The sequence below is a fragment of the Listeria aquatica genome, from assembly GCF_014223975.1.
Lineage (GTDB): Bacteria > Bacillota > Bacilli > Lactobacillales > Listeriaceae > Listeria > Listeria aquatica.
The window spans coordinates 1-56744 of the sequence record NZ_JAARRM010000007.1 but is presented as its reverse complement, the minus strand read 5'-3'; the positions used below and the strand labels follow the sequence as shown (position 1 = coordinate 56744).

Below are 56744 nucleotides of genomic sequence, written 5' to 3'. Positions count from 1 at the left end.
AATCGCTTGGGAAGAAGACACAAACAGACCGCTTGTTAATTTTGCGATCTATCACGCTGGCATGCGAGGTGCTCGAGGTTATCCACTTATACAAGACATTTTAAAAGAATGGTCACAAGCGAATATAACGGAACTTGCTGCTGCTGTTGCCTATGAACAACAAAAAAAGAATAGCGCAAAGAGAGGAGCTAGGAAAAATGGAACGAGTGAAAGATGTGATGGGCGAAATTCAAAAAAACAAAGACCTTCAAGCATCTACGGCTAATCCAGTACGCTTCTCTATGCTAGATAAATATTGTGAAAGTGATGTGCACAGGGGCAAGACAGTGCAGATGATGTGTGTGGATGGTGAAGAGCTTTGTCCCATTTGCAAGCGTGAAGCCGATAATAAACAATTAAGCACTGAGCTTAAACATAAAGCGAAGGAAATACAAAAGCAAAAGCGATTAGATACCCTTTTGCAAAACAGCCTTTTTGAAGATGATAATTTGAAACAAGCAGGCTTTAAAAACTATTACGCTGAAAAAGGCACGGAGGCGGCACATAATAAGCAAAAAATGATTCAGGTATCCAAAGCCTATCAAGAGGGGCAAACGTTTAATACATGGCTTTACGGAGAACCAGGTACAGGAAAAACGCATTTAGCAGTTGCAGCCATTCGAACCATTAACGAACTATCAAGCGGGAAATTTACATGCCTTTTCGTGAATACAAGCAAACTCATGCAGGATATTCGCAGAACTTTTTCAAATAACGGGTTTGGAGGAGAAACAGAGAGCAGCTATATCGAGCGGTGTGCGTCTCCTGATATTTTAGTGCTTGACGATCTTGGGGCAGAAAGTGGACGCATTGGCAAAGAAAATCAAGCAAGTGATTTTGTGCATCGTGTCCTCTATGCGATTTCGAATGAACGTTTAAAAAAAAGCACGATTATTACAACAAACTTAACTTTTGATGAGTTAGAGACGATTTATGATAAAAAATTGGTTTCACGTCTTAAAGGTAAACATCTAGCCTTAGACTTTTCACAGACACAGGACCATAGAGATCAAAAAATGAATGTAGGAGATGTCACAGATGGATGAACCTTTTTACATCATCAGTGAGAGAAACACAAAATTTGGGAAAATCATAGAAATTGGTGTGGACACCTCTTTTGATTTACAAGAGCATAACAAACGAATGCGAGAAACAGCAGATCAAGCAAAAGAGGATTTAGCAAGGAAGGATGGAAATTAAGATGCTCGTAAAGATTAAATATTTATGTAGCCGTAAAGGAATAACATTGAATGATTTATCTAGTGAAATAGGTTTATCTTTTAATGCCCTTTATAGATGGGATGCCCACACTCCCTCTGTTGATAATGTTGTCAAAGTAGCGGATTACTTTCATGTGTCGATGGATTATCTGTTAGGGCGGGATGCATATATTGAACCTATTATGAATCAAGAGGCTGTGCATGAAATAGCTGCAGAATGCGCTAATTTAACCAATCAAACATTATCCTCTTTAGCAACGATTGAGAAACAATTAAAAAGATATATGTAAGCAAGGTGACAAGTGTAAAAAAATGGAGAAAAACAAACATACAGTGAAGGTGAATTTATGGTTGTAAAAAGAAGAATGTCTTTATCTTTTCGTCGGGCTATTGATTTATTGGAAGATCAAGGCGGGGACTTAGATTTAAATGATTTAGGGTTTCTTTTAACTGTGTTAAGAGATGATGCGGTCCAAGATAAAACATGGGAGGTCTTACAAGATTTTACAGAACAACTTTGGGAGAAAACGCACGGTTCTTTGTCCTGATTGAAAGAGTAGTTTTGTTGGAGAGGAACATTGTTGTTCACATTCCAATAAAAAAAGCAGGGTCGCCCCCGCTAGTCCGTAAACTAATTATAACATGGGGGCGATTTTATGGGAAATGCGTTATTTCAACTACCACAGCCAAATGAAATAGACTATATTAACACAGTGCGTGCCGTTAAACAGTTTTTTGAAGATTACAAGCGGCTAAGAATGCTTGCGGGAGAACCTCGCAAACTGCCAACGCTAACAGCGATGTACGAGATCACACCCCCAAGTTTTAACAACGCTTTTCACTCGAATGTTGAAGATGTTGCGATACACAACATAGACAACGTGCAGGCGGCGCAAGAGGCGGTTAAAAAGTATAATAGCATTATTAATCAACTAGAACATATCAAGCGAAAAATCATCATAGAATTCTTTTTATATGGTTATCGGGATATAGATATTATGATAGACATACCTTACGAAGAAGCGCAATACAAACGCGAGAAAAAAGAGGCAGTTATAGAACTAGCTACTACTTTACAAATTGAAATTCTAAAATGATACTTTCTTGATACTTTTAGGCTGAAAAAAGGTGTTAATATTGTAATATGAAGAACTCGGGAGCAGGTGACCAGTCAAAAAAGTATTGTATGTGGTATCTGCTTCTCGAGTTCTCAACCTCCACGCTGGTTGTAAAACATGCACGTGGAAACTACCTTTTTTCCTTCTGTTTAATCTATTGACGATTGAACAGAAGGTTTTTGTGTTGTATACTAAAAACAAAAAACACAAAAAGGTAGGGACAGAAGATGGATATTAAATACGTAATTGAAAGGTTAAATGAATTGGATGTATCTCAATCAGAGGCTGTGACTTTGTACTTTATTGATAAGCGTAAAAAAGGGTTGACAGCATTTGTGCCTGAACTAGGATTAGAGGTTAGGAAAAAATTAAAAGAGATGTTCAAGATTACTTTAGAATCACCTATTTTTGAATTAATTCAAAAAGATTTTAATCTTAACGGGAGGGAAGAGGATACATTAGAAATAGCAGATCTTAGTATAGGTCGAGCAAATGAAATCATAAATGATATTTTTAGCAATGCGCCACAACAAGATATCGAACAAATGCAATTAGATAATATTAATTTTTACTTAATTGAATTTAGGCTTGAAAATATAGATCATGGAACCGATAGCTTTAAAATATTAAGAAGATTTTATAAATATAAGAAGCTAAAAAAAGGTCTTAAAGGATATTTTACCGGAAATCACTTTAAGGAGTTCGATGAAGATATTGTAGGAGTTGATTGTGATGTTGATTTAATTATTTTCAATGATGAAATGCTAGTGGTAAATCGAGCATCGCTTAATAATATTTTTGATATGAACGACTTTTATATTGAAAAAACTAAGGCTATTTTAGATGATATAGGTACTTATAATAAAATAAATAATTTTGAACTTTTTTCAAAAGAGTGTCTTGAAGACAGAAATTTAGTTAAGAGATTTACTCAATTACAAAAAGATGAAAATGCTGTTTCGAGTTTCTTTAATCACTATGCTAATTTACCAAAAGTTATTGACGAAGTGAGTCTTGAGATAAAATTAGATAGTGAGGGAAATATAGACTATCAGGGTCAGTATGTTGAACGATTAGATATTTTTAAATGCATAGCTGATAAGTTTTATAAGACCTTATTAAAGGGCGTTATTGGTGAGGATGCTCTTAGGTGAAAAGGGTGATTATGATGCTAGGAAAAAATATAGTGAAAAGTGTACTGTATCTTTCTTCTTTTATACCTTTATTTATTTTACTCATCGTACAAAATCTTAACATTTTTAATGAAGAAAATAAGTTTATAGGATTCAAAGCTTTTTTTAGTCAGTTTTTGGGTAGTGGGCCTTTATCATCGAGATTTATTTTTTGGTTTGCTGTTGTTATCTTTATTTGTCTATCTATGGTAGGTATTGTTGTTTTCTTTAAGTTTTATGTGAAATCTGATGGTGTTCCTAGCAAAGTTGAAGGGAGTTCATTCAGAAGAGCTGATACTTTGGGATATGTTATCACATATATTGTTCCTTTGATGTCTATGGATATTAATAGCTTTAGAAGCTTATTATTAAATTTTTTATTGTTTTTCATAATAGGTGTTTTTTATGTGAAAAATAATCAGTTTTTTATGAATCCAATTTTAAATTTATGCGGCTATAATATTTTAGAATCTGACAGTGGAAGAGTGTACATAACAAAACTATCCCCTAGGATAATAAAAGAAAAAGCAAAAGAAGAAGAGGAAGTTTTTTTGGTGAATATTGTTGAAGATATTTATATTGTTAAAGAAAATAAATAAATTTTGTGATTAAAGCTCTCACTCGAGGGCTTTTTATTATGTTTAAAAGCGAGGTTAAAAAATGATTAGCGACGAAGAACTGGTACTTTTAAAAAAATATGTTGATGACGGAATAGAGTTACTTATTCCAATCATTGGCAAGGAACACGCCGATAAGCTAGATGAGTTGTTAGATAAAGTTGATGAACAAGAACAATTTAAATATAAATGCGAAGCGCTATCATCTTGTATTTCATCATTAGCAAAATTGAAAATTTAGGAGGAGTGAGAAAATGGACAACAATATTAATATTTTGAATGAAGAAAACTACACGAAATTAACAGTGGAGACAGAGAAAGGGGAAAAAGTAGCAGAAGTTACAACAACTGATGCAACTCCTGCTGAGGGTTATCATATTAAACTTACTCCTAGGTATGATTAACCTTTTGGTGATGGAGTAATTTTATCATTTATCTAAAAAATGTTCACTTAATAACAAATAGTAGAGGAGTGGAACAATGAACTATTTAATTATGCTAGGAAATGAAGAATATTTAACGGGTTATAACATTAGCAAAAATATCGAAGAAGACACAGTGAGTTCAAGTACGAAAAAAGAAGATGTGCCAAAAGAATTTATTTTTACTAATCAATCTGACGCACTCGCAACACTTGAAGAAGTGCGTAGCCTATTCAATGGTGATGAAGGAATTAGGGTTGTTCTTGATGCTTAGAATTTTAAAATATGCGTAAGGAGGCGTGGTGGTATGTAATGAAACTAACAGAGAAACAGAAGCGGTTTGCTGATGAGTATATAAAGTGTGGAAATGGGACCGAGGCGGCTCGACTTGCTGAATATAAAAATCCCGAAGCAAGCGCAAAAGACAACCTACGAAAACCTACTATAAAATCCTATATTGCCAATGCTTTAGAAGAATTAGAAAAAAAGCGTGTCATGAATTATACAGAAGCGATGCAGACCCTAACCTCTATTGCTCGTGGCGAAATGGAAGAAGAGGTTTTGCTTAGTTTTGCAGATGGATACGAGAAGGTAACAAAGAAAGCTGATATCAACCAACGCATATCCGCATTGAAAGAGCTTGTTAAGCGGCATGTGGCTGGGAATAGGGATAAGTTACAAGAAGAGTTGCTACAAGCTCAAATTGAGAAATTGAAGGCTGAAATAGAATACGAAACAAACGAAGACAATCCAACAATTATAATGGCTAATACAGACGAGATGTTAGCTTATTTAGCTTCTAAGAAGGTGAGTGAACAGAATGAATCAAGTTCTAATGAAACCGCCGAATAGTGATAGCTATAATGTCATAGAAATAATCGACAAAATAAATCCAGCATTTTATGATTTATGGTTGGCTGAACAAAACCATCTTTTAGCTAAGGGCGGACGTTCTTCTATGAAGTCGTCTGTTATAAGTCTAAAGCTTGTTTATATGAAAATGGAAGATCCTCTTTGTAATATTGTTGCCTTGCGTAAAGTAGCCAATACGCTTTATAAATCAGTCTATCAACAAATAAAATGGGCTTTATATGAACTAGGAGTGGCAGATCAATTTAGTTTTGGTAAGTCACCGATGGAAATTATCCATAAAAAATGGGGAACAGGATTTTATTTTAGTGGCTGCGATGATCCGCAAAAACTTAAGTCTTTAAAAATACCAGTTGGCTATGTAGAAGGTGTTTGGTTCGAAGAATTGGCAGAGTTTAGTAATGTTAAAGATATAGATGTTGTGGAAGATACCTTTATTCGTGCAGATTTACCAAACGGAAAAGAAGTTAAAGTGTTTATGTCTTATAATCCACCCCGTAACCCTTATGAATGGGTCAATGAATTTGTGGATAGCAAGCGAAGTGATGAAGATTACTTTATCCACCACACTACCTATTTAGACGATTTGAAGGGTTTTTTATCCAAGCAAATTGTTAAAAAGATTAACAAGTATAAAGAAAACGATTTTGATTATTACCGTTGGATGTACTTAGGTGAAGTCATCGGTATGGGTGATAACGTTTATAACATGAACCTCTTTCACTCACTCAATGAACTATCTGAAAACGATCATTTAATAGCTATCGATGTTGCCATTGATACAGGACATCAGGTTTCAGCTACAACTTGTTTAGCTTTCGGATTAACGGCGAAAGGGAATGTTATCCTTTTAGACACGTATTACTATAGCCCCGCTGGACAATTGAACAAGAAAGCACCTAGCGACCTTACTAAAGAGTTAAGGGACTTTATGGTTAAAGTGGCTAAAAAATATAAGATGAATATTAATATGCGCACTATAGATAGTGCAGAAGGCGGAATAAGAAATCAATTTTTCAAAGACTATCAAATTAGATTACATCCAGTTGCGAAATCCAAAAAAGCGGATATGATCGACAATGTACACGACCTGTTAGCGCAAGGTCGTTTTTATTATCTCGATATTCCGGCAAACAAAATATTTATTGAGGAACATAAAAAATATCAATGGGATGAAAAAACATTGAATACGGATAAACCAGAAGTTATAAAAGAAGACGATCACACATGTGACGCTTTTCAATACTATGTAAAAGATAACTTGCGCAAGCTTAAGCTGATTGGCTAAGGAGGTGTTTCAATGTTCGAACGGATAAAAAACTTTTTTAGAAAGGCAGGTGCTAGCGTCGGAATGGTAGATTCATTACAAAATATAACGGACCATCCAAAAATTAATATGGATTCATCAGAATACAATCGAATTCAAGCGGCTTTCAATCGCTTTGAGAATAAATGGAGCAAAGTGAGCTATATAAATAGTCAAGGTGTAAAAAAGGAACGGGACTACATTTCTTTGAACATGGATAAATTAGTTGCTGAAACAATGACGGGTCTTGTATTTAACGAAGAATGCCAAATAAATATTGGAAATGAACAATCACAAGATAAGTTGAAAGATGCACAGGATTATATTAATCATGTATTCGAACATAACGACTTCAAAAAGAACTTTTCTCGTTATTTAGAACCTATGTTTGCGACTGGCGGACTAGTTGTACGACCTTATTACGATCCAAATACAAAAGAAATCGAGTTTTCATGGGCGTTAGCAAATGCTTTTTACCCACTTCGAAACAATACAGGGGCGATTAGTGAAGGAGCCATTGCCTCTGTAACAACTAAGACAGAAAATGACAAAACCGTTTATTATACACTGCTTGAATTTCACGAGTGGCAAGACGGACAATATAGAATTACAAATGAGCTTTATAGGTCTGAAATGAAAACAACTGTAGGTGTTAAAGTTCCGCTATCAACTCTTTACGAAGGCTTGCAAGAAACAAGCGTAATCACTGGTTTGTCTCGTCCTAACTTTTCATATTTAAAGCCTGCGGGATTCAATAACCTAAACCCTTATAGCCCACTTGGCTTGGGATTGTGTGATAATTCGATTGGCACCATTCGACAAATTAATGATACTTTTGATCAATTTAATTGGGAAATTAAGATGGGACAAAGAAAAGTCATTGTAAGCGATCATTTTCTAAGAAATGAAATCAACGAGCTTGGCGATGGAAGTCTTACAAATAAACAAGTATTTGATGATGAATCAAATGTTTTTGTTGGTTTGAAAATGGATATGGACGATATGTCGATAAAAGACATTACACATGATATACGGACAGAACAGTACATTTCTGCAATTAACCACTTTTTCAAAACGCTAGAAACGCAAACGAAGTTAAGCGTTGGGACATTTAGTTTTGATGGGAAAAGTGTAAAAACAGCAACAGAGGTTGTTAGTGAGAATTCAGCAACGTTTAGAACTAGAAATAACCACTTAACCGAAATAGAAAAATTTATTAAAGGGCTAATTATTAGTGTTCTTGAGTTAGCTCAAGGAACGATTACAACAGAGGGGAAAGCTCTTTACAGCGGAAATATTCCAGATTTTGAAGATATTGGAATAGATTTTGATGATGGTGTTTTCACTGATAAAAATGCGCTGCTTGACTATTACGGGAAAGCTCGCACCTTTGGATTGATTCCAGATGTGGAAATTATGCAACGCATCTTCGATATACCAGAAGAAAAAGCGCGGGAGTGGATTCAAGAGATCACGAATCAATCTTTGCAAAGGAATCCAGAGGTTCAGCAAACAACCGCAGAAATGAGCCTATTAGGAGAAGAGGAGTGATGTAGATGTCTATCACACCCCTTCAATTAGATCTGTATACCTCGAATATTGTCGATATTTATCGTGCTTTAGAGATTGAAATCTTTGAACAGATTGCTAAGCGGTTAAAAGTAAAAGGCAATGTTCATGTATTAGAATGGCAAGTAGAAAAGCTCGCACAGCTTAACATGCTCAACAGAGGTACGCTGAAAGAGCTTTCTAAGGTTTCAGGTCGTTCAGTTAAAGAGATTAAAAGAATTATCTCAGAAGCAGGATACGGCGCTGTGAGTGATGTTGATAAGCAGTTTGGGAAAGTATTTGATTCTAAGTCGCTTCCAAATGATTTAGACCATGTATTAACTGGGTATTTTAATCAAACGTGGTTAGAAATGGATAATTTAGTCAATCAAACACTTCTTACAACGCAATATGGAAAGGGTTCAGTGGCTCGATTGTATGAAAGTATCATTAATGAAACTACTGCTAAAGTATTGAATGGTGTTCAGACGCACCAGAAGGCTTTAGAAGAGACGATTTTAAAATGGGCTGATAAAGGGATAGATAGTGGTTTTGTTGATAAAGGAGGGCACACGTGGTCGCTAGAAAGGTATGTTGATACGGTTCTTAGGTCAACGGTAAACAATACCTATAACAAAATGACGACTTCAAGAATGGCTGAATACGATGTTTATACAGTTCTTATGACATCTGTTGTAGATGCCGCGCCTCGTTGCGCAAGTTGTCAAGGACAAGTGCTAGATATTCGCCCTATCGGTCAAGCAGATAGCGGATACCCTTCTATATATCTGTTTGGCTATGGAAAAGCAGGCGGTACACTTGGCATTAATTGCAGGCATCGCATTATTGCTTTTGTTCCGGGTGTAAACACAAATAATCAATCGCAATATGACAGTGAAGAAGTTGAAAAACGGTATAAAATGCGACAAGCTCAACGGACGATTGAACGAAGAATCCGCAAAACGAAGAAGAATATCATCATTACAGAAGCGCTTGGATCGGATAAACTTGACCATTATACGAAACTTCTTAAAGCCCAGCAGTTACAAATGCGTGAGTTATTGAAGAAGGCAGATGCTAGCCAATTAAGCCGTAACTATAAACGTGAAAAGGTAGTTACACCAAAAGAAACCATTTTGAAAGAGGTTAATAAGTCCTAACGGGCTTTTTATTTTGCCCTGAACACGGCGTTAAACTGTTTAATCCGTTCGTGGTCGTTGCCACGTAAAAAAGCGAAAGGATGTAGAAAATGAAACGAGAACAACTAAAGGAATTGGGATTGAATGATGAACACATTGACAAAATCATGTCTTTGCATGGTCAAACTGTAACAGACTTGAATACACGTTTAAATGCCGCGGAGAATGAACGGGATTCGGTCAAAGAGCAGTTAGAAACCAATCAAACCCAATTAGAAAAATTAAAAGAATCCGCAACTGATAACGAGGAACTAACCAATCAATTAAATGACCTTCAAAACAAAATGAAAGAATCGGAAACGCAAGCGCAGGAGAAGCTTGTTCAGCAGGAAAAAGATTTTGCGATAAAACTAGCCCTTAAAGAAGCTAATGCACTTGATGAAGAGATTGTGTTAGGTCAAATTGATAAAGATACAGTTAAAGTGGTTGACGGAAAGTTACAAGGGTTCAGCGAACAACTAGAATCACTTAAAGAAAATAAAGCTTTCTTATTTCAGAAAGCAGAAGAGAAAGAAAAACCCAATCCAACACCCGCTATTGTGGCTGGTGGGAATCCTTCGGGATCCGTTCCAGAAGGTGGTAGTATCTTACAAAAAATTCAGGAAAGATTAGGTGATTAATTATGCCAGTAGTATTAGATTCAAAGGATGTAGCAACAATTGATAAAGAATATCGTGCAGATTCTCAGGTATGGGATGTGTTAACACAAGGCGCAAAAAGTATTACAAATGCTGATTTTGTTGGTGTTAATGAAGTACGTGTGAATAAAATGAGTGGATTTGTAGAAGCAACAAAATACTTGCGTAATCAAGATAATGCTCGTAATGCTGTTAACATTGAAAAGGAAACTATTAAACTAACTCACGAAGATTGGTTTGCTTATGATGTTGACCAACTTGATCAATCAGAAAGTGCCGCACTCACAATTAATAACATTGTTACAGAGCACAAGCGCTTAATCAGCGTTCCTCACCGTGATAAAGTGGCTATACAAGTCATGTATGACAATGCTGGTAAAAAAGAATCTGAGGTACTAACGAAAGATAATATTCTAGATGCCTATGATAAAGCAGAAGAATATATGACAGATAATGAAGTCCCTGGTGGCTATGTCATGTTTGTTTCTGCGGCTACTTATCGACTGTTGAAAAATGCAACAGGAGTCAGCAAAACGTTTACAACGAATGAAATGGCTATCAATGGTATTAATCGAACAGTGGCACAAATTGATGGAGGTGTTCCAATTCTTAAGGTTTCGAAAGATCGTATCAGCGGCTTAAAAATTGAAGATACAATCAATTTTATGATCACGCCACTAACAGCCATTGCTCCTATCGTTAAATACGGAACAGTTGACACTGTACCGGCTTCACAAGACAGAAATGGCTACCGAGATACGATTAAAGGACTCGATTATTATGATGCGATTGTATTTGACAATGCTAAAAAAGCGCTTTATGTGTCTGTTGCCCCAAAAGCGTAACCCCCACAGAGGTAACGCTTAATCAAACGGCGTTAGCTCTGGAGATTGGGGGAACTGATACTTTAACCGCTAAGGTGATGCCAGAAGATGCGACAGATAAATCTGTTCAATTCGCTTCTAGCGACACTACGATTGCAACAGTCACACCCGTTCAAGGAAAGGTTACAGCTGTTGCAGCAGGTACAGTAACGATTACAGCAACAACGTCCAACGGTTTAACAGCTACTTGTGATGTAACGGTGAATGAGCCTGCGAAGTAGAGGAGGGATAAAATGGCTTATTTAACGAATGAAGAATATCGACAAATGGGCTATGATTTTCTAAATGAACCAGAATTCACAAATCTATTAAATAAGGCGAGTGCTGTTCTTGATAATGTCACTCGCCGATTTTACGTATTTAATGAGCTAGAAAAAGATTACGAATTTCGCAAAAATGCTTTTAAACATGCTGTAGCCTGTCAAATTCATTATTTTGTTGAAACAGGCGAAACGACAAGCGAAGGACTTAATAACATGCCACAAACCTTATCAATGGGTCGTACCTCATTGACTTTTGCATCAAATTATAGTGCAACAGGAAAAAATGAAAGCAAGTCACTTCTTTCTGATGATGTTTATATGTATTTAGAGGGAACGGGTCTTCTTTATAGGGGTGTAGGCTCATGAGTGTTGCAAGGGTACCTCAAAAAATACTGGTGGATTCTTTTGAGTATCTAGAGTACGAGGGAACAGACGATTATAGCAAAGCGCTTTATAAAGAGCCAGTACTCATCACAAATGTTCGAATAGATCAAGAATCTAGTTTCAGTCGAAGCAAAGAAGAAACGGCAAGCCAAAATACGGCTGTTGTTTTTTGCTATGCGGAGCGTACTACGCCTTTTCTAGATTTCAAAAAACAGTCTAAAGTAATGTTTAGTGATGGTTCAGAAGGCATTATAAAAAAAGTAATTCCGGTAAATGAACCTTTTGAAAATAAAGTTTGGTGTTATGAACTTGAGGTGATTTAATGAGCGTTTCGGTAAAAGTAGACCTTTCGAGAGCTATAAAAAAGCTGAGTCAAAACAACATAAATAGAGGTCGCTATACGATGAGTAATCAAATGCTTGCAGATATGAACCAGTTTGTCCCAGCAAAAGACTATCATTTAAGAGGTAGCGGACATGTTTCTTTTGATGGCTCTCAGTTGATTTGGAATACCCCTTATGCTGCCAAAATGTTCTATGTTCAATTTTCAAAGTATACGGCATCTGGAACGGGTCCAAGATGGGACTTAAAAGGCAAATCTTTATTTATGAACGATTGGATAAGAGCATTTAAGAAAGGGGCTAGCTTATGACATTAGATTTTATTGACCGTTTGAAAGATGAATGCAATAAGTTAGAGTTAGCCTATCCGCTCAAAATCGGGCAGTTAGATACAACTGATTCTATCGCTTTGTATTCTTTGCCCGGTGGTAAAGTCATTGAATCGTTTTACGATGGGACAGTGGATAAAGGCTTGAACTATGAATTTTCAATCAAGACAAAAGATCAAAAACAAACGATTTCTATATTAGACATGCTGTCTAGCTATTTGCAAGAAAAACAAGATATTCCAAGCCAAAATAATAGTTATATATTTAATGAAATTACTGTAGTGAGCGAATCTTATTTCGTCGGAAAAGACGAAGCAGGGTTCTTTTTTTATAGCTTGACGATTCAAGCTAATTTAATGATACCGAGGGAGGAATAAAGAATGGTAGCCAAAACAGGTTATTTAAAAAACTTTTTGAGAACACATGAGATTGGTCCCGTTTCAGAAACAGGAGAATTTGATGAAACGAGCTTAATGCCACTTGCAAAGGGTGTGCAAACGGTTGATCCATCAACGGATGAAGATACGGAAGATTATTCTTATTACGATGGAAATGGGTCGTCTGAAAAAGAGGTAACAAATACAAGTTTGGGGCACGGGTTTTCTGGTCATCGTGCGTATGGAGATCCAGCACTTGAATTTGTACGTGATAAATTAACATCTACGGATCGTATTTGTTCGTTTCGTGTTACTGAGCCAGACGGGCGAGTTCTTTCTGGATTAGCTACAATTTCAGAACCTAAAATGTTTGGTGGAGACGCAAATACGCGTTCAGAATTTGAATTCACTGTGACCTTTAACGGCATGCCGAAAGATGAGAAACCCAGCGCCTGAGCCGTCCAGCGTCACAGTGGACAACGTTACTAAATCGGTTGAGGTTGGTAGTACCGTAAACATAACAGCGACAGTTGAGCCACCAGAATCCGATCAAGCTGTTACTTTCTCGACTAGTGATACGTCGATTGCAACTGTTTCTGGTGCTGGTGTTGTTACGGGAGTAGCGACAGGTACAGCGACCATTACGATTGCTAGTAAAGTGAAATCAACGATAAAAGCTGACGTGACTATAACTGTTACGGATAGTGAATAGAAAGCCCCCTTTTTGGGGGTTTGTAATTATGGAGGGGAAATAAATGGCTATTAAAATTGAACAATCTGCAGACATACCAGTGACGATCAATAGTATGGAATTTAAATTTGATAGTAGCGATGAAAATATTAAGCGTTTAGCTAACATCGATGAAATAATTGAGAAAAAGCTTTCAAAAAGTGACTTTAAGCAAAATGCAACTGAGGAAATTGAAAGGGTGACCAGTGAAGAAATTGAAGAAGGTCTTAAAAATGCTGGTTTAGTTGCCAAAGTCGGTTTTGATGAAATCCTTGGCAAAGGGAGCTTCGAGAAAATTTATAAAAGTTGCCCTTCCATCCTTAAAGTTTTGGATATTTTTACAGCTGTCATAGATGGTCTGTACGAAGAAATAAAAGATACAGGAAAAAGAATGGAACAAAACCAAAGCGAAAAAGCACAAAGTTATTTAAAAGCGAAAAAAGCTAAAGCTAAAAAGTAGGTGAAGAGAATGTTTTCTCTAGCTGAAAAATTAGAAAGCAGTGTGGAGATTGAAGGGGAAGAATATGAGCTAGATTTATCATTTGATAACATTTTGCTTGTGTTTAAAGTCATTAATGATAAAGAGATCAATGACTTAAGCCGGCTTTTAATTTGCTTAAACTTGCTGTTTGTCAAAGAGAAAGACGAAGAACTACCTTTCCACGATGACCTGATGAAGCAAGTTGATATTTACAAGAATATCATGGAGAAAGTGATAACAAGAGGAGAGCGGCAAAAACCAAAGCTTGATTTAGCAGGTAATCCAATTGAGCAAACTCAATATTATAATCTCGAACAAGACGCAGAATATATTTTCGCGTCTTTTTTATATGACTACAATATCAATTTATTTCATGAACAAGGAAAAATGCATTGGTATGAATTCAATGCGCTTCTTGTCTCACTAAGTGATGATTCCATGTTTAAAAGGGTTGTGAATATCAGACAACAAAAAGTCACAAAAGACATGACGGCTGAACAGAAGGAAATACTTCGAGAGCAACAAGCAATGTTTGCGCTCGAGCACTCGCAAAATGATGTGGATTTTGAAAGCATGGATCTTGCTGAAAAAAGAGAATATGTGCTTAAACAGCTAGAAAAGGAGGGCGGTGTGATGAGTGGCTGATGGTCAAATCATTATTGATGTCAAAGTTAATGGTAAAGATGTTGACGGTGCTGCAAAAGGAATGAAAGGGCTTGAAACGGGATCGAAATCAGCAGGTAAAAGCATCCGTGACATGGTAGCCGCAATGGGTCTTGTGAAAATAGCAAGTGCTGCTTTTAATGTTCTGAAAAGTTCGATAGGTGATGCGGTTAGCCGTTTTGATACAATGCAGAAGTTTCCTAAAGTGATGAAAGCATTAGGATTCTCTGCGGAAGATTCAAAGAAAAGTATTAATAAGCTCTCTGATGGTATTGATGGTTTACCAACCAAGCTTGATGATGTTGTATCTAGCACGCAACAAATGACTGCAATAACAGGAGATTTAGACAAATCAACGGATACAGTATTAGCGTTAAATAATGCTTTTCTAGCAAGTGGAGCAGGTACAGAAGACGCAAGTCGAGGCATGCAACAATACAATCAAATGATTTCAACAGGTCAAGTTGATTTAGAGTCTTGGAAAACGCTACAGGAAACTATGCCTCTTGCCCTTCAAAAAACAGCGGAAGCGATGGGGTATACAGGTAAATCAGCACAACGAGATTTATATGCAGCACTTAAGAGCGGAAAAGTAACGTTTGATGATTTCCAAAATAACTTAATCAAACTTGGAACAGGCACAGGAATGCTTGCTAAACTAGCAAAAGAAAATAGTTTAGGGATCGGAACGAGCTTTGGGAACTTGCGCAATGCGGTATCTAAGGGTGTTGCAAATGTCATCACTAAGTTAGATGAGCTTACAAAGAAATTTACAGGAAAAACAATTGCACAAAACATTGATAGCTTAAAAGGGCTTATTAATAATGCTTTTAACAGCATGACAAATTCGCTGGACAGTATCATTCCGTATGTTGGGATGATTGGAAGTGCTTTTTCTAAGATGGGAGAAGCTATACAAAATTCTGGATTTGTTGCCAATTTAAAATTTGCAGCAATGTGGATAAAATTAGCTATTACTAATATGGTCTTGCAAGTAAAAGACAGACTTCCGAGTATTGCTAAGTCTTTCGGCAATCTTTGGAATAAAATAACGCCTATTTTAACTAAAATAGGAGGTATAATTGGAACGTTTGCAACTACTGTCGCATACGTTTTACAATATGTCATTCCTTTAGCTATCGACGTCGCGAAAGTTGCTTTTGATGGATTAGTTAATTTTGTTTTGCCGATACTTGATAATATCATAACTGTTTTATGGGATATGTCTGCTGCAGTGTCAGAAGCCATCATAAATTATGTTGTACCAGCACTACAACTGATGATTGATTGGGTCAATAATAACCAATCCGCAGTAAAAATTCTTTCTGGAGTAATCGCAAGTTTGTTAGCTGGATTTGCTGCATTTAAAACTATTTCTGCCGCTTTGGCGGTATTTCAATCATTTAGCAAAGCTATTAGTATTGTTACTTCTTTTGCAAAAACTATTAATTTAGTAGTATTTGCGTTCAATAATGTGAGAAAAACAGCGGGTCTCCTTAAAGGGGCGTTGGTAGCTTTACAAGTTGCTTTCAGTGTTAATCCAGTAGTCTTATTAATTTCTGTGATTGCTGCATTAGTCGCTGGATTAGTTTGGTTTTTTACGCAAACTAAGACAGGGCAAAAAATAGTTCAAACGGCTTGGGAAGCCATTAAAACAGCAACTGGGGCAGTTGTTGATTTTCTTATTTCTTCGTGGCAAAGTGTGACTGAATTTTTATCAGGTATTTGGAACTGGATTAAGGAAACAGCAGGCAGTTTATGGGACGGGATTGTGTTAATCTGGCAAGCGAACGTACTTGCGTTGCAAATTATTTGGCAGTCTGTCGCAACGTTTTTTATGAATTTATGGAATACAATTACTACAGTAGCGACCACCGCTTGGAACGTATTCACAACAACAATAATGTCTATTTTACAACCGTTTATTTCTATTTTCATGACAATGTGGACAGGAATATCCGAAGGATTAAGCATGATATGGGAAGGTATAAAAAATATTGCTCAAGGCGCATGGGAAATGATAAAAAATGTTATTCTTGGTCCCATTTTAATATTAATCGACTTGTTAACTGGAGATTTTGAAGGCGCGAAAGAACACTTAATTCAAATTTGGTCTAATATTTTGTCTGCAGGTGCACAGATATGGTCAGGGATTAAGCAAGTTTTATCCGGATTGGTTCAAGCAGCAGTTTCTTATATTCAAGGTATTTGGCAAGGTTTCAAAGCCTTTATTTCTGGTTTGTGGAACGGGATTAAGTCGTTAGCATCTTCCATCTGGAACGGGATTAAAACGCTACTTATTAAGTTAGCTATAGGTATTGTTAATAATATCAGAAATTCATGGAATGTTTTAAAATCAGTTACTAGCTCAGTCTGGAATGGAATCAAGTCTTTAGCATCTTCTGTTTGGAATGGCATTAAATCAACAGTTACAAAGCTTGCAAACGGAATCAAGCAAGGAGCTGTAAACGCTTGGAATGGTCTTAAGTCTGCTACTAGTAAAGCTTTTAAAGCGGTAGTTAACTTTATTAAAGACCCACTCAAAGGTATTGATCTATTCAAAATTGGTAAAGATATTATTCAAGGGTTAATAAACGGTATTGGGAGTATGGCTAAAGCCGTTGGCAACAAAATTAAAGGTATCGCAGGAGGCATTAAAGACAAGATCAAAGGCGCTTTAGGTATTCACTCACCTTCTCGAGTTATGCGAGATGAGGTAGGTAGATTTATACCACAAGGTATTGCTGTAGGCATTGAAGCAGACGCAAAAGCTGTTGACAAAGCTATGAAAAATTTAGTATCGCTACCTAAATACAGCGTTGAAGCATCTATTGGTGTTCATGGCTCAAAATCTTTAACTGCCGGAACCATCACAAACGCAGTGAATGTAGATAATAAAAAGACTGTACAAGCTTTAGCAGTGCTAGGAAGCAAATTAGATGCTCTGATTCAAAAAGATACAGATGTGTATATTTCAGAGAAAGCTGTTGGAAAAGCAGCTAGTAGCTACATGGGAAAAGAATATCGGTCAGTTCCGGGCATGACTTATTAGGAGGTGGTAAAGTGGCTGTAAATCCATATTGGGTTAGTGTGATACAAAACGAGGAGGAAACCTTTCTAACCGATCAGTTCCCTTTGAGATTAATTGAGGTAAGATCACCGCTTGGAAATACAAAGGACAATAGTACTTCATTTGTTGGTCAGGATGGTGAGATTGTTTATCCGCCAACGTATGAAGCTTTTTCGCTTGAAATGGACTTTAGATTTAAAACTGTAGACAACTACGACTATCATTTACTAGTTGGAGAATTAAAAAGCCTACTTTGTCAAGAAGCACCCTACTTTGTCCGACATGAAAAATTACCAGCAAGGAAATATGCGGTGGATCGATGCGAAATTGACCTGACAAGAAAATCTGCAAATCTTGCAGACTTAACACTAACCTTTCATTGTTTTAAAGGAGTTTCAGAATCTCTCTATACCTCAACAACGGCATTCACATACGACGAGGAGGCTTGGGGTGTAGGTCTGAATATTCCCGAAGGCGAAGACATCCAGTATGTTTTTGAAGGGGAAGCGATTTTCAACGTGTATAATCCGTCAGATATGCGGATTAATCCACGTTTTCATCCCTTATCTATTGCACTAACTTGCGACAGTGTAGCTGGTGAAAATGTACGGATATATAATCGAACGAATGGGACATTATTCGAATTGAAAAAGCAGATTGTGAAAGCGGATGTTCTTCTTTTAGATGGCGTTTATCCTTATTTAAATGATGCGAGATGCGGCATCGATACGAATCATGGGCTTATCACATTAGAGCGGGGCTGGAATCGTGTGCAAATTATAAATGCAACGAATACAACCATTGCGTTCGATTTCCCTTTTTATTATCGATAGGAGGTGGTGGGATTGCTGGATGAAGATATTCTGTATCGAAACTACTCTGAAACCATCGAAGAATTACTTGTTGATTTTGATCCTAGCAGTTTTCAGTATGATTATGAAGAAAATGAAAAAAGAAACATTCAACTAACTGTCTACCTCACAAATCGGAATATGGGAATCTACAAAGGGCTTTCAGAGGAAGCCTTTTTAATTTGGCGCGATCAGATATATACGATCAAAGAATGTAATCCCAACCAAGAAGGGGCTGTGCAATATAAAGAAATCATTGCCCAACACATTTCGTTTAGTTGCGCGGACCACGTTCAATATGATGTGGTGGAGCCAGAGCGTGTATACGACATCTGGCAATATTTAGCTCACGGGATAGAAGGCGATGAATTAGGATTTAGTGTAGAAACCCGAGGGGACTTTCCTAAAGTATCCATGTCGAGTGTAGGCAGACAATCTTTACTTGAATATGTACAAAATGCCGCTGAAAAATTTGGGGGCATTTTTTATGCGAACAATAAACACCTCGTCATTTATAGCCCGGCTGAATGGTATCAATACAACGGAATTGACTTACGCTATCAGTTCAATACAGCCACCGTGAAACTTTCTTCGAATACGTATAATCTCAAAACCTACATCAAAGGCTTCGGAGCTACCAAAGAAAACGGAACAGTAGTTGAAGCCATTTATGTATCCCCAAACGTAAGTAAATATGGAAGACGTAAAGCAGAACCCATCTCAGATGAACGGTTTTATTATAGCGTCAATCTTCAAGAATACTTGAAGACGCAGATACTCGATGTCCCTGAAACCTCGATCGACATTCAATATACAGGAAGTGAACCGATTTCAGAAAATGAACAACTGTACCTCGTTCACGAGGGGTTAGGTTATGAAAGTATGTTGAGCTTGAAACGAATGACATTTTATCATCCATACGCTCATAAGCCACCTGATTTGGGGTTCTCTAATAAACTCTTGGATATGGTCACGATTCAAAGACAGGCACATAGACGTTACAACAATATGAACAAGCGCTTAGAAAGTACGCGCTTTGAAGTTCAGCAAGTTACGGGAATAGCGAATACTGCGCTTAGCGGCGATGTGGTAGGTGAAGTGACGTGACAAAAATTATTTTTTTAAAAAATAAAGAGGGTGAACAATATTTTGCAAAAACCCATAAACAAGCAATTGACGGGTTGAATGAAGCGACTAGCACTGCAAATGGCTTAATGAGTGCTCTGGATAAAAAGAAATTGGATCAAGTTCCTAGTCGAACGTCTGAGGAGTGGGGAGAAGTATTGATTGAATCGCCTTCTGGTCAAGTATTCAGATTAGTAGTGGACGATAATGGCATTTTAAGCACGGAAGAAGTGCAGAAAGGAAGGTGAAAAAATGGCTGACAAATTAAATAGACAAGATAATGCGATACAAGGATCAGAATTCAGAAATAAGTTGAATGAAAACTGGGCGACCATCGAATCTTATTTGGGAATCGGGATGCCTTCGCCTGCAGAAGTTGTTTCAACATTGTTCCCCTTGTCTCCTGAAACGCTCGAAGGGGCACAGTTAGAAAATTATTTCAATAAAGAACGAATTGAAAAAGATAAATCCATTGCCAACTTAACAGGAGAGCTTGTGACAGCGGTTGGTGCCAATGTGAGTGCTTTTATACGGATTAAAGATCTAGATGTTCTGGGCTGTAACTACAATTACAACACGGCAGGCTGTTTTTATGATGCGAATTTTCGTTATGTGACTTTTGTCCGTTTTGCAGCCTCTGGAACGAGTGGATGGTACACACTTACGCCACCAGAAAATGCCGTGTACATTCGGGTTGTGGTAAATAGTGCTCATTTGGATCAGTATATGTTGCGAGCAAGCGCTGAAAAGCCTGCGCAGTACTATCCTTATCAAGTGTCGATTCCGTGGCTACAAGGGGATAAAGCTTTGGCTGGGAAGAAAATTATCACTTTTGGGGATAGTATCACGTGGCAAGATGGACAAACGATTGACAATGTGACCCTACAAGGCTATCAGAGTTATATGCGACAAGCTGGAGCGATTGTGACGAATGAAGGTGTAGGTAACATGTCATTTGCCCAAAGCTCAAAAGCGGGGGCAGAAGAACTTTATTTGTATAAAAAAGTTGTATTAGATCAGTATGATCTAACCGGGACAGACATAGTCACGATTGCTTGTGGAACAAATGATGTGGCATTTGGTGTAACAGCTGGAGAGATTGGAACTATCACGAGTACAGAGTTCGATACAACAACCAGTTTTGGTGCTCTACGAGCTATCTTAGAATATATTCGCTTGAATTTCCCAACTGTCGATATTTATTTAATGACACCTTTGCAGAATAAAACTCGAGATATGATCAAGCATCAAGAAATGGTAGATGGCATTATGACGATTGGCGGCTTTTATGGAGCGCCTGTTTTTGACTTATTTAGACGTTCAGGAATTGGAAAATATACATTCGATACCTATACACGTGATGGCTTGCATCCGAACAATGCCGGTTATGCTTTATATGGTCCAAGAATCGTGAGAATGTTAGAAGCCGAGTAAGGCTTTTTTATTTGGGGGTGAAATATTGTGGATCAAGAAATAAAAATCACGAATCGCGAATGGACAGATGTCAAGTCGAATGTCGATAAAAACAGCAAGCAAACAGAAATCAATCGTGAGCGTTTAGACAGGCATAGCAAGCGCTTAGACCAGCTAGAAGATGCGAACATTGCTTTCCCACTTGCGATTCAAGAAGCGGTAAAAAATGGCATGGCGCCAGTAATGGAAAAACTCATCAAACACGATGAGAAATTCGTGAATATCGAAATCATGAAAGAGCGCGAACGAGCTGAAAAAGCAGAGCACATTATCCAAGAAGAGAAAGATCGCAAAAAGTTCTTTGTACGAACGATTATTACCGTAGTGATCACCTCCGTTCTTGGTGGAGGTCTTGGAATACTGGTGACTTCGTTTTTAACAAAATAAGAAGGAGCGAAAGAAATGAAAATTAATTGGAAAATCAGATTCAAAAGCTGGCGGACATGGCTATTAGCCATTATTCCCGTGGTTACGATTGTGTGGAGTGCAGGCGGGTTTCAGGTGTCAGACTTAGATAGCTGGACACAGTTGGGGTTGTCATTCATGACCTTTCTAAAAAGCCCTGCGGCAATCATTGCAGTGCTTTCTGCATTAATTGCTACTTACGTTGATCCAACGACAAAGGGTCTAGGAGATAGCGACTTATCGCTAAGTAAAGAGAGTTTAAAAGGAGAGGACAAATAATGGCGTATCAAATTGAAAAGAAACTAATCAGCGGACTTCCGAAAACAAAACTAAAAGCGAAAAACTTTATCGTGGCACATGAAACTTCTAATCCCAATTCAACGATTGATAACGAAGTGGCTTATATGTCTCGAAACTGGCAAAACGCATTTGTGACTCATTTTGTGGGCGGTGGCGGACGGGTAGTTCAGATTGCACCTACTGGCTATGCGAGCTGGGGATGTGGTTCGAAAGGAAACGCCTACGCCTATGCTCAAGTGGAACTCTGTCGGGCAAAAGATAAGGCGACTTTCCAAAAAGACTATGCAGCTTATTGCCAATTACTGGTTAATTTAGCTAAAGAAGCGGGTATTCCCATCACATTGGATAGCGGAAGTGGTGTAGGAAATCGAGGGATTAAATCGCATGACTGGATACGGGCAAAGCTCGGAGGAACTACGCATACAGATCCCTATGGTTATTTGAAACAGTGGGGTATTTCGAAAGCTAAGTTTGAAAAAGACTTAGTGGCGGCATCGAAAGGTTCAACGGGGAACCCAAACGCAATTCGTGCAACGGTTCAAGACGTGGCGCCACTCATGCCAAAACCTCAATTTAAAAGTCAAACACCAATTCGTCTTTGGAAAACGGGCACAAAAATTCAAGTTCGTAAATACAATAAATACTGGTATCAAACAAAGGTACAACAGAACGGTAAATGGGTCACAGGTTATATTTACCACAGCTTTTTAAGAAATGTAAAAGCGATCAAAGGAACTGATAAATATTCCGCTGCGATTCGAGCCTTTGCCATTTTTTGGGACAACGAAGATTTAAATGGTGGGGAGATCTTAACTTATATGCCGGGAACAAAACTTAGCCATTATCCGGAGCGAATTGGGTTAAAATCGGCTTGGTTCTCGAAACAGAAAAAAATGTTTTACACAGCTAATTATATGTTGAAATAGCAAAAGCCATTCCTTATAATAAATATGTGCATGAGCACCCCCTTATGCACGGGTGATTTCATTGTCACCTCCCTTACTGTACATGACCTCGCCTTTTGGGCGGGGTTCTTTTTTTGTTTTCCCAACAAGAGTTCACAAAATTGTCACACAATAAAACAAGGAAATATGATATAGTAAGTTTGGGTAAAGTAACGGGTTCCCTTATCTCATTAGGTAGGGGAATCCTTTAAGATTACTTTTATCCATTCATCAATTACTTAACCCTTTTTTTGGCCATCAACTCCCGCAAGTTGGTGGTCTTTTTTGTATATTTTTCGGTAAAAAGTTCATAAATTCGACACAATTTCATGTCTAAAATATGCTATATTATAATTGCAAGAAAAATACATAATTAGGAGATGGATTAGATGTCAGGACAAATCAGAATGACCCCAGCAGAATTGCGGGATCGTGCAAAAACTTATGGAACCAGTGCACGAGATATTGAACAAATGCTACAACGCTTATCGCAAACACAAGAACAACTTCGGAGTGAATGGGAAGGGCAAGCCTTCGCACGCTTTGACGATCAGTTCAATCAGTTGAAACCAAAAGTAACGGAATTTGCGAATTTGATGGACCAAATTGAACAACAACTTCAAAAAACCGCGACAGCAGTGGAAGAGCAAGACCAACAACTGTCCCAGAATTTCGGATTTTAATGTTAAAAGGGCGCCTCTTATTGTATACTATAAGAGGCATTTCTTATATAAACAGAGAAAAGGGGCATGAAGATGGACTTTAAAAAAATAGCGATTTCTATAGTTGGTTTATCTATTTTATTAGGAGGGTGTTCGTTTATGAATCATTCAGATGAAAAAGAAAAGAAAGCAGATGACGGGACAACACCTGTTGCGGACTATAAAGGGCAAGGGTTTTACTTGGTTGACGGTGATAAATCGGAACCCATAGTGAAAAAGAACGAAGCTGAAATTAAAAAACGGGCCATCGCATACATGAAAGATAAATATAAAACCAATGTAAAAGTTAATAACGTTGTACCCGCAAGAGATGCGGCAGTTGTGATGGTAGAAGCAGAAGAGCCGATTCAATTTCACACGTCTGTTATAGTCGGATTTGATATGCAGAAAAAAGAGCTTGACCCATTGCCTAATGTTTGGTCTGAGGAAGGGGAAGTTGAAGGGGCAATAGTTGGTGGACTATATGCAAAAGCTTACAAACAGGAATTTGAAAAGTTGGATACTTTTACTAAAATGATAGCGGAAAATAATGGGTTACAAGGTTATAATAATCTCACGATTGAGAAAACGCATGCAAACGGTTATGAAAAAAGCAATTTTTTCATAACTACAAGCATTGACTTCAAAAAGACTTATGAGGCATATTTAGCAAATACAAATATAACTGAGGATAAATTAAGAGCATTGTTTTTAACAGAGGATCCCAAATTTGAGCATACGCACATGGTTTGTAACTTTTTTACTAAAAAAGATAAGTTACCTCCAAATGAAGAAGTTGAAAAAATTGGTAGCAAAATAAAAAGAAATAGCGCTTTACCAAAAGGGAAATATGACATAGTAATATATAAGAACTTTATTGTGAATCGTGTAGGACTTCCAAATGGAGATAATATTAGCGTTGAAGATATACAGAAATAAAAGGAGATGAAACAATGCCAAAAACGGAAAAACTAAATACCTCTGATTTAGATATTATAGAATTAAGTGGAAAATGGGTCTACAAGGAGCCAACAAAAGGAAAATATCTAAACGTAAATGGCGTTTCAAGAGCATATAAAGTTAAAGAAGGAAAATACAACACAAAATCTGGGCTCGACTACATCGTTGTGGAAAACACAAAAACGGGCGAAGTCGGTATGATTTTCCAAGGAACGCAAGGACAAAAAAATGGTGGTAAGGATATCCTCACAGATGCGACATTGCCCGGAAATATTCCCGATGAACAATTAAAAGCGGCAGATAAAGCCTATAAGAAGATGAGTAAAGAATACAAAATTAGCTATGTTGGGGGAAACTCTCTAGGCGGTGGGCTCGGAAACTACGTGGCATCGAACAATGAGGTTAAAAGTGTGACTTATAACCCGGCTATTTTGCCAGATGGAAAATATTCGCATAAAAATCCCGATATAACCAACTATATGAGTGAATATGACCCGTTAACGCTAGGCGAACGAAGTGCGGGGTACATGAAACGCTTGCCGGGTAAAAATATAATTGTGAAAAACAACATGCCCTTATTTGCCACACTTGCGTCTAACCACACGGGTTATGCAGACCCCATCAAAATAGACGGGGAAGATGTCCTTATCGACGCTGATGCCTATTTACCTGTTGGCGTTTGGAGTGGGGAAATCCTCACAGGGGGAAAAGGGCATAAGATAGATGTGAACCCTGAAAATATGAAAATCTTAGCGGATGCCATGGTATCGAAAATGAAAGGACAAATTACCACCGCCCAGTCTCACGTTGACCATGCCGTGGATATCGTGGAACGTGAAGGTAGTAAGTTAGATGATCGAACAATGAAACTAACCGATAGCTTCGACGATTTGTTAGGGCAAGGGAGTTTCGGAAAGGCTTTAACGACTATGGCAGGGTATGAATTTTTACGTGATATAATTGAGTCCGGGAATCCAGCCGTTTCAAAAGCAAGTGAGGCAATCAATCGACTTCGAAGCTCTTCTGTTTTTTCTGATTTTCTAGTGAGCTTTTTAGGCAATTTTGAAGGAATGACTGGGGCGGCTATTGATTTGCCGATTCTCATCGGGGATGCTATCATGCGGCTAGATGACATTATCACAGAAGTAAACGCACTCAAAAAAAATGCTATTCCGATGCTATTTAATGGAATTGACAATGAATTTTTCAACGATGGCATGGTGGCAGAACTGAAAGCCCACTATAAAGTGATAGATGAAAATAAAGAGGTCATGACCAATCAAATTGTAACCTTTGGGACACAGGTTACTTATGTATCGAAAGAGCTAGAAAAAGCGGACAAGCTTTTAACTGCTACTCAAAAGGTAGAACGGGCATCTGCTCCTCCTGCCACTTCTGATTTTACGTTACAAGAATCGAAAGCACTCAAGGACGGTATGAGGAAAAAGCAGAAATTATTGGATCGCAACTATAAAAAATTTAGAGAAAATGCGGTTTCTCATCTTGAACCTTTAATTAGTAATTTTTATGGTGTTTTAAATCTACTAGACGAAACCGTCGAAGACCTTATTCAAGGATTGAAAAATATAAAAGGGACGTTTGAACATCTTCATGTTCCCTTTACAGATCTAGACGACGCGATCCCGATTCTGTTTGGTGCGGCAGTTTCTGCATTCAAACCCTATCAAACAGCCATCGAATCTGTTAAAACAGCCGTGCGCTCTTTACACGGAGGTGGCTTGAATAATGTGCTAGAAGCTTACCGCCCTTATATTGATACTGCGCTATTTGAGGGTACACAATTCCAAAACGTGATCGCACTGAATAAGGCATCGGTTAACATTTATGAAAGTTCTCGAGCTGTTTTCAAAGATATAAAATATCAGCTAAGCGACAATAAAGCCGTGGCAGTTGAGGCATTGGACAAGCTAGCGGACAAAATAGTGACGAATTTAACCGAACTTATTGGTCAATTGAAGCGGGGGAGTATTGACGTATAGGGAGGCAGGAAAATGGAACAAGAAGAGCTTATCCAAGAACTAGAGCTTAATCAAATTCGTCAAAAAGCAGCCAAAGAAACACTGGAAAAGGAGCGGGAGCATTTAAACCATTTTGAAGAAGGAAAAAAAGAATACGTGTGGAAAATGGCACAGGAGCTAGAACAGGCAGAAGGAGACATTTTCGAAGGCTTACTTAGTCATATTCGTAAAGAAGACGGTTTATGCAGTCGCCGTTTGAATCGTGCTGTTGAAGATGCACGGAGATTTGTGCAACATGCAGAGCAACATTTAAAGGAACAACAAGAAAAAGGGGACAAGTTACTGGATTTATTTTTTGAATCTATGATGGAAAAATGAAAAGTAAAAGAAATAGACTACAGAAATTTTTGGGTGTAATCTGTTTCTGTATACATGTTTGTTACGAGATAAAAACATATAAAATAAAAGACCTCTTTGCTTCTAATGCAAAAAGGTCTTTTTTTATTTCACGCCCCTAAAATGCCCCTAAAAAATATAATATTCTTTTGTTTTGTTTTGTTACCTTGATAGTTCATGTTTCTTGTTATCATTGGTATTAAGCTATTTTTAAATGTAGAAATCTGACAATTTGGGGAGTGACACAAAAATCAACGTTAGCGGTCTTTTTATTATTTGGAGATCATTTTGACATAATCAAGTGATTTACCAGTTCCAATTGCTACGGATTTAAGCGGTTCTGGCGCCATATGTACGGGAACATCAATCCGCTCAACTAGCCATTCTTTAAATCCTTGGATAAGTGCTCCGCCCCCTGTAAGTACGATACCTCGATCAACAATGTCCCCACTAAGTTCAGCTGGGCATTTTTCAAGTGTGAGACGAATTGCTTCGAGAACGCGTTCAAGCAATTCCTCAATTGCACTTTGAATTTCATTAGAGGAGATTGTGACAGTTTCTGGAAGACCAGTTACAAGATCACGTCCACGAATTTCTGCTTTAAGTTCTGCATGCGGAACTGGTGCATAGGCAAGTTCTTTTTTCACTCGCTCTGAGGTGGCTTCACCAATTAATAAATTATATTCTTTACGAATATAGTTAATAATTTCTTCATCAATGTGATCGCCACCTGTTCTTATGGAAGTACTTGAAACAACGCCTCCGTAAGAAATAATAGCGATTTCTGTCGTTCCTCCGCCAATATCAACTACTGTATTAGCAACAGGTTCAGAAACTGGAAGATCTGCGCCAATCGCAGCTGCTACGGGTTCTTCCATTAAAACTACAGATTTTGCTCCAACCGCTTGCACGGCATCGCTAATTGCACGGCGTTCTACAGAAGTAGCGCCACTTGGTGTTGAGACGACAACATTGGGTTTACGAAAACTTCCTTCAGAAGCATTAATGCGCTTCATAATTTGTTGAAGTAAACCGCTCGTTACGTCAAAATCGGCAATTACGCCTTCACGCATTGGGCGGACGATTGCAATATTCGCAGGTGTTTTTCCCATCATTTCTTTTGCTTCATGTCCAAAAGCAAGGACATCATTCGTGTTTGTATCAACCGCCACAACGGATGGTTCATCTAAGATAATTCCCTTTTCTTGGTTGTAAACTAAGATATTGGCCGTTCCTAAGTCAATACCGATTGTAGTAGTTCCAAACATTTCAACACCACTTTCTATTTTTACACTTATTTTTACAGTTACAAAATATGTCTGTTATTTTTTCCCTGCTTTGTCTAATTTAAACGAAAATCACAGAAATGACAAGAATTTGTTAACTAAATGAAAAATGAGCACTCAGATAGAGTGCTCAGATCGTGAACTGTTTTCATATTTGACGTACATAATATAATAGATGATTCCGCTTAAGAATGCGAGTAACGCAATGAGCGAAAAGGTGAAAAAATATCCGATTGCTGCAGAGAGCGTAATCGCAAGTGGTGCAATTACTTTTCCAAGGTTATATCGTAAACCAGCGGCGGAAAAATACATCGCTCGCTTGTCTTCTGGTGCTAATTTTGAAACAAAGTTTTGCTGAATCCCAACTGTCATAAGCTCAGCGAAACTATAGAGAATAATAGCTACAATGGCTCCGTAAGGGGTTGCGATGGCGGCAAAAAGAAAGAGCGCTATACCGAAAAGGAAGGAAGAGTTCATAAATACAAATTTTTCCTGATAGCGACTCATCATTCGCGTTACAAAAACGGTAAGTGCAGCCACGAAAAAGCCATTAATCGAGACAATGAATCCGAAAAGTTGTTCGCCTGTTAACGAAATGCCAAGCACCGTGGAATTACCAATTTTTTCTTTAATAAAAAGTGGGAAAAGCAAGTCAAGTTGCATCGTTGCTTGAGCAATAATGATCCCGGCTAAAATGTAAAGAAAGAAAATTTTATCTTTAAAAATAAGGGTATAGTTTTTAATTTGCTCCACGATAACAGAGCCAAGTGATTTGCTACTTTGCGCTTTTCGTAATTCGGGATTTAAGGCAAGCGGTGCCGTTTCGTGCCCAAACTTTTGCAATAAAATAAGCAAAACAAGATCGAAAAAGGCGATGGCCAGTAATGTTTCAACTGTAAAGTCATGAAAGACAATCGAACCAAGGATAGGCCCGACAACAACAGCCACGTTGACCATCATATAGAAAATGGAGTAAACATGACTTCGGTGTCTTGGATCAACAACGTCGGCGATCATCGCTTGACTGGCGGGTTGATAAAATGACATGAAAATACTTGCAAGCGTGAAGCCTGCAAAAGACAGGTAAGGGGAATGCATAAAAGATGTGGCGCCGAGAGCGAAAATTAAGAAGCCAACTCCTTCACCAATTACCGAAATGCTCATCATCCGTTTCCTGCCATAAGTGTCAGCAAAATAGCCACCAAAAAGGGCAGTAATAACTGCTAAAATTTGTGAAAATATAAGTAACATACTTGTTAATGCGCGTCCAATCGAATCCGAAAAATAAAGCGTCAGAAAGGGGAAGACCGTCCAAAAAGAAATATCGAGCAGTGCCTCCCCAAATAGACGCACTTTTAAATTGATGTCCCAATCTCTAAATTTCATGCATATACCTTCTTTCGTTCAGTTTTCGCTTTCTCTAAAGAAGAAAATGTAACGAAATGCACGGCATATATGTTCAGTGAAAAAAGGAATTAGAAAGCCCAGTCCCCATTTCTGAAGACAGGCAAAGTTTCGCCGCTTTCTGTAACGCCATCAATATCCATTTTATTTGAACCGATCATAAAGTCAACGTGAACAAGACTCGTATTCACACCACGATCATCTAATTCTGCACGCGTCATGTTTTCGCCGCCTTTAATGTTGAAAGCATAGGCGCTTCCAATTGCCAGGTGATTCGAAGCATTTTCATCAAACAATGTATTATAAAAAAGAATGCCACTTTGTGAAATGGGGGAAGGATCAGGTACGAGTGCCACTTCACCGAGGTAGTGTGAGCCTTCATCCGTCGAAACTAAATCTTCAAGGATCGCTTGTCCTTGTTCAGCTTCCACTTTGATTATTTTTCCATCTTCAAAAGTGAGTTTGAAGTTATCAATGATATTTCCAGCGTAACTAAGCGGTTTTGTGCTTGAAACATAACCGTTTACACTTGTTTTTTCAGCACAACAGAAAACTTCTTCTGTTGGCATATTTGCCATAAATTCGTGTCCTTTTTCATTGTAACTGCCTGCGCCAACCCAAACATGATCTTTTGGAAGTCCAATATAAAGATCTGTTCCAGGGGCTGTATAGTGAAGTGTTTTAAATTGTTTTTCATTTAAATCTTTAGCTTTTGCATAAAGTGTTTCATCATGCTTTTTCCAAGTTTTGATTGGATCAGCCGTATTAATACGTGTCGTTTCAAAAATAGTTTCCCATAATTTCGGCACTTGTTCAGCTTCTGGTAGATCCGGGAAAACTTTTTCAGCCCAGCCAAGAGAAGCCGCCGCAACAACCGTCCAGCTAATTGCATTTGACATCGTTAACTCACGAAATTCTTTAAGCGCTTCGCCCATTGCTTTTTGCCCGGCCGCGATTTTTTCTCCGTCAACACCCTTTAAAAGATCCGGGTCTTCTGAGACGATGGAAATAAAACAAGCTCCTTCTTTCGCAAGCTCTGTCCGTTCTTTTACACGATATTCCGGGGCCTCTTCAAAAACAGAAAGTGGGGCACCTTTGTAGCGCTCTAGTGTAACTCCTTCGTCCGCCCAGTTTACGATAACATCTTTTGCTTTTACAAGAAACGCATGTTTCGCAATTAAACGAACTAGTGGGGCTGAATCAATGCTTGCATTGATTACCACTTTTTGCTCAGGCTGTACATTGACCCCAGTTTTGACGATTAACTCTGCATATTTGTCTAATTTTTCATTAAAAGTTGTCATTATTTCACACCTCTCTTAAATGTCATAAATTTATAGTAGCGCAAAATGAAGCGGAAAGCAACGGGATTTGGAACCTTTTAAATAAAACTAATTTTCTGCCATTTATAGTTTTTTTACCTTATTTAAATAAAAAAAGCGTTACTTTACGACAAATTTGTGAACCTTTTGGTAAAGTTGTTTTTAGTAAGCAGTTTTCTGCTATAATAAAAAGAAAACGAGATGGGATTTATGTATTATGAGGATTTTCATTAGCATTTTGTCATTTGTTGTTGCGATTATTGGGATGATTAACCAAATACAAATCGCTGACCGCCTGCAAATTAATATTTTTACAATTTCTGATCAAGCCATGGATATCTTTGGTTACATCATCACGGTTGGAATGATCGTTGCTGGAATTTTATATTTGTACGGGAAACAGAATCGCAAACGAAGTGTTTGTGCGGTGATTTTATGGGCGCTTCTAGGTTTTAGCGGTTTCTTCATGGAGCCAGTCTATGGCACTTTGCTTTTTTTACGTCCAGTTGCATGTACGATCTGTAGTATTCTTGCTCTTTTTGTATTTATTCCTAAAAAACAGCATTAAAAAAGATGCCGGAAGGGCATCTTTTTTCATTTATTATGCATTTTCAAGTAAAACATCTACATATTTTTTCGTATACGCTTCAGCGCGTTCTACATCATCTTCGTCTGGATCTAAGTCAACCTTTAGTCCTTCAACAGGAACAATCGCGCCTTTTTCTTTTAAGCGCGTCTCAACAAGGTCAACTGTTAGGCAAAATTCATCATAAAAAGTATCACCAGAACCGAATGAAGCACAAACTTTCCCAGAAAAGTCAACATCGGCCATATCTTCATAAAAATCAACGAATTCATCAGGAAGCTGACCATCATCATACGTATAGCCACCGATTAAGGCGCCATCATAATCAAGCAGTTCTTCTGGCTCAACGTTAATACATTCTTCAATTTCAACTTCAATATCATATTTTTCTAGTTCTTCACCAAGGATATCAGCGATTTCCTGTGTATTTCCCGTCATGCTTGCGTAAACAATCATCACTTTTGCCATTTTCTCATACCACCATTTTCTGAAAAATTTTTTAAAAAGTTATCTGCATGATAACTTTATGAATGGATTCACTAACACTTCTATTATAAATGTCTTGCTGAATTGTGCAACCTTTTTTTGTCGATTGCTTTCTTTTCTTTTACTCGAGCGTTATAATTAAGGATAGTGGATTTTCTAGGAGAGGATGAAACAGACGATGATTACACTTAAATCACGCCGCGAAATTGATGAAATGAAAAAAGCCGGCGATATTTTAGTTGAAACGCATAAAGAAATTGCCAAAATGATTGAACCTGGTATAACAAGCTGGGACATTGAAGTTTTTACTGATGAATTCTTGCGTAGCAAAGGTGCGACACCGGAACAAAAAGGGTTTGAAGGGTATGAATATGCAACTTGTGCAAGCATTAATGATGAAATTTGTCACGGTTTCCCAAGAAAAACGCCTTTACAAAATGGCGATATCATCACGGTAGATATGGTTGTGAACTATCACGGAGCACTCGCAGACTCTGCTTGGACTTATGCAGTTGGCGATGTGTCTGATGAAGTCAAACACTTAATGGAGGTTACCCGTAAGTCGCTTTATTTGGGAATTGAACAAGCGCAAGTTGGTAACCGGATTGGAGATATTGGTCATGCCATTCAAACTTATGTAGAAGGTGAAAACTTAAGTGTAGTTCGTGAATTCATTGGGCACGGGATTGGACCAACTCTTCATGAAAAGCCAGAGGTGCCACATTATGGCGCGCCTGGAAAGGGACCGCGGCTGAAAGAAGGGATGGTCATTACGATCGAGCCAATGGTAAATATCGGAGGTTGGAAAGCAAAAATGGATGATAACGGCTGGACAGCGAGAACCGTGGATGGTTCTTTATCCGCGCAGTATGAACACACGATTGCCATTACGAAAAACGGACCAGAGATTTTAACTTATCAAGGCGAAAATGAGTAACAAACAAAAACTGCAACAGTGATGTTGCAGTTTTTTTAAAGGGGGAAATGAAGATGAGTGAAAAAGCCTCGGTACGCCGTTCAAGTATTCCTTTTACTGTGGAACGATTGATTCATGAATTTCAAAATGCAGGAATAAAAAAAGGAGATACGATTATTTTTCATGCATCGCTTTCGCAAGCTGGATGGGTTTGTGGGGGAGCGATTGCTATAATTAATGCGCTTCAAGGTCTTTTAACTAAAGAAGGAACCCTTGTTATGCCAGCGCAAACAGGAGGATTAAGCGACCCGAATTTTTGGGAAAATCCACCAGTTCCAGAAGAGTGGTGGGAGGAGATCAGGCAAAATATGCCACTTTTTGATAAAGATAGGACGCCAAGCACTGGCATGGGCGTGATTGCAGAAAGCTTTCGTGCTTTAAAAGATGTTGTGAGAAGTGACCACCCTTATTATTCATTTACAGCGTGGGGCAAACATGCTGATAGGATAGTAGAAGGACATTCATTAGCTCATGGCTTTGGAGACGAGTCTCCACTTGGAAAACTTTATCAACTGAAGAAGTGTAAAATTGTTTTGTTTGGCGTTGATCATGATAAAAACACTTCGCTACATTTAGCGGAAGAACGCTCTAAGAAAATTCCAGTTAAGATGGGAACTGCTGCTAAATTGCAAGCAGGAAAACGTGTTTTTGAGAGCTACGAGGAAAAAGCGTATAATAGTGATCAATTTTTAGAAGTGGGGGAAGCATTTGAAAAGGCGCAAGGAGACTTTAAAACTCAAATCGCCCTTGCACCTTCTAAAATTTTTGAGATGAACCCTTTAGTTGACTTTGCTACAGATTATTTTGACCGTTAATTTTTTCGAATCGAACTCAACTCTTCAGCAAACATTTGCATTTCCCGTGGACTGAATGAATTTTTTCGAGAAATGAGTTGATACAGTTCCACCAATAAATCGTAGTGAACTTGTTCTAACTTCATATTTTCAAATGCGGATGCATTCACCATTTTTAGTTTTTCAGTAATTTTTTTGAGAATGAAATCCACATTTTCTTGACTGGGTTGTTCCAAATTCATTTTTTATTCCCCTTTTGCTCGTAATATTGAAGATTTTATCATAAAATAAGAGGACATGCGAGTTTCATTAGTTTATAATCGAAAGAAGGGTCAGCACTTCATTCTATTGAAGGGAGGGAGAAAGTTGTGCTAAAAAAATTAATGAGCAATCGATTTTACCGAGTTACGAAATTGATTATTCGACAGATCGGTAAAAATGATGTTTCTGGGAATGCAGCGCAGTTAGCCTATTACATGCTGTTTTCTATTTTTCCAATGCTTTTAATTGCAGCAACTTTGCTTGCATATGTAAATATTGATAGGGATTCAGTGTTTAATTTAATTCAAGAATTTGCTCCAAAAGAAATCATCAAGTTTTTAGAGGGGAATCTTGATTCGCTCTTATCAAAACGAAACGGGGGACTACTCTCCATTGGGATTATTGCTACATTGTGGTCTGCATCAAACGGAATGAATGCGGTAACTAAAGCTTTAAATAAAGCTTATAATGTAACAGATCGGCGCAATTTTATTTTACAGCGGCTCTTATCAATGGTTTTTACCGTTGCTATGATTGCCACAATTGGGGTCACTTTGATCCTACTTGTATTTGGTCAGCAAATCGGACTTTTTATTTTTAATCATTTACACGTTTCAAAAGAATTCGTTGATTTTTGGAATAATACACGGTGGCTAATTACAGTAGTGGTGATCTTTGTTGTCTTTGTCTTTTTATACTGGGTTGCGCCAGCCAAACGAAATCGTTTCTTAGGTGTCCTGCCGGGAGCTATTTTTTCAACGGTTGGTTGGTCTATCACTTCGCTTGGCTTTGCGTATTATGTAAACAACTTTGCTAACTATTCTGCAACCTATGGAAGTATTGGAGTCATCATTATTTTGATGTTGTGGTTTTATTTAACGGGTATTATTTTAATGGTTGGTGGAGAGCTCAATGCAGCTTTTGCAGTATTGAAACAAAAACGAGTCATTGGTGAAATCAATTAAAGGATAGCAAAAAATAGCCCTTTATCCTGACTGGATAGGGCTATTTTAAATGATGTTACTTGGATTGTCATCTTTTTTGCTAGGAGTCATGTTGATACATGGCTCTTTTTCCATGGCTACCCTTTTAATCAGTGGGTCGCTGATGAATGTCTGCAAGCTTTGTTCGGATTGCTTGCATAACTTCATAGGCATCCTCACTATTTGTAATGTCAATTTGGTCAATGTCAAAAACAAGTGTCGCGCTTTTGTCATAACTTTCAAACCAGCTATCATAGCGTGCGTGAAGTCGCGTATAGTATTCAAGCAAGCTAGGATTTTCATCGATTTGCTCGTAGGGGCGCCCACGCTTTTTAATTCGCTCAAGCACTGTTTCGAGGCTGCCCCTTAAGTAGATCATCAAATCAGGCGCTTTCTTCGGAAGAGTTCCTAGTTCTTCCATCATGTTGTCGAGTAGGTCGAGATAGGTGTCCATTTCAGGCGATGAGATATTGCCTTCTTCATAGTTGATTTGTGTAAAAAGCGCATCTTCATAAATGCTTCGATCTAAGACGTTATTTTCGTCACGCAACGCAGCTTTAATACTGCGAAAACGTGTGTTTAAAAAATAAATTTGTAAGGCAAAGGCCCAGCGACCTGGGTCATCATAAAACTTTTCGAGAATTCGGTTGTCCGTGATACTTTCGTAAAAGGCAATTGAACCAAGTTCTCTTGCGATGAGTTCTGTGTAGCTGCTTTTTCCAGCTCCAATCATTCCAGCAAGTACAATCACGTTTTTTTCCATTCCTTTCAAGAGAAGGCCTCCCTTAGTCTAAAGCCATTCTCATTCATTATACTAAAAAGCGGTGACAAAATAAAAGTTTTTTGATAGTATGGATGAAGAATTGAAACGGAGGAGATGTGGTTGGACGGAGCAAAGATAAAAGTGGGACAGACTTTTCCGCTTGAAATTAAAAGAATGGGGATAAACGGTGAAGGAATCGGTTATCATAAACAAACGGTAGTATTTACACATGATGCTCTTTCCGGTGAAGAAGTAGTGGCTAAAGTAACAAAGGTTTTTCCAAATTATTGCGTGGCAAAAGTGGAAAAGATCAAACGCCAATCGGAATTTCGCGTAACACCGCCCTGTCCAGTCTATGAAACATGCGGGGGCTGTGAGCTGCAACACTTAAAATATAGTGCACAGCTTGATTTGAAAAAGGATTTGTTAATCCAGGCGCTGGAAAAGCACACCAAGTTTAATATTAAAAAACTGAAAATCCGTGAAACAATCGGAATGGAAGAGCCTTTCCGCTACCGGGGAAAAAGTCAATTTCAAGCTCGAATGGTTGACGGGAAGCTTAGAACGGGGCTATATGCGCGTGAAAGTCATGAACTTGTGCCGATTGAAGATTGCCTCGTCCAAGATGTGCGAACGGTGGAACTCACAAATGCAGCACGTGACATACTCAACCAACTGGGCGTAAAAGCGTATGATGAGCGCGAAAAAACAGGAGATATTCGAACGATAGTTGTTCGTGTAGGAGTGAAAACTGGGGAAGCACAACTTGTTCTTGTAACGACGGGTAAGCATTTTAACGGCAGACGAAGCTTCATTGAAGAAATCACGAAGCAGTTCCCAAATCTTGTCTCCATTATGCAAAATGTAAAAGAAGATGATAGCTCACTTATTTTCGGACCTGAAACTGAAAAGCTTTTTGGGCAGGAACAAATGACAGAGGAGCTATCCGAATTGAAATTTGATTTGTCGGCTCGCGCCTTCTTTCAGCTTAACCCTAGTCAAACTGAAAAGCTCTACGAAGAAGTTCTAAAAGCGCTAACGTTAACGGGGGAAGAAAGTCTTGTGGATGCCTATTCTGGTGCAGGTACAATCGGTCTTTATCTTGCTCGGAAAGTGCGTGAAGTGCGCGGCATGGACGTTGTCGAAGAAGCAGTGCTTGATGCTACGCGAAATGCACAAAAAAACGGAATTACAAATGCAAGCTATACAGTTGGAACAGCGGAACAAGTCTTTCATTCGTGGCAAGATGAAGGTTATAAACCGGATATTGTCATAGTGGATCCACCGCGAACTGGGCTTGAATCTGGCTTGCTTCGTTCGATTTTACAGGTGAAGCCGAAACAGCTCGTCTATGTTTCTTGTAATCCAAGTACACTCGCGCGTGATTTGGCTCAGCTTGAAAAGCGTTACCGGATTCGGTATTTACAGCCAGTAGATATGTTTCCCATGACGGCTCAGGTCGAATGCGTTGTGAAGCTAACATTAAAATCTAATCCCAAAAAGAAATAAACCGTATGTCATCAGCCGGTTAATCGGTTGATGACATACGGTTTTTTTGAGTCATTAAACTGATAAGTATCGCCACAATTAAATTAGCAAGAAGCGGTAAGAAACCAATATTGATGTCGCTGATAACCGCCGGTAAGTTTGGAAATAAAGTGGCAAGTGTCATGCTGTAATTACTAATAAAGATGGTGATTAAAATGCCAACAGCCATTCCTGCGAAAGCTCCTTCTTTCGTAAGTGGGTTTTTCTTTAGGAGGCTTGCAAAGAGTGCGGGACAGAGCTGAACAATCAGACTGTAACCCACTTGCAAGATGGCTGCTAGTGCGTTTCCACCTTGAAAAACAAATAGACAAGCAAGTCCACCAAGAATTGGAACAAAACATTTAGACCAGAAAGCAATGCGTGCATCGTTTGGTTTTGTTTTCCAACCAAATACGATATTTTTAGAAACAAGCGTACTCGCAGTCATCAAAAGCATCGCCCCTGGTACAAGAGCAGTGAGCATACCAGCAGCCCCGATAATTCCAACGAAGAAGGGGTCAAAGCTTTTGATTGATAGTTGGATCAAAGCAAGATCGCTTTCTTCTCCCGTAAGACCTGGAACTTGTAAAACCGCCGTAAATCCGATAAAAAGAACAAATAAAAGCATTAATGTATAGAGTGGACTGATGATGGCGTTTTTTCGGAAAGTATTCGCATTTTTGGCAGTAAAGGTAGAGGCGAAAACTTGTGGCCACATGTAAAAGCCAAGCACATAAAATAAAACGGTGCTGATAAACCACGTAATACTATAGGTTGTTTTTGGAAAGGTTAGAAGCTCAGGTTTAAAAGCTTCTACTTGTGTGAAAAGCTCGGAAAAACTACCATAATAGTGAAGCGGCAAGTAGATACCCATAAAGACGATCACAAATAAAATCATTAAATCTTTTAAAACAGATATCCAAGCTACCCCTCGAATGCCAGATAGGACTGAGTACAAAACAATGGCGAATGTGCCAATAATGATAGCTATATTCATTGGAATTCGTCCATAAGAAGTCAAAGAAACGATGATGCCAAGTCCTTTTAACTGAATGACAATGATAGGAATGATCGCAATGACACCGATCGCAGCGACAAAAATACCGAGCCCGCGACTTTGATATTTCCTAGCAAAGAAATCAGACTGTGAAACGAGTTGATGCTTATTCGCATATTCCCAAATGAGTGGAAGTAAAAAATAAGAAGTAACATAAGAAAGAGAAATATAGACCATTACATAAATGGCTGATACTCCTTTAGAGTAGGTCCAACCACTTCCACCTAGAAAAGAAAAAGTTGTATAGACTTCTCCCGCCGTAAGCAAGAAAACAAAAACGGTGTTAAAGCTTCGATTCCCCACTGTCCAGTTTTGTAAAGTCATCTTCTGTTTCTTTCGCGCACGCAGCGCAAGAAAAATCGTTAAAATAAAAAAAGCCGATATGACGAAAAGAGAGGTCAAGAACGGTCATCTCCTTTCTTTTTTTCAAAATAGTAAAGAAGGAGAACAGAAAGAGAAGAAAGCACTGTGCCGATGGCGATCCAAAATAATAAAAAAGGGATGCCTAAAATATGTGGATCAATGCGATTGGCAAATGCGGCGCCGCCAAGAATGAATAAGAAGGGAACGAGTAAAATCCCTTTTTTCATGATTTACGTCACTCCTTTATTGTAAAATAGCCCAAACAATGATCGCATAAAAAAGTAGTAATCCAGCGACGACAGAAATTGAGATTTTGATGAGCAGTTTTTTATTGGATGAATTTTTTTGTGACATGGTGAAGGCTCCTCTCCGTTTTTTCTATAGATAAGAGTACCACAAAATCGCGAAAAAAAGCTAGTTGAGTACAAAATTTTCTAGTGAAAACACTAGGTTCTTGCTTGAGAAATATGTTATATTTTTGATGTTTAGAATAGAAAAGTGAAAAATAAAGTGGATAAGACCCAAATAGGAGGAATGAAAAATGAGCGAAAACATCTATGACAATCCAGATTTTTTTAACAGCTATAGTCAAATGGAGCGAAGTAAAAAAGGTTTGGAAGCGGCGGGCGAATGGCACACATTAAAAGAAATGCTCCCCGATTTCACTGGGAAGCGGGTGCTTGATCTTGGCTGCGGCTATGGTTGGCATTCGGTTTACGCGGCAGAACAAGGAGCAACTTCTGTTACCGGTGTCGACATTTCTGAAAAAATGTTGCAAGTAGCGCGTGCTCAAACTAACCTTGAAGCCGTCGAATATTTACATGAAGACATAGAGAAAGTCCGGTTTGAAAAGGATTCCTTTGATATTGTTATCAGTTCACTAGCTTTTCATTATGTAGAAAAATTTGATGAGTTAGTAAAAAAAGTGCACCACTTCCTAAAAGCAAACGGAACATTTATCTTTTCCATCGAACATCCTGTATTTACAGCAGAGGGTTCGCAAGACTTTATTTACGATGAAGATGGAAATATCGTTTCTTTTCCGGTCGATCACTATTTTGATTCAGGGAAACGAATGGTTCACTTTTTGGGTCAAGACATGACAAAATATCACCGGACGATTACACAGTATTTCGAGAGTTTACGCCAAAACGGTTTTAGGGTAGACCAATTAAAAGAACCCACGCCGGGAGAAGAGATGCAAGATATCCCTGGAATGCGAGATGAGTTTAGGCGCCCCATGATGTTAATCTTTTCAGCAACGAATACCAAATAAAACAAGAAAAAGCAGGTGAGGAACCTGCTTTTTCTTGTTTCTAACGGAGCTCATTTTGAACAGCATCGTGCAGTAACTTAGCCGCGCCAGCACCCGCCTTATCGTCATAATAAGCAGTAAAACGCGGATCAGCAAGGTACATTTCAACAATTCCGAGATGTGCTTCTTCCGAATAGCTAGGCCAAAAATAGCTAAGCCATGCTTTGTGGGTTTGAAAAACTTCCTGCTCCAAGTCCTTCGTTACTCCAGCTTGCATCATTATAAGCAGTTCAGATAAGCGCGCATCCAGTTGTGTCACTTTTTGATAGTTTGCTTCGCTCATATTTGCCACCTTGTGATTACTTTTTTCGATAATCTCTTCTCCGTACTTTTCACGAATTTCAGTGCCAAATTTTTCTTCATTTTGCGAAATGAGATCTGCTTTAAAAGCTTCAAATTTTTCTTGATCACTCATCGTTATCTTTCCTTCCTTCGCTTGAAGAGTCTTCTCAACAGTTGCGATAAGCCACTTCAAACGTTTTTCTTTTTGGAGGAGTTCCGCGTAATGCTTTTTAAGCGCCTCTTTTTCATCAAACTTAGGGTTTTCTAAGATTTCTTGAATAGCCGGAAGGCTCACTTCCATTTCGCGATAGAACAAAATTTGCTGAAGCAAATCTACTTGTTCTTGTCCGTAAATTCGGTAGCCATTTGAACTGACTCGTGCCGGCTTGAGTAGCCCAATTTCATCATAATATCGCAGTGTACGTGAACTCACACCGGCGAGAGTTGCCAATTTTTGAATCGTGTATTCCACGAAAATCACCTCCACATTCATAGTTTAAAGGTTTACGTAACGTTAAGGTCAAGCTTTTTATGTGACAACTTTCTTTCGAAAATGTAAGCTTATAAGTTCTTTTCATTCGAGAGGCAATCTGCTACACTAGAAAGAGAAATCATTAGAGAGGGCGGGCACTTCATGCAAGTCAAGCAATTAAAATATCTGATGCTTTGTTTTCCGCTCCTATACTTAGGATATGGCATTTTTTTAGCCGTTCAATTTGGAAGTCGGCCGGAATTCATTAATGCGGTTGTTAACGGGCTCTTTTTGCTCGCGATTACGGCAATCCTTATAAAACTAGCACACCTTAAAAACGGCCTTGATTTTGTTTGGTTTTCCGTTTTTATTTTGTATATATTTGTCCTGCACCATCTCGTTACTTATATTGCTGCAGGAGATTTTGCAAATAGTACGTATACAGGGGATTTTCACATTCAAAAAGACTTAATCAATTTGGAACCTTTTACAACGATTGAAAATACATTTCGGCAAACTTTGCCGACAATGCCAACAGTTATACAAATTATTGGTAATGCGTTGATGCTTGCACCGCTATCTTTTTTCTTATTATATTTTAAAGTAGTAAAAAGAGGAAGCATCGCGATTTTAATTGTCTTTTTCACATCGTGTGGAATCGAACTCATTCAGTTCATTCAAACCACACTCGTCACTGGGTTTAGTGGCTTAGCACTTCCAACAGGTCGATCAACGGATATTGATGATGTGATTTTAAACACATTAAGTGGTTCAGTTGGCGTACTTTGTATTTATCTTGTTCCGGCATTTCGTAAACGGGTGAAAGGCAGACGGAAACGGAAATAAGACTTTTAGATCAAAGGAGAATGAAAATGAAAGAGAAATTACTACAAGCCTACGATTTTTTTCAAAGAAACAGCAAGGTTGTTAAAATCGTTTTTATATCCTTCATCATGCTATTTGTCATTTACGAAGTTTTTAACATCGCGACAACGATTGATTTTCATGTGCTCAAAAAGAATATGACTTCACAAAGTCCAGAAACCTTGTTATTGATGGTTTTAATTGGACTTATCGCGGTTACCCCCATGCTTATTTATGACTTTGTTATCGTTAAACTTTTGCCAGGAAAATTTTCAACAATGCACGTCATTGCTTCTGGCTGGATCACAAATACCTTTACGAATATCGGGGGCTTTGGGGGCGTACTTGGTGCATCTCTTCGGGCAAGCTTTTATGGGAAAAATGCTTCCCATAAAGAAATCTTACTTGCGATTTCAAAAATTGCACTTTTCCTTGTCTCTGGGCTATCGATTTACTGCTTAGTAGGGCTTGCAACTTTACCGATTCCAGGCTTTGCAGATCACTTTCGTAGCTTTTGGCCATGGCTTTTAGGAGGCGGCCTTTATTTCCCTGTTTTGTTTATTGTTACAAAATGGAAAAGCAAATCCCTTTTCGAAGATTTACCCCTTAAACGTGAAGCCTCTTTGATCTCTGCTTCTTTGCTGGAGTGGGGATTTGCCTTTCTCTGCTTTGTAGCAATTGGCTTTCTCATGAATGAACCAGTCGATTTGATGAAGGTTTTCCCGCTCTTTGTGATTGCTTCTGTTATTGGAATCGTTTCAATGGTTCCAGGAGGGGTTGGGACCTTTGACCTCGTCATGCTTTACGGGCTTGATCAGCTAGGCGTTTCAAATGAACTCGCGATCGTCTGGTTGCTATTTTACCGAGTTTTCTACTATATTATTCCATTCCTTGCCGGCCTTTTGTTCTTCGTTCAAAAAGCTGGAAAACGCCTGAATGATTATCTAGAAAATCTTCCTTTTCTCTTTTTACAAAAAGTGGCTCACCGCTTTTTAGTATTATTTGTTTATTTTAGCGGCTTAATGTTGATCTTATCGTCCGTTTTACCCTTTGCGATTTATCATGTGCCGTTTCTTTACAAATTGATGCCCTTTAGCTTTTTGTTTATCTCGCAAGTAACGAATGTCGCATTCGGCTTTTTGTTACTAGGGCTTGGAAGAAGCATCGAAAGCAAAACCAAAAAAGCTTATATCGCAACCGTGATTGTACTTGGCTGTGCGATTTTCAATACACTTGCACGCGTATTTTCCATTAAGCAAGCGATTTTCCTTGGCATTGTGCTTCTCTGTGTATTTTTGGCACGCAAAGAATTTTACCGAGAGAAATTTGTTTACACATGGAGCAAAATTATTTTTGATGCCCTTATTTTCCTAGTTTGCTTAGTTGGCTACGTGATTATCGGCATCTATAATTCGCCTAAAGTGATCCATAAAAAAGCGATTCCCGAGTATCTAGAAATTGCCTCCGAACATATTTGGCTTACTGGTTTTATCGGAATGCTCATTGCCATCATTTGCCTTATTGTGATTTATTTTTATCTATCACAGTCGCCGAAACCTTTTGGCTCCCCCTTCCAAGAAGAACGCGTACGCGACCATCTTGAAAAATGGGGTGGCAATGAAGTGAGTCATACCATCTTTTTACGTGATAAACTTCTTTTCTGGGCACAAGACGGAGAGGTACTTTTTGCCTTTCGAATCATCGCCGACAAAATGGTCATTATGGGAGAGCCGATTGGAAACGAAAAAAAACGCAATGCAGCGATATTAGAGCTGATGGAAGAAGCGGATAAGTTTGGCTACCGACCTGTATTTTATGAAGTAAAAGGTGACATGCTTGCTTACTTGCATGAAATGGGCTTTGATTTTATCAAATTAGGCGAAGAAGGGTATGTTGATGTAACAGACTTTTCGCTTTCCGGTAAAAAGAAAAAAGGCGAGCGCGCTTTGATGAATAAATTTGAGCGGGAAGGTTATCAGTTTGAAATTCTAACCCCGCCATTTGATGGAGAAACTTTTAAAACCCTTCGCAAACTTTCAGATGAGTGGCTTTCGGGCCGCACCGAAAAAGGATTTTCGCTTGGCTTCTTTGATTCTTATTACTTAAACCAAGCAGATATAGCCGTTGCAAGAAACGCGGATGGAGAGATTATCGCATTCGCTTCCATCATGCCGGCTTACACGGATGAATTAACCTCGATTGATTTAATGCGCTACGGAAAAGACGCACCTTCAGGCATCATGGATTTTCTATTCATCAAACTGTTTGAAGATGCGAAAGAAAAAGGCTATCAAACCTTCAATATGGGAATGGCGCCGCTTGCGAATGTGGGCGAATCACAATATGCCTTTTTAGGAGAACGTTTGGCCGGCCTTGTTTACCGCTACAGCCAAGGCTTCTATAGCTTTAAGGGATTAAGAAACTACAAAGCCAAATATGTAACCACTTGGGTGCAAAAATTTGTTGCTTACAGAAAGCGTAGCTCGATTGCCTTTACAATGCTTCAATTGATGCTCCTTGTTGGTAAAAAGCGACCGCTTAAGAAAGGGCAGATTCTTCTCGAAGTGCCCCTCTCAGATGCGAATCCAGATGAACCAAAAACCAAGGATGAATAAATGCAGTACCGAAATTTTTTTCTGATTTGAGTTGATCGTAGAACGATTCGTCACTGTATTCGCTAAACATGAACTTCACATATCGCAAGAAAAAAGCTTGGAAGTAGCTGACAAACACTAAATGTCAGTAGCACTTCCAAGCTTTTTTTAATCAATTAAGTCGTTTAAAGCAAGGTCAATCGTATCAAAATAGAATTCAAAATGGTGAGAGACGAGCTGCTCGGGATATACACGATGACTATCTAAAATGGCAGCCGCCTTGTCTCCCAGTGCAAATTTGATCGCAGTTTCTGGAATGGTCAGGAGGGAAGGTCGGTGTAATTTCTCAGCCATTTTCATAGCAAACTGCTTCTCCTGGACGGGATGAGGGGAAGTGAAATGGACGATCCCAGTTAAGCTTTCATCGTTTGCGACAAAACGAACCGCGCGCACAAGGTCATCAATATGAATCCACGAATACCACATTTCACCGGTGCCAAATTTCCCGCCGAGCCCGCTTCGAAAGACTTTTTCAAAAGATGGGAAGGCTCCTCCTTCTCGGCCTAGCACGAGCCCGAATCGAGCGATAACGAGCCTGATTCCAAGCTTCTCTACTTCGGAAGCCGTTTTTTCCCACTCAGTGACAGCTCTTCCAAGAAATGAAGCCCGCTTTGGATGTTCTTCTCTATAGTAATCAGAATAGATTTCCGTATAGGACGGGGGATAGCCACCAACTGCACTGGCGTTGATCCAAACATCTGGCTTTTGCGGTTGATGTTTGATGATGGAAAGTAAAGCTGCAGTTGCCTGAATTCGACTATCCACAATTTCTTTTTTCCGTCTTGCGGTCCATCTTTTAGAAGCTAGGTTCGCTCCAGCAAGATTAAGGACTAGGTCAAAATGAATGTCACTCAAATCAGGAAGCGAAGTGTCATCTTGCAGCCACTGAATGAAATGAATGTTCTCGAAGGAAGCTCGTTTTTCCCGTGTTAAAATATAAACTTGATCTCCTGTTTCCATATAGGACTTCGTTAATCGCCTGCCGGTAAATCCAGTTCCTCCGGCAATTAAAATATTCATTTCTCCACCTCGTTTCGTTTTGCCTTTTCCCGTTTCATTAACAATAGAAACCCATTTTGGAGTATGATAAGATAAATAGGGAGGTTTTTTTCATGAAAATTACCGCAATCCGAGTACAAGAAAAAAGAAAAGAACGCTACAATGTTTTTGTGGATGAAAAGTATCGTTTTAGTGTAGATGAAGAAGTGCTCGCGCGTTTTCATCTTTCGAAAGGAAAAACACTTTCGGAAGAAGAAATTGAGCAAATTGAAGAAGCTGACCAAGTTCGGATTGGGTTAAATAAGGCGATTCAATTTTTATCTCATCGTGTTCGTTCGGAAAAAGAAATTCGTTCTTTTTTAGCGAAGCAGGAAATTGAAGCCATTCACCGAGATAGCATTGTTCAAAAACTTGTGGAGATGGATTATTTAAATGATGCTGAATTCGCAAAACTTTACGTGAGAACACAAGTCAAGACTACAACAAAAGGCCCGGGAAAAATCCGCCGAGAATTGATTGAAAAAGGGGTTACACGTGAAATTATTGATGCGAGTCTAGCTACTTATACAGCAGAAGAACGCGAGGAGAATGCGCTTAAAGAAGCATCAAAAATAGCAAGGCGTAGTCGAAATTTAGCCAAACAGCGTCTTGTAATGAAGATTCGAACAGATCTACTGCAGAAAGGTTTTTCAGAGCTTGAAGTGAAAAATGCGGCAAGCGAAGCTACTGCTGAGTTAAATGAAGAAGATGAAACAGAAATTCTTGGTAAACAGCTTGAAAAACTAATCCGCAAGAATAAACGATTCGATCCGCGAAAAGCGAAGCAAAAAACGATTCAATCATTGATGCAAAAGGGCTTTAGCTATGCAAACATTGAAGCCTATCTTGCGGAATATGAGATTGATTTTGAAGAGGTGGAAGATGAGTGAACGATTATACGGAGGAATTAACGAAACAATTACTTGCTAAAAATCCGGCTCTTAGTGAGGAAAAGGCACTTTGGTGGGTGGAAATGCTTTGGAGTGATTTTGAAAGTTCTTATGCAAAAGCAGGATACCCGTATCGTGGTGCTCAGTATGCGGCAGATTATGTCAAACAACAAATTGAACAGCATGGGGCGATGCTTCATTTGGTTACGAGAAAGCAAAAAGATGAGAATGAGGGGGAAATAAAATGAAACAACGTGGTTTTGAAGTGGTTCGCGAGGATAGTCGCTTTTTTAAAGGGGAAGAGATTCATTTACCAGAACGTTCGGATGCTGGTTCTGCGGGCTATGATTTTTATTCGAATGAAGATGCGACACTTTATCCTGGAGGAACACATACTTTTTTCACAGATGTAAAAAGCTATATGTTAAGTGATGAAGTTTTGATGATGCACGTGAGATCTTCGATGGGAATTAAGCGTGGGCTTAACTTATCCAATAACACAGGAATTATTGATGCTTCTTATTATGAAAATAAAGATAATGATGGGAATATCGGGATTGCGCTTCGAAATATCGGAAGCGAGCCTGTGACTATTCAAAAAGGGGAACGAATTGCTCAAGGAATTTTTACGAAGTATCTTGTGGCTGATAAGGATGAAGTGATGAGCGAAACACGCGATGGTGGTTTTGGCAGCACGGGACTTTAATTGGTGAAGGATAGTAAAAAAGCCGAAAGGTAAATGAAATAGTCCATTTACCTTCCGGTTTCTTGCAAAGAGAGTAGTAAAAACTCTCTTTTTTGTATGGGGTAGGGGTTAGAGTGCGACAGGAACGAGTTTTTTCTGTAATTTTTCATCAGAAAAAATCCAGCCTGTATAAGACGATAGAATTTTTAAATTATCATCTAAGCGCACGACTGCAACAAATGGGTAGTGCCCGTTGCTACGGTATCTCAAATCCGTAAACGTGACATAGGTTGCATCTAACTTTTCTTCAATTCTCCAGTTGTAGACTTTGGAGAAAGAAACGAAAGCAGCTAAATTTTTATCCTGTTTCGCAGCACGAATGAGCTCATTATCTGGAACAGGCAAACGATCGAATTTTTCATAGATCGAAATATTTCGTTTGAATGCTCGTCCCACGTAGTAATGATCTTTCGTTGTGACGGCAACACGCCACTGGAAGAAATGTATGGTTGAAGCAACAATAATTTCTTCAGCGTCAGGAATTAAATGTTGAACCGCTCGTTTGATCATTTGCTGTGTCACGGCCCGTGCGACATAATAAAGCGCTAGGATCGCATAAAGCGTAAAGAACGTTGGACCCGCGGGTGTACCAAGTAACCAAAGGATGATCGCAACCACATGTGACCCGAAAATAAACCAGTCAAATGTGTTGATAAAACCAAAGGCGACCCAGGTATCCTTGAAAGGTCGAATCGCTTGCGTGCCATACGCGTTAAAAATGTCAACAAAGATGTGGAGCGCAACCGCAATGAAACTCCAAAGTAGTAAATGTATAAAAGTAGCCTGCGGAAAAATAAAGTAAAGTATAGTTGAAATGAGTAGCGGCCAAATAAACAGCATTGGAAGAGAGTGTGTTACCCCTCTGTGATTGCGAATATAGTCCGCGTTGTTTTTAAGTTTTAAAACTGTATCGACGTCGGGAATTTGAGAACCAATGATCGTTGCTGCCATGATGCCAATCACAGCGGGTGAACTGCTTGCGATCCCAGGGTCAATCCCTGTTGCAAGACCCCCAAGTGCGATTCCCATAACAACGTGTGTGCCAGTGTCCAAAAGCTTTCCTCCTCGTAGAGTGAAAGTAGTCACCTTAAAAGAAAGCGACTGCTTTCTGCAACAAAATGGGATTAGAGTAATAAACTCTAATCAGCTCTTCTTTTCTATACAGAAGTCTGTTCAAAGACTTAGACTTTCTGTATAATAGTAAAAGTTAAGCTTATTATTCTATTCCCTCGTCTACATTATACTACACATTGAGAAGAACAGCACATTAAAAATCTATGAGAATTATGGTGAATAAAATGCAAACACATGAATTTCTAAACTGGGATTCATCTAAAATTTCAAGCTTTCGGCTAGCACTTGTTTCTTGGTATGATGCAAACAAGCGCGTTTTACCGTGGCGTGAAAATACAGATCCTTACAGAATTTGGGTATCAGAAGTGATGCTTCAGCAAACACGAGTGGATACTGTGCTTCCTTATTTTGAGCGTTTCATGCAAAAGTTTCCGACGATGCGGGATTTTGCTTATGCGACGGAAGCCGAAATTTTAAAAGCGTGGGAAGGACTTGGCTATTATTCACGTGTTCGCAATTTGCAAATAGCCATGCGGCAAGTGACTGAAGAGTTTGATGGAGTGGTTCCTGATACAAAAGAAGCACTTTTGAGTCTTAAGGGAGTGGGGCCTTATACAGCAGGAGCTATTCTTAGCATTGCTTATGGGAAGCAAGAGCCGGCTGTCGATGGGAACGTAATGCGGGTGATATCACGGGTTTTTGAAATTGATGAAGACATCATGAAGCCGAAAACACGAAAAACGTTTGAAGCAATTTTATATAAACTGATTGATCCAGAGCATGCCTCTGCATTTAATCAAGGCTTGATGGAAATTGGTGCACTTGTATGCACACCAAAAAAGCCAATGTGTTTACTGTGCCCGCTGCAAGAATTTTGCGAAGCACATCAAGCTGGAAAAGAGCTTGATTATCCTGTTAAAATTAAGAAGACAAAGTCCAAAACAATTCCACTTATAGCCGTCATCATTGAACAAGATGGAAAATATATTGTGGAGCAGCGGGAAGATACAGGTTTGCTTGCTGGTATGTGGCAGTTTCCGACAATAGAGGCTCTACCCAATGAAAATGATGAACTTGTAAAACTGAAATTCTTACGAAAATACGGGCTTACTTTAGAATTAGCGGATAATGTAGTGACACATGTTAAGCATGTATTTTCACACCTTGTCTGGCAAGTTGAACTTAAACAAGCGCGTATTTTAGAAGGAGAATTATCAGGACGAACCAAATGTTTAACGGAAAAAGAGATGACTGAACTTGCCTTTCCGGTTCCGTACCAAAAAATGTGGCAAGCTTTTTTAAAACAAAAAGGAGGAAATCAAGAATGAATCAAGTAGCACTAGTAACTGGAAGCAGTCGAGGATTAGGACGCGAAATCGCACTGAAACTCGCAGCTGAAGGATACGATATCGCGGTGAATTTTGCGAGAAATAGAAAAAAAGCAGAAGAAGTAAAACTGGAAATCGAACAAATGGGACGTCGCTGTGAGCTTTTCCGTGCCAATATTGGAGATGTTGAGAAAATGCGAGTGATGTTTGCTGAAATAAAAGATACCTTCGGACGATTAGATTTATTCGTTAGTAACGCAGCAAGTGGCGTTTTAAAGCCGCTGATGGAGCTCCAAGAAACACACTGGGACTGGACGATGAATATCAATGCAAAAGCCTTGTTATTCGCTAGCCAAGAAGCAGCCAAATTGATGCAAGAAACGGGAGGTGGAAAAATCATCGGAGTTAGCTCGATTGGCGCTATCCGCTACCTAGAAAATTATACAACAGTGGGAGTTTCAAAAGCAGCAGTTGAATCGTTAACGAGATACTTAGCCGTTGAACTTGCTCCACTTGGCATTGCGGTCAATACGGTTTCTGGTGGTTTAATCGAAACGGAGGCGCTTGATCACTTCCCAAACAAAGAAGAGCTGATTCAAGACGCGATTCATAAAACGCCAGCTGGAAGAATGGTTCAATTAAACGATTTAGTGAATACTGTGCTATTTTTAGCAAGTGAACAAGCAGATATGATCCGCGGGCAGACAATTATTGTAGATGGTGGACGAACGTTACTTGCTTAGTAGTAGAGCTTTGGATGGTTTTAAATCGTCCAAAGCTTTCTTTATGTTCTTGAAAAAGAGGTTTTCTGAGGTTATTCGTGCTTTTGAAGGAGTTTATAGTTTTTTTGTGTCATTTTTTTATGCTATAATACAAGGTGAACCGTTTCTAGTACATGAAGAAAGTAGGAAAGCGCATATGTACTTGCCTAAAGAAAAAGAAATTATTCAAATCAAAAGCTACAAGCATAACGGTAAACTTCATCGTACTTGGAAAAAAACAGTTGTCCTTAAATCAACAGAAAACGTGATCATCGGCGGAAATGATCACACGCTTGTTGTTGAATCAGATGGAAGAAAGTGGGTAACACGTGAACCTTCCATTTGTTATTTTCACAGCGATTATTGGTTTAATGTCATTTCAATGATTCGAGAAGACGGCTTATATCATTATTGTAATCTTGGAACCCCGTTTGCAATGGACCGTGAGGCACTCAAGTATATAGATTACGATTTGGATATTAAAGTCTTCCCAGATGGACGATTTCATTTGCTTGATGAAGGCGAATACGAACAGCATCGCCGCCAAATGAAATATCCAGATTCTATCGACCGGATTTTGCGAAAAAATGTGGATATTTTAAGTCACTGGATTCTTGATAAAAAAGGACCTTTTTCGAAAGATTACATTGACATTTGGTACGAAAAGTACAAAGAATACCGTTGAAGTCATTATTGACGGACCCTAGGCCTAAGGATTCTTGAATAGGCTTGGGGTTTTGCTATCTTTAACTAACTGAATTTTTACATAAAACTACAAAAAGCATATTTAAGCAGATAAGGGGAGAAAAAATTGGAGTTAACTTTTTGGGATAGAATCGTACGTGCTTTTCAGTATGACCTAGCGATCTGGCATAATGTATTTTTAACCATTATTTATATTATCGCTGGGGCTTGTGTGTTTTTTGCAATCCGTTATATTCGCACATTGATTCGAAAAAAAGAACGCTTTTCAATTACTGCTTTTTTCACTATTTTAATCGGACCACTTGTCTTTCCCGTTGTGCTGTTTTTGATTCTTTCCCTTTCGTTAGGTGGCTCGAGTTCTGTCACACCGGGGCAGAAGTTTGTTACTTTTAAAACCTCAAACGGAGATGAAGCCGTGGCACTTACGACAGGGAACTTTCTGGCAAACGAAACAGGAAAATACGGTACATATGGAAGCACGCGCTATTATGGGGTCGCTCTTTCACAAGAGTCAGGAAAAAAAGTTTGGCAAACGAAACTATCCGGCGGAGAAGCAGAATTACTCGGGAAAACGGGAGATAAACTTTGGTATTTTACTGGGAATGGTCTTCAAGTGATTGCCTTAAAAACGGGGAAAACCTTAGCCAAGGCAAGTGATTTTAAAGGCATCCAAAATCAGTTACCTAAGAATTACGAAAACTATCTAGTGAAGGACCAGTTGGTTTATTTTAAAGGATTAGATGGTCAGTTTTATCAAATCAATCCTAAAAACCTAACAGGTAAAGTTGTGAAAGAAGGAATTCGTGCAGCCGATTTTCCAGAGACACCAGTCAGTGATGAAAAATTTGAAACCGCACAAATCACAGCAACGCCGGATAGTGACCAGTTGTTTGCTTTGTTATCAGACAAAGAGCTTCAAGCTATCCAAGCAGGTGGTGATATTGAAATGGATCAAGAAAATGAAAGATCTTATCTCTATCAAACTAAACTTGTCAAACAAAATAAAGTAGCTGTTTCGGATAATGAAAAAGTAATGTCTGAAGCTTTCATTTCTGGTGAATTTATTCTTGATCCTAGTCGAAAGCGACCAACAAATGATACCTTTCACACCTTAACAGACTTTACTAGCCAAGTAAGTGATACAGAAAATAGCGCGTATTCGACCGAATACAACCGCTTTGTGAGAATAACAGGGGGACTTGGAGTCGCGACGAGTTCAAAATATTTACCGCTTGCAACTAGCGAAGGAAATTGGCTGATTTTACACTATGAAACCATTGAAAGAAATTCAAGTCTGAAACTAAGCGCTTTTAATCCGCGAACAAAGCAGGTGAGTTGGACGACGCTCTTATACACTTCAAGCATCTCTAGCACCTTGAAACAAGGAGATAAACTCACACTTCTGTCTAATGATGATTTGCTAGAGATAAACTTAAAAAATGGGAACTTAAAAGGTTATAGCTTTCAAAATGACCGTTTTTTCAGCAAGAAACCCGAATAAAAACGCTGTAGGCTTAGCCTACAGCGTTTTTATTCTTCAGTGACGCTAATATCAATTTGGTTATCTTCTTGGTGTCTCAGTTTGAAACTGTGAATTAATTTTTCCAAGTAATCTACCGTTTCCTGATATGCGAAGATCGAAGCAATAATCCTCATCAAGTGATATTCATCCAGTTCACGCGTTTCATCATCAAGTTTCAATTCATTAATAAACAAGTCCATCAATTCTTTAGGATCTTGAGCCAGATGATCTTCCACATAATCCACATCAACAGCCACTTTGTCAATATAAGTAAGAAGTAGTTGCTCATGCTTATCCGTTAAATAATCGATTTGTTGTCGAATTTGTTCCTGCTTAAGCGGAGCGAGGAGCAAATAATCATTTTCATAGCGATGTTGGATTTTCAGTAAGTCAATTGCTTTTTGCGAACACAAGATCATTTGCCTATAAATCGCGATTTTTCGTGATTTTGCGAGCATCTCTTTTTTTCGGAATGAACGTTCTTCTTTAAATAAATCATACTGATTACGAATTTGCGACATTTGATTTTGCATCCAGTTCATATCTTTTTTTAGAAGTGGAAAATCCGCCGCGTGTCGTAAGTTCAACTTAATCCATTTCATGATCTCACTGTTCGTAGTATAAATTTGTTGATAAAGCGTGACTTCATATTTCGGCGGAATAAAAATCAAGTTTACAATAAATGCCGCTACAAGACCCAGCATAATCGTCCCAAAACGGATAAGCGCTGTCTCAAGAAAGCCGTTTCCAGGAGAGTCCATAATAATGACAAGTGTCACAACGGCAAGCCCAATCGTGTTTTCAAGCTTCAATTTCAGTAAAAGCGCCACACAGATAATAGAAGCTACGCCGATTAAGATGAAATCATTCCCAATATAGAGTCCGAATAAAATGGCAATCACGGCTCCGATCACATTCCCTTGAGCACGTTCTAAAATAGTTAAATAGGAACGATAAATCGAGGGCTGAATCGCAAAAATAGCGGAAATACCTGCGAGCGCCGGTGAAGGCGACTTACAAAGCTGCGCAATAAAAAGTGCGAGCGAAATAGCAATTCCGGTTTTTAGAATTCGAGCTCCGAATTTCATGCGAAGTAATTCCTTTCTAAAGTGCCTAAAAACACTTTTTTCTTATTATAACCCGTCTCACTAATTAATAACATGATTTTACATATTTTCCGCCATTTTTTTGAAAACACGCTGAACCGCGACAAGCGTTTCCTCGATATCTTTTTCTGTGTGAGCAGTTGTGACAAACCAAGCCTCATATTTAGACGCAGCAAGTAAAATCCCTTCCTCACGCATCCCCTTAAAGAACTCTGCAAAAGCTTCACCATCTGTATTTTGTGCATCTTCATAATTTCGAACCGTTTTATTTGTGAAAAAGACAGTTAAGGCACCGACAATTTGATTCACCGTCACAGGAATTTGATATTCCTTTGCCGCGCTTAAAATCCCTTCTTTTAACATCCGGCCCAATTTTTCAAAGCGGTCATAAAGACCTTCTTCTTGAAGAACTTCCAAGCAGGCGATACCAGACTGAATGGAAGCAGGGTTCCCAGCATGTGTGCCAGCTTGATAAGCAGGTCCGAGTGGGGCAACTTCTTCCATAATATCAGCTCGTCCACCGTAAGCACCGATCGGAAGGCCACCGCCAATAATTTTCCCAAGAGCCGTCAAATCAGGCGTGACATTTAAATAGTCTTGTGCACCGCCATACATAAAGCGGAATGCCGTAATGACCTCATCATAAATCACAAGTGCACCAGCTTCATGCGTCATTTCATTCACTTTCTCCAAGAAGCCAGGTTCTGGAGCAACAATCCCGAAGTTCCCAACGATCGGTTCAACGAGGACAGCCGCCACTTGATCGCCCCAAGCTTTAAGAGCCTCACGAAAAGCATCCAAATCATTAAACGGAACCGTAATCACTTCACGTGCAGTCGCTTGCGTCACACCAGCAGAGTCAGGCGTTCCAAGTGTAGAAGGTCCAGAACCCGCTTCAACGAGAACAAGATCAAAGTGACCATGATAGGAGCCGCCGAACTTAATGATTTTTTCGCGCACAGTATAAGCACGTGCCACCCGAACAGTGGTCATCACAGCTTCCGTACCCGAATTTGTAAAACGAACCTTATCAAGCGAGGGAATAGCTTCTTTTAACATTTTGGCAAACGTAATTTCGTGTTCCGTTGGCGTTCCGTAAAGGACCCCCGTTTCTGCCGCACGTGTGATCGCCTTTGTGATATGTGGATGCGCGTGTCCAGTGATGATTGGACCAAAAGCCGCCAAATAATCAATGTACTTATTTCCATCCACATCATAAAAATAAGCTCCACTTGCAGATTTCATCGTAATCGGAACACCGCCACCAACACCTTTGTAAGACCGGCTTGGGCTGTTGACACCGCCAACAATGTGTTTTTTTGCTTCTTCATGTAGCTCTTCAGATTTCGAATGATTCATCTTTACATCTCCTTTTATATCAGGCAGGTTTCCCTGCTCGTCTCTTCTATTCTATGAAAAATAAGCAGAAGTCGCAACTTGAAAGGGCAAGATCATTGCTGTTTTCTAAAAAAAGTCATACACTGGGTAAAAAAGGGAGGTAGGCTTAATGAAAATCGTTTTCACCATGGCAATTCCAGAAGAATTGCAAAAAGAATTCGCTAAACAATTTGAAACCGACAAAACCTATTACACAGACAATCTAGAAAACTTTGCTGAGCTAAAGGAAGTAGATGTCATCGTCACTTACGGGAGCGACCTCACGGAGCCGCTTATTCATGCAGCAGAAAATCTCAAATGGATCATGGTATATTCAGCAGGTGTCGATAGCCTTCCAGCAGAAGCGATTACAAGACGGCAAATCAAAGTTAGCAACGTGCGAGGCATCCACGCTTACCCTATGGCAGAATTTGTCATGGCTTACCTACTTGATGATGTCAAACAGTTGCGCTTCTTTAGTTCAGCACAGCAAAAAAAACAATACGCATCCGAACATCCCGTAGTTGAGTTGGGTGAAAAAACTATCGCCATTGCCGGAACAGGCGCGATAGGCATCCAAGTAGCACGCTTTGCAAAAACTTTCCAAATGAAGACGATCGGTTTCAATACAACTGGCCATAAAGCAGAATCCTTTGACAAAACTTACCCGCTAAAGAATCTATCCGAACTAATTTCAGAAGTTGACTACTTTGTCTCAGTCTTGCCTAAAACGAAGGAAACAAATGAAATCTATGGAAGAAACTTTTTTGAATCCCTTCCTAATCAAGCCGTGTTTATCAATATTGGTCGAGGAAACGTAACAACAAAAGAAGTACTTGAAGAAGCTATCCAAGCAAATGCCGTTAGACATTTTTATTTGGACGTCTTTCCAGAAGAGCCTCTACCTATAGAAAGTCCATTGTGGGAAGCAGAAAATGTAACTTTAACGCCACATGTATCTGGGCATACTGATCAGTATCTCAAACGTAGTTTTCAAATCTTTGCAGATAATATCATCCGGTTTAAGCAAAATGAAGCACTCGTCAATTTGATAGATTTAAAACGTGGCTATTAAATCCCATTATTGACATAATAGAAGAGTTTCCGTTAAAATAATAGAAGTATTAAAATTATTTTAATTTAGGGAAGGAGTGCATGGCGGTGTCTAGTACTCAATTAAAAGAGTCAATAGATGTCCTCAAACAGTCTGGAGTTCGTATTACTCCTCAACGTCATGCTATATTAGAGTTCTTAATCAATTCACATTCCCATCCTACAGCAGATGAAATCTATAAGGCCTTAGAACCTGAATATCCGAATATGAGTGTTGCGACCGTTTACAACAACTTACGCGTATTTCGTGATGCTGGGTTAATCAAAGAATTATCTTATGGTGATGCTTCAAGCCGTTTTGATTTCACTACGTCTAATCACTATCACGCTATTTGTGAAAAGTGTGGGAAAATTGTAGATTTTCATTATCCAGGTTTAGATGAAGTGGAACATTTTGCTGCTTCTGTCACTGGATATGAAATTAATAAGCATCGTTTAGAAGTTTATGGAATTTGTCCAGAGTGTCAGGCAAAAGAAAATCATTAATTGAAATAGCTTAAAAGTGTGCAATGAATTTTGCACACTTTTTATATGCATATTTTATGCATATAAAAAGCTGTTAAACATGATTTTACATTTTTCTACATTTTTATTCATAATTTTATTGACATACTTCTCTAAACTTGGTATATTAGTTCTCGGCGCTACTAATTACAACATTTTTGATTTGAAATGCAAGAAAAAACAAATTAAAAAATTGTTGACAGATCAGCGTTCAAATGATATGATTTAAAAGTCGCAAAAAACGATTTCACTTTCAAAATGAAACTTGTTTTTGCAACTAAATGACCTTTGAAAACTGAACAATAAGAAGACGAAAAAGCGATGAGACAATATGTTTCACCAATCAATTCGCAGGACAGGAAATCGAGAGCGATTTCCAAA

67 protein-coding genes and 1 pseudogene (1 of these 68 running past the window's edge) are annotated in these 56744 nt (G+C 38.7%); 55 read left to right on the top strand and 13 right to left on the bottom strand.

Translation table 11 applies throughout. From position 1 onward, the window contains the following. The 38 genes and pseudogenes from HB912_RS12310 to HB912_RS12125 all read left to right on the top strand — a co-directional run. Window positions 1-265 carry the end of a helix-turn-helix domain-containing protein gene (locus HB912_RS12310; RefSeq protein ID WP_185374987.1) on the top strand. The gene continues 623 nt to the left of window position 1, outside the view, so 265 of the gene's 888 nt are visible here — the last part of the coding sequence; its start codon lies off the left edge, out of view; its stop codon occupies window positions 263-265. Further along, complete coding sequence (locus HB912_RS12305) at window positions 198-1085, top strand: ATP-binding protein (RefSeq protein ID WP_185374986.1); 888 nt, start codon at window positions 198-200, stop codon at window positions 1083-1085. The genes HB912_RS12310 and HB912_RS12305 overlap by 68 nt, the downstream gene beginning before the upstream one ends. After that, complete coding sequence (locus HB912_RS12300) at window positions 1078-1239, top strand: hypothetical protein (RefSeq protein ID WP_185374984.1); 162 nt, start codon at window positions 1078-1080, stop codon at window positions 1237-1239. The genes HB912_RS12305 and HB912_RS12300 overlap by 8 nt, the downstream gene beginning before the upstream one ends. Continuing rightward, the gene (locus HB912_RS12295; RefSeq protein ID WP_185374982.1) at window positions 1229-1549 is read left to right on the top strand and encodes a helix-turn-helix domain-containing protein; all 321 of its coding nucleotides are present in this window, start codon (window positions 1229-1231) and stop codon (window positions 1547-1549) included. Before HB912_RS12300 ends, HB912_RS12295 begins: the two co-directional genes overlap by 11 nt. Window positions 1550-1606: 57 nt before the next feature. Then, entirely contained in the window at window positions 1607-1807 is a 201-nt protein-coding gene (locus HB912_RS12290; protein WP_185374980.1) for a hypothetical protein, read from the top strand. Window positions 1808-1915: 108 nt separating this feature from the next. Continuing rightward, window positions 1916-2356: an ArpU family phage packaging/lysis transcriptional regulator gene (locus HB912_RS12285; protein ID WP_185374978.1), complete on the top strand. Its 441-nt coding sequence runs from the start codon at window positions 1916-1918 to the stop codon at window positions 2354-2356. A gap of 248 nt (window positions 2357-2604) precedes the next feature. Next, window positions 2605-3531 (top strand): Kiwa anti-phage protein KwaB-like domain-containing protein, encoded by a 927-nt coding sequence (locus tag HB912_RS12280; RefSeq protein ID WP_185374976.1) that lies wholly within the window; start codon window positions 2605-2607, stop codon window positions 3529-3531. Continuing rightward, window positions 3528-4148, top strand: a complete 621-nt coding sequence (locus HB912_RS12275; RefSeq protein WP_185374974.1) for a hypothetical protein — start codon at window positions 3528-3530, stop codon at window positions 4146-4148. Before HB912_RS12280 ends, HB912_RS12275 begins: the two co-directional genes overlap by 4 nt. A gap of 61 nt (window positions 4149-4209) precedes the next feature. Further along, on the top strand, window positions 4210-4407 hold the full coding sequence (locus HB912_RS12270) for a hypothetical protein (protein WP_185374972.1): 198 nt from the start codon (window positions 4210-4212) through the stop codon (window positions 4405-4407). Window positions 4408-4420: 13 nt separating this feature from the next. Beyond that, entirely contained in the window at window positions 4421-4570 is a 150-nt protein-coding gene (locus HB912_RS12265; RefSeq protein ID WP_185374970.1) for a hypothetical protein, read from the top strand. Window positions 4571-4646: 76 nt separating this feature from the next. After that, window positions 4647-4862, top strand: a complete 216-nt coding sequence (locus tag HB912_RS12260) for a hypothetical protein (RefSeq protein ID WP_185374968.1) — start codon at window positions 4647-4649, stop codon at window positions 4860-4862. Between the two features lie 38 nt (window positions 4863-4900). Continuing rightward, entirely contained in the window at window positions 4901-5440 is a 540-nt protein-coding gene (locus HB912_RS12255) for a terminase small subunit (RefSeq protein WP_185374966.1), read from the top strand. Next, window positions 5424-6746: a PBSX family phage terminase large subunit gene (locus HB912_RS12250; protein ID WP_185375088.1), complete on the top strand. Its 1323-nt coding sequence runs from the start codon at window positions 5424-5426 to the stop codon at window positions 6744-6746. Before HB912_RS12255 ends, HB912_RS12250 begins: the two co-directional genes overlap by 17 nt. Before the next feature lie 12 nt (window positions 6747-6758). Then, a complete protein-coding gene (locus HB912_RS12245) occupies window positions 6759-8315 on the top strand; it encodes a phage portal protein (RefSeq protein ID WP_185374964.1) in 1557 nt (518 codons plus the stop codon). Between the two features lie 5 nt (window positions 8316-8320). Next, window positions 8321-9472, top strand: a complete 1152-nt coding sequence (locus HB912_RS12240) for a phage minor capsid protein (RefSeq protein ID WP_185374962.1) — start codon at window positions 8321-8323, stop codon at window positions 9470-9472. A gap of 89 nt (window positions 9473-9561) precedes the next feature. Then, the gene (locus HB912_RS12235; protein WP_185374960.1) at window positions 9562-10131 is read left to right on the top strand and encodes a phage scaffolding protein; all 570 of its coding nucleotides are present in this window, start codon (window positions 9562-9564) and stop codon (window positions 10129-10131) included. 2 nt (window positions 10132-10133) lie between these two features. Further along, a complete protein-coding gene (locus HB912_RS12230) occupies window positions 10134-10994 on the top strand; it encodes a capsid protein (protein ID WP_185374958.1) in 861 nt (286 codons plus the stop codon). Between the two features lie 17 nt (window positions 10995-11011). Then, window positions 11012-11254 (top strand): annotated as a pseudogene (locus tag HB912_RS12225) (Ig-like domain-containing protein); the annotation flags it as partial. A 12-nt stretch (window positions 11255-11266) separates the two neighbouring features. Then, window positions 11267-11662: a head-tail connector protein gene (locus tag HB912_RS12220; RefSeq protein ID WP_185374956.1), complete on the top strand. Its 396-nt coding sequence runs from the start codon at window positions 11267-11269 to the stop codon at window positions 11660-11662. Further along, window positions 11659-12003, top strand: coding sequence for a putative minor capsid protein (locus HB912_RS12215; protein ID WP_185374954.1), 345 nt, complete (start codon window positions 11659-11661; stop codon window positions 12001-12003). Before HB912_RS12220 ends, HB912_RS12215 begins: the two co-directional genes overlap by 4 nt. Then, window positions 12003-12332, top strand: coding sequence for a minor capsid protein (locus tag HB912_RS12210; RefSeq protein WP_185374952.1), 330 nt, complete (start codon window positions 12003-12005; stop codon window positions 12330-12332). The genes HB912_RS12215 and HB912_RS12210 overlap by 1 nt, the downstream gene beginning before the upstream one ends. After that, a complete protein-coding gene (locus HB912_RS12205; protein ID WP_185374951.1) occupies window positions 12329-12727 on the top strand; it encodes a phage tail terminator protein in 399 nt (132 codons plus the stop codon). The genes HB912_RS12210 and HB912_RS12205 overlap by 4 nt, the downstream gene beginning before the upstream one ends. 3 nt (window positions 12728-12730) lie before the next feature. After that, window positions 12731-13183: a phage tail tube protein gene (locus tag HB912_RS12200; RefSeq protein ID WP_185374949.1), complete on the top strand. Its 453-nt coding sequence runs from the start codon at window positions 12731-12733 to the stop codon at window positions 13181-13183. Then, window positions 13164-13439, top strand: coding sequence for an Ig-like domain-containing protein (locus tag HB912_RS12195; protein ID WP_185374947.1), 276 nt, complete (start codon window positions 13164-13166; stop codon window positions 13437-13439). The genes HB912_RS12200 and HB912_RS12195 overlap by 20 nt, the downstream gene beginning before the upstream one ends. Before the next feature lie 43 nt (window positions 13440-13482). Further along, a complete protein-coding gene (locus tag HB912_RS12190; RefSeq protein ID WP_185374945.1) occupies window positions 13483-13917 on the top strand; it encodes a hypothetical protein in 435 nt (144 codons plus the stop codon). A gap of 9 nt (window positions 13918-13926) precedes the next feature. Next, window positions 13927-14583, top strand: a complete 657-nt coding sequence (locus tag HB912_RS12185) for a Gp15 family bacteriophage protein (protein ID WP_185374943.1) — start codon at window positions 13927-13929, stop codon at window positions 14581-14583. Then, the gene (locus HB912_RS12180; protein WP_185374942.1) at window positions 14576-17653 is read left to right on the top strand and encodes a tape measure protein; all 3078 of its coding nucleotides are present in this window, start codon (window positions 14576-14578) and stop codon (window positions 17651-17653) included. Before HB912_RS12185 ends, HB912_RS12180 begins: the two co-directional genes overlap by 8 nt. Window positions 17654-17664: 11 nt before the next feature. Further along, window positions 17665-18504, top strand: coding sequence for a phage tail domain-containing protein (locus HB912_RS12175; RefSeq protein ID WP_185374941.1), 840 nt, complete (start codon window positions 17665-17667; stop codon window positions 18502-18504). Between the two features lie 12 nt (window positions 18505-18516). After that, entirely contained in the window at window positions 18517-19629 is a 1113-nt protein-coding gene (locus tag HB912_RS12170) for a phage tail protein (RefSeq protein WP_185374940.1), read from the top strand. Further along, window positions 19626-19895, top strand: coding sequence for a hypothetical protein (locus tag HB912_RS12165; RefSeq protein ID WP_185374939.1), 270 nt, complete (start codon window positions 19626-19628; stop codon window positions 19893-19895). Before HB912_RS12170 ends, HB912_RS12165 begins: the two co-directional genes overlap by 4 nt. 4 nt (window positions 19896-19899) lie before the next feature. Further along, window positions 19900-21081, top strand: coding sequence for an SGNH/GDSL hydrolase family protein (locus HB912_RS12160; RefSeq protein WP_185374938.1), 1182 nt, complete (start codon window positions 19900-19902; stop codon window positions 21079-21081). Between the two features lie 27 nt (window positions 21082-21108). Continuing rightward, the gene (locus tag HB912_RS12155; protein WP_185374937.1) at window positions 21109-21507 is read left to right on the top strand and encodes a hypothetical protein; all 399 of its coding nucleotides are present in this window, start codon (window positions 21109-21111) and stop codon (window positions 21505-21507) included. Window positions 21508-21522: 15 nt separating this feature from the next. Beyond that, window positions 21523-21804 (top strand): phage holin, encoded by a 282-nt coding sequence (locus tag HB912_RS12150; RefSeq protein WP_185374936.1) that lies wholly within the window; start codon window positions 21523-21525, stop codon window positions 21802-21804. Continuing rightward, entirely contained in the window at window positions 21804-22751 is a 948-nt protein-coding gene (locus tag HB912_RS12145) for an N-acetylmuramoyl-L-alanine amidase (RefSeq protein WP_185374935.1), read from the top strand. Before HB912_RS12150 ends, HB912_RS12145 begins: the two co-directional genes overlap by 1 nt. A 407-nt stretch (window positions 22752-23158) precedes the next feature. Then, complete coding sequence (locus HB912_RS12140) at window positions 23159-23452, top strand: WXG100 family type VII secretion target (RefSeq protein WP_122866024.1); 294 nt, start codon at window positions 23159-23161, stop codon at window positions 23450-23452. Window positions 23453-23524: 72 nt separating this feature from the next. Then, entirely contained in the window at window positions 23525-24409 is an 885-nt protein-coding gene (locus HB912_RS12135; RefSeq protein ID WP_185374934.1) for a DUF1672 family protein, read from the top strand. A gap of 14 nt (window positions 24410-24423) precedes the next feature. Then, window positions 24424-26430, top strand: a complete 2007-nt coding sequence (locus tag HB912_RS12130) for an SA1320 family protein (RefSeq protein ID WP_185374933.1) — start codon at window positions 24424-24426, stop codon at window positions 26428-26430. Between the two features lie 12 nt (window positions 26431-26442). Beyond that, entirely contained in the window at window positions 26443-26787 is a 345-nt protein-coding gene (locus HB912_RS12125) for a hypothetical protein (RefSeq protein ID WP_185374932.1), read from the top strand. A gap of 290 nt (window positions 26788-27077) precedes the next feature. Here the strand turns inward: HB912_RS12125 and mreBH are convergent, their stop codons facing one another. The 3 genes from mreBH to HB912_RS12110 all read right to left on the bottom strand — a co-directional run bounded on the left by mreBH (window position 27078) and on the right by HB912_RS12110 (window position 30799). Next, window positions 27078-28073, bottom strand: coding sequence for a rod-share determining protein MreBH (mreBH, locus tag HB912_RS12120; RefSeq protein WP_036072297.1), 996 nt, complete (start codon window positions 28071-28073; stop codon window positions 27078-27080). Window positions 28074-28208: 135 nt separating this feature from the next. Next, window positions 28209-29477, bottom strand: a complete 1269-nt coding sequence (locus HB912_RS12115) for an MDR family MFS transporter (protein ID WP_185374931.1) — start codon at window positions 29475-29477, stop codon at window positions 28209-28211. A gap of 89 nt (window positions 29478-29566) precedes the next feature. Then, entirely contained in the window at window positions 29567-30799 is a 1233-nt protein-coding gene (locus HB912_RS12110) for an aminopeptidase (protein ID WP_036072299.1), read from the bottom strand. Window positions 30800-31034: 235 nt separating this feature from the next. On the opposite strand from HB912_RS12110, the gene HB912_RS12105 reads away from it, so the two are divergent. Further along, window positions 31035-31385 carry a hypothetical protein gene (locus HB912_RS12105; protein ID WP_185374930.1) on the top strand — a complete coding sequence of 117 codons (351 nt, stop codon included), beginning with the start codon at window positions 31035-31037 and terminating at the stop codon, window positions 31383-31385. Window positions 31386-31418: 33 nt separating this feature from the next. Here the strand turns inward: HB912_RS12105 and HB912_RS12100 are convergent, their stop codons facing one another. Next, window positions 31419-31871, bottom strand: coding sequence for a flavodoxin (locus HB912_RS12100; protein WP_036072300.1), 453 nt, complete (start codon window positions 31869-31871; stop codon window positions 31419-31421). A gap of 196 nt (window positions 31872-32067) precedes the next feature. Here HB912_RS12100 and map point away from each other — a divergent pair, with 196 nt between their 5' ends. Further along, entirely contained in the window at window positions 32068-32826 is a 759-nt protein-coding gene (gene map / locus HB912_RS12095; protein WP_185375084.1) for a type I methionyl aminopeptidase, read from the top strand. A 53-nt stretch (window positions 32827-32879) separates the two neighbouring features. Further along, window positions 32880-33680: an AAC(3) family N-acetyltransferase gene (locus tag HB912_RS12090; protein ID WP_185374929.1), complete on the top strand. Its 801-nt coding sequence runs from the start codon at window positions 32880-32882 to the stop codon at window positions 33678-33680. Here the strand turns inward: HB912_RS12090 and HB912_RS12085 are convergent. Beyond that, the gene (locus HB912_RS12085) at window positions 33677-33901 is read right to left on the bottom strand and encodes a DUF1128 domain-containing protein (protein WP_185374928.1); all 225 of its coding nucleotides are present in this window, start codon (window positions 33899-33901) and stop codon (window positions 33677-33679) included. The genes HB912_RS12090 and HB912_RS12085 overlap by 4 nt on opposite strands. Window positions 33902-34042: 141 nt before the next feature. Between HB912_RS12085 and HB912_RS12080 the strand changes: the two genes are divergently transcribed. Further along, the gene (locus HB912_RS12080; protein ID WP_185375083.1) at window positions 34043-34885 is read left to right on the top strand and encodes a YihY/virulence factor BrkB family protein; all 843 of its coding nucleotides are present in this window, start codon (window positions 34043-34045) and stop codon (window positions 34883-34885) included. 124 nt (window positions 34886-35009) lie between these two features. Here HB912_RS12080 and HB912_RS12075 read toward each other — a convergent pair whose 3' ends face one another. Continuing rightward, entirely contained in the window at window positions 35010-35666 is a 657-nt protein-coding gene (locus HB912_RS12075) for a deoxynucleoside kinase (RefSeq protein ID WP_425324776.1), read from the bottom strand. Window positions 35667-35786: 120 nt separating this feature from the next. Between HB912_RS12075 and rlmD the strand changes: the two genes are divergently transcribed. Continuing rightward, a complete protein-coding gene (rlmD, locus tag HB912_RS12070) occupies window positions 35787-37175 on the top strand; it encodes a 23S rRNA (uracil(1939)-C(5))-methyltransferase RlmD (protein ID WP_185374924.1) in 1389 nt (462 codons plus the stop codon). 19 nt (window positions 37176-37194) lie between these two features. Here the strand turns inward: rlmD and HB912_RS12065 are convergent, their stop codons facing one another. Beyond that, on the bottom strand, window positions 37195-38652 hold the full coding sequence (locus HB912_RS12065; RefSeq protein ID WP_185374922.1) for a sodium:solute symporter family protein: 1458 nt from the start codon (window positions 38650-38652) through the stop codon (window positions 37195-37197). Further along, entirely contained in the window at window positions 38649-38840 is a 192-nt protein-coding gene (locus HB912_RS12060; protein WP_185374920.1) for a DUF3311 domain-containing protein, read from the bottom strand. The genes HB912_RS12065 and HB912_RS12060 overlap by 4 nt, the downstream gene beginning before the upstream one ends. A gap of 314 nt (window positions 38841-39154) precedes the next feature. On the opposite strand from HB912_RS12060, the gene HB912_RS12055 reads away from it, so the two are divergent. Further along, window positions 39155-39889: a class I SAM-dependent methyltransferase gene (locus HB912_RS12055; RefSeq protein WP_185374918.1), complete on the top strand. Its 735-nt coding sequence runs from the start codon at window positions 39155-39157 to the stop codon at window positions 39887-39889. A 40-nt stretch (window positions 39890-39929) separates the two neighbouring features. On the opposite strand, the gene HB912_RS12050 is transcribed toward HB912_RS12055, so the two are convergent. Continuing rightward, window positions 39930-40682, bottom strand: a complete 753-nt coding sequence (locus HB912_RS12050; RefSeq protein ID WP_185374916.1) for a TipAS antibiotic-recognition domain-containing protein — start codon at window positions 40680-40682, stop codon at window positions 39930-39932. Window positions 40683-40844: 162 nt separating this feature from the next. Here HB912_RS12050 and HB912_RS12045 point away from each other — a divergent pair, with 162 nt between their 5' ends. Beyond that, window positions 40845-41528, top strand: a complete 684-nt coding sequence (locus HB912_RS12045) for a VanZ family protein (protein WP_185374914.1) — start codon at window positions 40845-40847, stop codon at window positions 41526-41528. 26 nt (window positions 41529-41554) lie between these two features. Next, window positions 41555-44161, top strand: coding sequence for a bifunctional lysylphosphatidylglycerol flippase/synthetase MprF (gene mprF, locus HB912_RS12040; protein ID WP_185374912.1), 2607 nt, complete (start codon window positions 41555-41557; stop codon window positions 44159-44161). A gap of 147 nt (window positions 44162-44308) precedes the next feature. Here mprF and HB912_RS12035 read toward each other — a convergent pair whose 3' ends face one another. Then, entirely contained in the window at window positions 44309-45220 is a 912-nt protein-coding gene (locus tag HB912_RS12035) for a TIGR01777 family oxidoreductase (RefSeq protein ID WP_185374910.1), read from the bottom strand. Between the two features lie 92 nt (window positions 45221-45312). Between HB912_RS12035 and recX the strand changes: the two genes are divergently transcribed. From recX to HB912_RS12020, 3 genes are read left to right on the top strand one after another with little or no spacing between them, the layout of a single operon-like run. Continuing rightward, a complete protein-coding gene (gene recX / locus HB912_RS12030; protein WP_185374908.1) occupies window positions 45313-46128 on the top strand; it encodes a recombination regulator RecX in 816 nt (271 codons plus the stop codon). Further along, the gene (locus HB912_RS12025; RefSeq protein WP_036072313.1) at window positions 46125-46376 is read left to right on the top strand and encodes a YfhJ family protein; all 252 of its coding nucleotides are present in this window, start codon (window positions 46125-46127) and stop codon (window positions 46374-46376) included. The genes recX and HB912_RS12025 overlap by 4 nt, the downstream gene beginning before the upstream one ends. Continuing rightward, window positions 46373-46834 (top strand): dCTP deaminase/dUTPase family protein, encoded by a 462-nt coding sequence (locus tag HB912_RS12020; protein WP_185374906.1) that lies wholly within the window; start codon window positions 46373-46375, stop codon window positions 46832-46834. Before HB912_RS12025 ends, HB912_RS12020 begins: the two co-directional genes overlap by 4 nt. A 108-nt stretch (window positions 46835-46942) precedes the next feature. Here HB912_RS12020 and HB912_RS12015 read toward each other — a convergent pair whose 3' ends face one another. After that, window positions 46943-47926 (bottom strand): metal-dependent hydrolase, encoded by a 984-nt coding sequence (locus HB912_RS12015; protein WP_036072317.1) that lies wholly within the window; start codon window positions 47924-47926, stop codon window positions 46943-46945. 245 nt (window positions 47927-48171) lie between these two features. Here HB912_RS12015 and mutY point away from each other — a divergent pair, with 245 nt between their 5' ends. The 4 genes from mutY (at window position 48172) to HB912_RS11995 (ending at window position 52242) form a co-directional block, all read left to right on the top strand. Then, on the top strand, window positions 48172-49275 hold the full coding sequence (mutY, locus tag HB912_RS12010; RefSeq protein ID WP_185375081.1) for an A/G-specific adenine glycosylase: 1104 nt from the start codon (window positions 48172-48174) through the stop codon (window positions 49273-49275). Continuing rightward, complete coding sequence (gene fabL, locus HB912_RS12005) at window positions 49272-50018, top strand: enoyl-[acyl-carrier-protein] reductase FabL (protein ID WP_185374904.1); 747 nt, start codon at window positions 49272-49274, stop codon at window positions 50016-50018. Before mutY ends, fabL begins: the two co-directional genes overlap by 4 nt. Window positions 50019-50193: 175 nt before the next feature. Next, window positions 50194-50721, top strand: coding sequence for a nucleoside tri-diphosphate phosphatase (ntdP, locus tag HB912_RS12000; protein WP_036072319.1), 528 nt, complete (start codon window positions 50194-50196; stop codon window positions 50719-50721). Window positions 50722-50847: 126 nt separating this feature from the next. Then, window positions 50848-52242: a PA2928 family protein gene (locus HB912_RS11995; protein ID WP_185374902.1), complete on the top strand. Its 1395-nt coding sequence runs from the start codon at window positions 50848-50850 to the stop codon at window positions 52240-52242. 29 nt (window positions 52243-52271) lie between these two features. Here the strand turns inward: HB912_RS11995 and HB912_RS11990 are convergent, their stop codons facing one another. After that, a complete protein-coding gene (locus tag HB912_RS11990; protein ID WP_036072326.1) occupies window positions 52272-53351 on the bottom strand; it encodes an aromatic acid exporter family protein in 1080 nt (359 codons plus the stop codon). 78 nt (window positions 53352-53429) lie between these two features. Further along, window positions 53430-54728: a glutamate-1-semialdehyde 2,1-aminomutase gene (locus HB912_RS11985; protein ID WP_185374900.1), complete on the bottom strand. Its 1299-nt coding sequence runs from the start codon at window positions 54726-54728 to the stop codon at window positions 53430-53432. A gap of 148 nt (window positions 54729-54876) precedes the next feature. Here HB912_RS11985 and HB912_RS11980 point away from each other — a divergent pair, with 148 nt between their 5' ends. Together HB912_RS11980 and perR are read left to right on the top strand one after the other, a co-directional pair. Then, on the top strand, window positions 54877-55821 hold the full coding sequence (locus HB912_RS11980) for a D-2-hydroxyacid dehydrogenase (RefSeq protein WP_185374898.1): 945 nt from the start codon (window positions 54877-54879) through the stop codon (window positions 55819-55821). A gap of 80 nt (window positions 55822-55901) precedes the next feature. Further along, window positions 55902-56345 carry a peroxide-responsive transcriptional repressor PerR gene (gene perR / locus HB912_RS11975; RefSeq protein WP_036072328.1) on the top strand — a complete coding sequence of 148 codons (444 nt, stop codon included), beginning with the start codon at window positions 55902-55904 and terminating at the stop codon, window positions 56343-56345. Window positions 56346-56744: the final 399 nt, after the last annotated feature.

Excerpts from the sequence above, each read along its gene's own strand:
- HB912_RS12265 (WP_185374970.1), top strand. The coding sequence starts at position 4,421 with ATGGACAACAATATTAATATTTTGAATGAAGAAAACTACACGAAATTA.
- HB912_RS12140 (WP_122866024.1), top strand. The coding sequence starts at position 23,159 with ATGTCAGGACAAATCAGAATGACCCCAGCAGAATTGCGGGATCGTGCA.
- HB912_RS12235 (WP_185374960.1), top strand. The coding sequence starts at position 9,562 with ATGAAACGAGAACAACTAAAGGAATTGGGATTGAATGATGAACACATT.
- HB912_RS11980 (WP_185374898.1), top strand. The coding sequence starts at position 54,877 with ATGAAAATCGTTTTCACCATGGCAATTCCAGAAGAATTGCAAAAAGAA.
- HB912_RS12260 (WP_185374968.1), top strand. The coding sequence starts at position 4,647 with ATGAACTATTTAATTATGCTAGGAAATGAAGAATATTTAACGGGTTAT.
- HB912_RS12105 (WP_185374930.1), top strand. The coding sequence starts at position 31,035 with ATGAGGATTTTCATTAGCATTTTGTCATTTGTTGTTGCGATTATTGGG.
- HB912_RS12115 (WP_185374931.1), bottom strand. The coding sequence starts at position 29,477 with ATGAAATTTAGAGATTGGGACATCAATTTAAAAGTGCGTCTATTTGGG.
- map (WP_185375084.1), top strand. The coding sequence starts at position 32,068 with ATGATTACACTTAAATCACGCCGCGAAATTGATGAAATGAAAAAAGCC.
- mprF (WP_185374912.1), top strand. The coding sequence starts at position 41,555 with ATGAAAGAGAAATTACTACAAGCCTACGATTTTTTTCAAAGAAACAGC.
- HB912_RS12195 (WP_185374947.1), top strand. The coding sequence starts at position 13,164 with ATGAGAAACCCAGCGCCTGAGCCGTCCAGCGTCACAGTGGACAACGTT.
- HB912_RS12205 (WP_185374951.1), top strand. The coding sequence starts at position 12,329 with ATGACATTAGATTTTATTGACCGTTTGAAAGATGAATGCAATAAGTTA.
- HB912_RS12160 (WP_185374938.1), top strand. The coding sequence starts at position 19,900 with ATGGCTGACAAATTAAATAGACAAGATAATGCGATACAAGGATCAGAA.
- mutY (WP_185375081.1), top strand. The coding sequence starts at position 48,172 with ATGCAAACACATGAATTTCTAAACTGGGATTCATCTAAAATTTCAAGC.
- HB912_RS12190 (WP_185374945.1), top strand. The coding sequence starts at position 13,483 with ATGGCTATTAAAATTGAACAATCTGCAGACATACCAGTGACGATCAAT.
- HB912_RS12135 (WP_185374934.1), top strand. The coding sequence starts at position 23,525 with ATGGACTTTAAAAAAATAGCGATTTCTATAGTTGGTTTATCTATTTTA.
- perR (WP_036072328.1), top strand. The coding sequence starts at position 55,902 with ATGGCGGTGTCTAGTACTCAATTAAAAGAGTCAATAGATGTCCTCAAA.
- recX (WP_185374908.1), top strand. The coding sequence starts at position 45,313 with ATGAAAATTACCGCAATCCGAGTACAAGAAAAAAGAAAAGAACGCTAC.
- HB912_RS12145 (WP_185374935.1), top strand. The coding sequence starts at position 21,804 with ATGGCGTATCAAATTGAAAAGAAACTAATCAGCGGACTTCCGAAAACA.
- HB912_RS12090 (WP_185374929.1), top strand. The coding sequence starts at position 32,880 with ATGAGTGAAAAAGCCTCGGTACGCCGTTCAAGTATTCCTTTTACTGTG.
- HB912_RS11990 (WP_036072326.1), bottom strand. The coding sequence starts at position 53,351 with ATGAAATTCGGAGCTCGAATTCTAAAAACCGGAATTGCTATTTCGCTC.
- HB912_RS12300 (WP_185374984.1), top strand. The coding sequence starts at position 1,078 with ATGGATGAACCTTTTTACATCATCAGTGAGAGAAACACAAAATTTGGG.
- HB912_RS12020 (WP_185374906.1), top strand. The coding sequence starts at position 46,373 with ATGAAACAACGTGGTTTTGAAGTGGTTCGCGAGGATAGTCGCTTTTTT.
- HB912_RS12210 (WP_185374952.1), top strand. The coding sequence starts at position 12,003 with ATGAGCGTTTCGGTAAAAGTAGACCTTTCGAGAGCTATAAAAAAGCTG.
- HB912_RS12085 (WP_185374928.1), bottom strand. The coding sequence starts at position 33,901 with ATGAATTTGGAACAACCCAGTCAAGAAAATGTGGATTTCATTCTCAAA.
- HB912_RS12200 (WP_185374949.1), top strand. The coding sequence starts at position 12,731 with ATGGTAGCCAAAACAGGTTATTTAAAAAACTTTTTGAGAACACATGAG.
- HB912_RS12045 (WP_185374914.1), top strand. The coding sequence starts at position 40,845 with ATGCAAGTCAAGCAATTAAAATATCTGATGCTTTGTTTTCCGCTCCTA.
- HB912_RS12125 (WP_185374932.1), top strand. The coding sequence starts at position 26,443 with ATGGAACAAGAAGAGCTTATCCAAGAACTAGAGCTTAATCAAATTCGT.
- HB912_RS12035 (WP_185374910.1), bottom strand. The coding sequence starts at position 45,220 with ATGAATATTTTAATTGCCGGAGGAACTGGATTTACCGGCAGGCGATTA.
- HB912_RS12290 (WP_185374980.1), top strand. The coding sequence starts at position 1,607 with ATGGTTGTAAAAAGAAGAATGTCTTTATCTTTTCGTCGGGCTATTGAT.
- HB912_RS12075 (WP_425324776.1), bottom strand. The coding sequence starts at position 35,666 with ATGGAAAAAAACGTGATTGTACTTGCTGGAATGATTGGAGCTGGAAAA.
- HB912_RS12185 (WP_185374943.1), top strand. The coding sequence starts at position 13,927 with ATGTTTTCTCTAGCTGAAAAATTAGAAAGCAGTGTGGAGATTGAAGGG.
- HB912_RS12080 (WP_185375083.1), top strand. The coding sequence starts at position 34,043 with ATGAGCAATCGATTTTACCGAGTTACGAAATTGATTATTCGACAGATC.
- HB912_RS12230 (WP_185374958.1), top strand. The coding sequence starts at position 10,134 with ATGCCAGTAGTATTAGATTCAAAGGATGTAGCAACAATTGATAAAGAA.
- HB912_RS12295 (WP_185374982.1), top strand. The coding sequence starts at position 1,229 with ATGGAAATTAAGATGCTCGTAAAGATTAAATATTTATGTAGCCGTAAA.
- HB912_RS12110 (WP_036072299.1), bottom strand. The coding sequence starts at position 30,799 with ATGACAACTTTTAATGAAAAATTAGACAAATATGCAGAGTTAATCGTC.
- HB912_RS12060 (WP_185374920.1), bottom strand. The coding sequence starts at position 38,840 with ATGAAAAAAGGGATTTTACTCGTTCCCTTCTTATTCATTCTTGGCGGC.
- HB912_RS12150 (WP_185374936.1), top strand. The coding sequence starts at position 21,523 with ATGAAAATTAATTGGAAAATCAGATTCAAAAGCTGGCGGACATGGCTA.
- HB912_RS12280 (WP_185374976.1), top strand. The coding sequence starts at position 2,605 with ATGGATATTAAATACGTAATTGAAAGGTTAAATGAATTGGATGTATCT.
- ntdP (WP_036072319.1), top strand. The coding sequence starts at position 50,194 with ATGTACTTGCCTAAAGAAAAAGAAATTATTCAAATCAAAAGCTACAAG.
- HB912_RS11985 (WP_185374900.1), bottom strand. The coding sequence starts at position 54,728 with ATGAATCATTCGAAATCTGAAGAGCTACATGAAGAAGCAAAAAAACAC.
- HB912_RS12215 (WP_185374954.1), top strand. The coding sequence starts at position 11,659 with ATGAGTGTTGCAAGGGTACCTCAAAAAATACTGGTGGATTCTTTTGAG.
- HB912_RS12285 (WP_185374978.1), top strand. The coding sequence starts at position 1,916 with ATGGGAAATGCGTTATTTCAACTACCACAGCCAAATGAAATAGACTAT.
- mreBH (WP_036072297.1), bottom strand. The coding sequence starts at position 28,073 with ATGTTTGGAACTACTACAATCGGTATTGACTTAGGAACGGCCAATATC.
- HB912_RS12245 (WP_185374964.1), top strand. The coding sequence starts at position 6,759 with ATGTTCGAACGGATAAAAAACTTTTTTAGAAAGGCAGGTGCTAGCGTC.
- HB912_RS12130 (WP_185374933.1), top strand. The coding sequence starts at position 24,424 with ATGCCAAAAACGGAAAAACTAAATACCTCTGATTTAGATATTATAGAA.
- HB912_RS12055 (WP_185374918.1), top strand. The coding sequence starts at position 39,155 with ATGAGCGAAAACATCTATGACAATCCAGATTTTTTTAACAGCTATAGT.
- HB912_RS12100 (WP_036072300.1), bottom strand. The coding sequence starts at position 31,871 with ATGGCAAAAGTGATGATTGTTTACGCAAGCATGACGGGAAATACACAG.
- HB912_RS12305 (WP_185374986.1), top strand. The coding sequence starts at position 198 with ATGGAACGAGTGAAAGATGTGATGGGCGAAATTCAAAAAAACAAAGAC.
- HB912_RS12255 (WP_185374966.1), top strand. The coding sequence starts at position 4,901 with ATGAAACTAACAGAGAAACAGAAGCGGTTTGCTGATGAGTATATAAAG.
- HB912_RS12240 (WP_185374962.1), top strand. The coding sequence starts at position 8,321 with ATGTCTATCACACCCCTTCAATTAGATCTGTATACCTCGAATATTGTC.
- HB912_RS12250 (WP_185375088.1), top strand. The coding sequence starts at position 5,424 with ATGAAACCGCCGAATAGTGATAGCTATAATGTCATAGAAATAATCGAC.
- fabL (WP_185374904.1), top strand. The coding sequence starts at position 49,272 with ATGAATCAAGTAGCACTAGTAACTGGAAGCAGTCGAGGATTAGGACGC.
- HB912_RS12270 (WP_185374972.1), top strand. The coding sequence starts at position 4,210 with ATGATTAGCGACGAAGAACTGGTACTTTTAAAAAAATATGTTGATGAC.
- HB912_RS12220 (WP_185374956.1), top strand. The coding sequence starts at position 11,267 with ATGGCTTATTTAACGAATGAAGAATATCGACAAATGGGCTATGATTTT.